The sequence below is a fragment of the Moorena sp. SIO3A2 genome (assembly GCF_010672265.1).
Taxonomy (GTDB): domain Bacteria; phylum Cyanobacteriota; class Cyanobacteriia; order Cyanobacteriales; family Coleofasciculaceae; genus Moorena; species Moorena producens.
The window spans coordinates 1-57,671 of the sequence record NZ_JAAHHC010000023.1 but is presented as its reverse complement, the minus strand read 5'-3'; the positions used below and the strand labels follow the sequence as shown (position 1 = coordinate 57,671).

General features: G+C 43.9%; 40 protein-coding genes and 1 pseudogene (1 of these 41 running past the window's edge). 16 read left to right on the top strand and 25 right to left on the bottom strand.

Annotation, left to right across the window (positions count from 1 at the left end):
- Together F6K64_RS23290 and F6K64_RS23285 are read left to right on the top strand one after the other, a co-directional pair.
- Window positions 1–1,084 carry the 3' portion of a cyclic nucleotide-binding domain-containing protein gene (locus tag F6K64_RS23290; protein WP_008178547.1) on the top strand. It extends 611 nt beyond the left edge of the window, so the window shows 1,084 of its 1,695 coding nt (coding positions 612–1,695); its start codon lies beyond the left edge, outside the window; it ends in the stop codon at window positions 1,082–1,084.
- Window positions 1,085–1,357: 273 nt separating this feature from the next.
- Window positions 1,358–1,693: a DUF8822 family protein gene (locus F6K64_RS23285; protein ID WP_008178549.1), complete on the top strand. Its 336-nt coding sequence runs from the start codon at window positions 1,358–1,360 to the stop codon at window positions 1,691–1,693.
- A gap of 225 nt (window positions 1,694–1,918) precedes the next feature.
- Here the strand turns inward: F6K64_RS23285 and rpsN are convergent, their stop codons facing one another.
- The 5 genes from rpsN to F6K64_RS23260 form a co-directional block, all read right to left on the bottom strand.
- A complete protein-coding gene (gene rpsN / locus F6K64_RS23280; RefSeq protein ID WP_008178551.1) occupies window positions 1,919–2,221 on the bottom strand; it encodes a 30S ribosomal protein S14 in 303 nt (100 codons plus the stop codon).
- Window positions 2,222–2,278: 57 nt separating this feature from the next.
- The gene (nth, locus tag F6K64_RS23275) at window positions 2,279–2,995 is read right to left on the bottom strand and encodes an endonuclease III (RefSeq protein WP_008178553.1); all 717 of its coding nucleotides are present in this window, start codon (window positions 2,993–2,995) and stop codon (window positions 2,279–2,281) included.
- Between the two features lie 389 nt (window positions 2,996–3,384).
- Window positions 3,385–4,476 (bottom strand): RIP metalloprotease RseP, encoded by a 1,092-nt coding sequence (gene rseP, locus F6K64_RS23270; protein WP_008178559.1) that lies wholly within the window; start codon window positions 4,474–4,476, stop codon window positions 3,385–3,387.
- A gap of 97 nt (window positions 4,477–4,573) precedes the next feature.
- Window positions 4,574–5,857: a serine--tRNA ligase gene (gene serS / locus F6K64_RS23265; RefSeq protein WP_008178561.1), complete on the bottom strand. Its 1,284-nt coding sequence runs from the start codon at window positions 5,855–5,857 to the stop codon at window positions 4,574–4,576.
- 228 nt (window positions 5,858–6,085) lie between these two features.
- Window positions 6,086–6,655 carry a DUF3611 family protein gene (locus F6K64_RS23260; RefSeq protein ID WP_008178563.1) on the bottom strand — a complete coding sequence of 190 codons (570 nt, stop codon included), beginning with the start codon at window positions 6,653–6,655 and terminating at the stop codon, window positions 6,086–6,088.
- Window positions 6,656–7,396: 741 nt separating this feature from the next.
- Here F6K64_RS23260 and F6K64_RS23255 point away from each other — a divergent pair.
- Both F6K64_RS23255 and F6K64_RS23250 read left to right on the top strand, forming a co-directional pair.
- Window positions 7,397–7,801, top strand: a complete 405-nt coding sequence (locus F6K64_RS23255) for a PadR family transcriptional regulator (protein WP_081431986.1) — start codon at window positions 7,397–7,399, stop codon at window positions 7,799–7,801.
- Between the two features lie 248 nt (window positions 7,802–8,049).
- The gene (locus F6K64_RS23250) at window positions 8,050–8,598 is read left to right on the top strand and encodes a cofactor assembly of complex C subunit B (protein ID WP_008178567.1); all 549 of its coding nucleotides are present in this window, start codon (window positions 8,050–8,052) and stop codon (window positions 8,596–8,598) included.
- Between the two features lie 150 nt (window positions 8,599–8,748).
- Here the strand turns inward: F6K64_RS23250 and F6K64_RS23245 are convergent, their stop codons facing one another.
- Window positions 8,749–9,066, bottom strand: a complete 318-nt coding sequence (locus F6K64_RS23245; RefSeq protein WP_008178570.1) for a DUF3155 domain-containing protein — start codon at window positions 9,064–9,066, stop codon at window positions 8,749–8,751.
- A 484-nt stretch (window positions 9,067–9,550) separates the two neighbouring features.
- Here F6K64_RS23245 and F6K64_RS23240 point away from each other — a divergent pair, with 484 nt between their 5' ends.
- On the top strand, window positions 9,551–10,972 hold the full coding sequence (locus tag F6K64_RS23240) for a GAF domain-containing sensor histidine kinase (RefSeq protein WP_008178573.1): 1,422 nt from the start codon (window positions 9,551–9,553) through the stop codon (window positions 10,970–10,972).
- A gap of 532 nt (window positions 10,973–11,504) precedes the next feature.
- Here the strand turns inward: F6K64_RS23240 and F6K64_RS23235 are convergent.
- On the bottom strand, window positions 11,505–12,755 hold the full coding sequence (locus tag F6K64_RS23235; RefSeq protein ID WP_008178575.1) for an S-layer homology domain-containing protein: 1,251 nt from the start codon (window positions 12,753–12,755) through the stop codon (window positions 11,505–11,507).
- A gap of 367 nt (window positions 12,756–13,122) precedes the next feature.
- The gene (locus tag F6K64_RS23230) at window positions 13,123–13,551 is read right to left on the bottom strand and encodes a tellurite resistance TerB family protein (RefSeq protein ID WP_008178579.1); all 429 of its coding nucleotides are present in this window, start codon (window positions 13,549–13,551) and stop codon (window positions 13,123–13,125) included.
- Window positions 13,552–13,628: 77 nt separating this feature from the next.
- Between F6K64_RS23230 and F6K64_RS23225 the strand changes: the two genes are divergently transcribed.
- Together F6K64_RS23225 and aat are read left to right on the top strand one after the other, a co-directional pair.
- Window positions 13,629–13,862 carry a hypothetical protein gene (locus F6K64_RS23225; RefSeq protein ID WP_008178581.1) on the top strand — a complete coding sequence of 78 codons (234 nt, stop codon included), beginning with the start codon at window positions 13,629–13,631 and terminating at the stop codon, window positions 13,860–13,862.
- Between the two features lie 310 nt (window positions 13,863–14,172).
- Entirely contained in the window at window positions 14,173–14,757 is a 585-nt protein-coding gene (gene aat / locus F6K64_RS23220; RefSeq protein ID WP_008178584.1) for a leucyl/phenylalanyl-tRNA--protein transferase, read from the top strand.
- 12 nt (window positions 14,758–14,769) lie between these two features.
- Here the strand turns inward: aat and F6K64_RS23215 are convergent, their stop codons facing one another.
- Entirely contained in the window at window positions 14,770–15,345 is a 576-nt protein-coding gene (locus F6K64_RS23215; protein WP_008178586.1) for a hypothetical protein, read from the bottom strand.
- Window positions 15,346–15,475: 130 nt separating this feature from the next.
- Here F6K64_RS23215 and F6K64_RS23210 point away from each other — a divergent pair, with 130 nt between their 5' ends.
- The 3 genes from F6K64_RS23210 (at window position 15,476) to hpnH (ending at window position 20,957) form a co-directional block, all read left to right on the top strand.
- The gene (locus F6K64_RS23210) at window positions 15,476–18,415 is read left to right on the top strand and encodes an efflux RND transporter permease subunit (RefSeq protein ID WP_008178587.1); all 2,940 of its coding nucleotides are present in this window, start codon (window positions 15,476–15,478) and stop codon (window positions 18,413–18,415) included.
- 94 nt (window positions 18,416–18,509) lie between these two features.
- Window positions 18,510–19,481 carry a hopanoid-associated sugar epimerase gene (gene hpnA / locus F6K64_RS23205; protein ID WP_008178589.1) on the top strand — a complete coding sequence of 324 codons (972 nt, stop codon included), beginning with the start codon at window positions 18,510–18,512 and terminating at the stop codon, window positions 19,479–19,481.
- Between the two features lie 456 nt (window positions 19,482–19,937).
- A complete protein-coding gene (gene hpnH, locus F6K64_RS23200) occupies window positions 19,938–20,957 on the top strand; it encodes an adenosyl-hopene transferase HpnH (RefSeq protein ID WP_008178591.1) in 1,020 nt (339 codons plus the stop codon).
- 291 nt (window positions 20,958–21,248) lie between these two features.
- Here the strand turns inward: hpnH and F6K64_RS23195 are convergent, their stop codons facing one another.
- Both F6K64_RS23195 and F6K64_RS23190 read right to left on the bottom strand, forming a co-directional pair.
- On the bottom strand, window positions 21,249–21,917 hold the full coding sequence (locus tag F6K64_RS23195) for a hypothetical protein (RefSeq protein WP_008178595.1): 669 nt from the start codon (window positions 21,915–21,917) through the stop codon (window positions 21,249–21,251).
- A gap of 177 nt (window positions 21,918–22,094) precedes the next feature.
- A pseudogene (locus F6K64_RS23190) lies at window positions 22,095–23,195 on the bottom strand (serine hydrolase domain-containing protein).
- A gap of 151 nt (window positions 23,196–23,346) precedes the next feature.
- On the opposite strand from F6K64_RS23190, the gene F6K64_RS23185 reads away from it, so the two are divergent.
- Window positions 23,347–23,700 (top strand): hypothetical protein, encoded by a 354-nt coding sequence (locus F6K64_RS23185; protein ID WP_287266390.1) that lies wholly within the window; start codon window positions 23,347–23,349, stop codon window positions 23,698–23,700.
- Between the two features lie 15 nt (window positions 23,701–23,715).
- On the opposite strand, the gene F6K64_RS23180 is transcribed toward F6K64_RS23185, so the two are convergent.
- From F6K64_RS23180 to F6K64_RS23165, 4 genes are all read right to left on the bottom strand, one after another.
- Window positions 23,716–24,942: an ABC transporter ATP-binding protein gene (locus F6K64_RS23180; RefSeq protein WP_008178601.1), complete on the bottom strand. Its 1,227-nt coding sequence runs from the start codon at window positions 24,940–24,942 to the stop codon at window positions 23,716–23,718.
- Window positions 24,943–25,752, bottom strand: a complete 810-nt coding sequence (locus tag F6K64_RS23175) for an ABC transporter permease (RefSeq protein WP_008178603.1) — start codon at window positions 25,750–25,752, stop codon at window positions 24,943–24,945.
- Between the two features lie 348 nt (window positions 25,753–26,100).
- Window positions 26,101–28,824 (bottom strand): glycosyltransferase, encoded by a 2,724-nt coding sequence (locus tag F6K64_RS23170; protein ID WP_008178605.1) that lies wholly within the window; start codon window positions 28,822–28,824, stop codon window positions 26,101–26,103.
- Between the two features lie 13 nt (window positions 28,825–28,837).
- A complete protein-coding gene (locus tag F6K64_RS23165) occupies window positions 28,838–29,908 on the bottom strand; it encodes a glycosyltransferase family 2 protein (RefSeq protein ID WP_008178608.1) in 1,071 nt (356 codons plus the stop codon).
- 77 nt (window positions 29,909–29,985) lie between these two features.
- Here F6K64_RS23165 and F6K64_RS23160 point away from each other — a divergent pair, with 77 nt between their 5' ends.
- From F6K64_RS23160 to F6K64_RS23140, 5 genes are all read left to right on the top strand, one after another.
- Window positions 29,986–30,210 carry a hypothetical protein gene (locus F6K64_RS23160; RefSeq protein WP_143764185.1) on the top strand — a complete coding sequence of 75 codons (225 nt, stop codon included), beginning with the start codon at window positions 29,986–29,988 and terminating at the stop codon, window positions 30,208–30,210.
- Between the two features lie 305 nt (window positions 30,211–30,515).
- Window positions 30,516–31,577 (top strand): glycosyltransferase family 2 protein, encoded by a 1,062-nt coding sequence (locus F6K64_RS23155; RefSeq protein WP_008178611.1) that lies wholly within the window; start codon window positions 30,516–30,518, stop codon window positions 31,575–31,577.
- Window positions 31,578–31,907: 330 nt separating this feature from the next.
- Window positions 31,908–33,377 (top strand): NAD(P)/FAD-dependent oxidoreductase, encoded by a 1,470-nt coding sequence (locus F6K64_RS23150; RefSeq protein WP_008178612.1) that lies wholly within the window; start codon window positions 31,908–31,910, stop codon window positions 33,375–33,377.
- Between the two features lie 9 nt (window positions 33,378–33,386).
- The gene (locus tag F6K64_RS23145; protein WP_008178613.1) at window positions 33,387–35,180 is read left to right on the top strand and encodes an LIC_10190 family membrane protein; all 1,794 of its coding nucleotides are present in this window, start codon (window positions 33,387–33,389) and stop codon (window positions 35,178–35,180) included.
- 65 nt (window positions 35,181–35,245) lie between these two features.
- On the top strand, window positions 35,246–35,401 hold the full coding sequence (locus tag F6K64_RS23140) for a hypothetical protein (RefSeq protein ID WP_154659654.1): 156 nt from the start codon (window positions 35,246–35,248) through the stop codon (window positions 35,399–35,401).
- 13 nt (window positions 35,402–35,414) lie between these two features.
- On the opposite strand, the gene F6K64_RS23135 is transcribed toward F6K64_RS23140, so the two are convergent.
- The 10 genes from F6K64_RS23135 to F6K64_RS23090 form a co-directional block, all read right to left on the bottom strand.
- A complete protein-coding gene (locus tag F6K64_RS23135; RefSeq protein ID WP_008178614.1) occupies window positions 35,415–36,497 on the bottom strand; it encodes an amidohydrolase family protein in 1,083 nt (360 codons plus the stop codon).
- A gap of 45 nt (window positions 36,498–36,542) precedes the next feature.
- Window positions 36,543–45,206: a non-ribosomal peptide synthetase gene (locus F6K64_RS23130; protein WP_008178615.1), complete on the bottom strand. Its 8,664-nt coding sequence runs from the start codon at window positions 45,204–45,206 to the stop codon at window positions 36,543–36,545.
- Window positions 45,203–46,717: a methyltransferase gene (locus tag F6K64_RS23125; protein ID WP_008178616.1), complete on the bottom strand. Its 1,515-nt coding sequence runs from the start codon at window positions 46,715–46,717 to the stop codon at window positions 45,203–45,205. Before F6K64_RS23125 ends, F6K64_RS23130 begins: the two co-directional genes overlap by 4 nt.
- 42 nt (window positions 46,718–46,759) lie before the next feature.
- Window positions 46,760–51,865 carry a type I polyketide synthase gene (locus F6K64_RS23120; protein WP_202799138.1) on the bottom strand — a complete coding sequence of 1,702 codons (5,106 nt, stop codon included), beginning with the start codon at window positions 51,863–51,865 and terminating at the stop codon, window positions 46,760–46,762.
- Between the two features lie 74 nt (window positions 51,866–51,939).
- The gene (locus tag F6K64_RS23115) at window positions 51,940–53,493 is read right to left on the bottom strand and encodes an amino acid adenylation domain-containing protein (RefSeq protein WP_008178620.1); all 1,554 of its coding nucleotides are present in this window, start codon (window positions 53,491–53,493) and stop codon (window positions 51,940–51,942) included.
- Window positions 53,494–53,527: 34 nt separating this feature from the next.
- The gene (locus tag F6K64_RS23110) at window positions 53,528–54,334 is read right to left on the bottom strand and encodes a thioesterase II family protein (RefSeq protein WP_008178622.1); all 807 of its coding nucleotides are present in this window, start codon (window positions 54,332–54,334) and stop codon (window positions 53,528–53,530) included.
- A 153-nt stretch (window positions 54,335–54,487) separates the two neighbouring features.
- Window positions 54,488–55,381: a chlorinating enzyme gene (locus F6K64_RS23105; protein WP_008178624.1), complete on the bottom strand. Its 894-nt coding sequence runs from the start codon at window positions 55,379–55,381 to the stop codon at window positions 54,488–54,490.
- A gap of 59 nt (window positions 55,382–55,440) precedes the next feature.
- A complete protein-coding gene (locus tag F6K64_RS23100; protein WP_008178626.1) occupies window positions 55,441–56,343 on the bottom strand; it encodes a chlorinating enzyme in 903 nt (300 codons plus the stop codon).
- 31 nt (window positions 56,344–56,374) lie between these two features.
- A complete protein-coding gene (locus tag F6K64_RS23095) occupies window positions 56,375–56,662 on the bottom strand; it encodes a phosphopantetheine-binding protein (RefSeq protein WP_008178628.1) in 288 nt (95 codons plus the stop codon).
- An 811-nt stretch (window positions 56,663–57,473) separates the two neighbouring features.
- Window positions 57,474–57,671, bottom strand: a 198-nt coding sequence (locus F6K64_RS23090; protein ID WP_287265468.1) for a transposase, incomplete at its 5' end; no start/stop codon positions are given.

Here is a 57,671-nt window from a genome sequence, read left to right as displayed (position 1 = left end):
AGAACGAACAATAAGAGTTGGTGATTTCATTGAATTTGATGGGTTATCCGGATATGTTAAAGAAGTCTCCATGCGGTCTACAATCATCCGGACAAGGGAGGGTGGAGATGTAGTAGTTCCTAACTCTCATTTGGTGGAAAACCGAATGCTTAACTGGACTTTTGACAGCTATAAAGCCCGTATACACATACCTGTAGGAGTCGCTTACGATAGTGACCCAGTATTAGTGACAGAAGTCCTGTTAAAATCTGCTTATTTAGAACCATCCGTCTTATCTGAGCCGACACCTAGAGTTCTTTTTAAAGGGTTTGGTGATAGTTCTTTAAACTTTGAACTTCGGGTATGGGTCAATCGAATTGATCAAGAACCTTTTATAAGAAGTTCTTTGAATTTTATTATTGAATATAATTTACGTCAGCAGGGACTCTCAATTCCTTTCCCTCAAAGGGATTTTTGGCTGCGCAACCCTGAAGCCCTGATGGCGAGAGACATTCACCGCGAAAATATTGAAACTATTGAAGAAAATATTGGACAATCAACTCAGCAGCCATTCAAAGTTAAAACACCTAGACCTTTAGCGTTACGTGACTTACTGCGGCAGGTCGATTATTTTAAAAATTTTACTGAATTAGAACTAAGGCAATTAATTGAAATTGGATACCGAAAGCGCTTACGTGCCTCAGAGATTTTATTTCATGAAGGCGACCCTGGAGATGCGTTTTATATTATCCTAGCTGGTTCTGTCGAAGTCTTTGTAGAGAGGATTAACAAAACTCTCAATAATCTTCAGGCCGGTCAATTTTTTGGCGAACTTTCGTTAATGTTAGGCGTACCAAGAACAGCATCAGTTAGAGGGTTAGAAGAGTCACTACTATTTGTAATTAACAATAAAGGTTTTAAACAACTATTGAAGGACTATCCAGATCTATCGGAGATTATTGTCCAGGAATTAGGCAAGCATCAGGAAGAATTAGCTGAGCGACAAAAACAGATGCGGAAAATGGGTTTGTTGGATGCGGCAGAAGATGACAAAAATCTTCTAGTTTGGGTTCGCAAGCGAGTCAAGAGACTATTTGCTCTTTAATAGCAGGATCAGTTTGTTTAGTATTGATACTAAGTTGCGGTCAAAGGTAAAACTTTCTCTACCCCCAATCTCCCAATCTCCCAATTTCCCAATCTCCCTATCTCCCTATCCAAGCAATCGACTATCTTTGAATCCAACTTGGTATGAGTGTTGAGTATGAAGTGTTGAGTGTTGAGTGTTGAGTCTTGAGTGTTAAGTGTTGAGTGTTGACAGTATCATAGAATCAAAGGTCAACAGAAAACTATTTAGCTTAGCCGTCATTAAACCTTATTTATGGCTAAACCGAAACCAATTCCAGCGATTACTCTGCCACCGGCTGCAAATCCTCAGCAGGAAGGTGAATGGTTACGAGAAACTCTTGCGCAATGGCTAGATCAAGAGTTTCTCCCAGAAGCAATTAATCAAACGATTGCACAACGCGCCGCCCAGATTTTCGTCCGTCAACGGATGGAGGGAGAAAATGATTTGGGTTCACTTGTGATTGCTATTGTTACAGAAATGCAGGCGTTTGACTTTCGAGAAAGTTTTTACGGGGAATTTGCGATCGCTAACGCTGTCAGTGACCTACTCTTAGAAAGTCTTGGCATTGATCGCTGTTGTGGCCAGTAGAGGTTTCAGGTTTCAGGTTTGTTTGCGTAGCGTGGCCGCAAGGCCAAGGTTGAAAGTTTCCAGAGCGTCATGCAAGGGTCGGTTTAAGCTCAAGGGAGAGTAGCTATGCTCCTCTTCAGTAGGAAAACCCGAAGGGTAGACTACGGTAAGTCAGAAAATCTTCTACCCTGCAACCTGTTAACCTGCAACCTGTAACCTGCAACCTAAAACCTGCAACCAGTTAACCTACCAGCTTGATTTAACCACACCTGGCAATAGACCTTGGTGCGCCCATTCCCGCAAAACATGGCGAGATAGTCCAAAGTCTCGGTAGTAACCCCGAGGACGCCCTGTAACCCAACAACGGTTCCGCACACGGCAGGGGGCGCTGTTGCGGGGGAGCTGTTGTATTTTCCGGTGGATCTCTAACCTTTCTCGTTGAGTCGCAGCATTTTTAAACTCTTCCTTGAGCGCCTCCCGCTTAGCTGCGTACTTCTCTACCATTTTTTTGCGCTTTTTTTCGCGCTCAATCATTGATTTTTTAGCCATTAATTCTCGAAACTCTATCTAAAAGAAGACACTGCCTTTTTATCTTATCCGATGAACTTAATCAGAGGCTGGTACAGTAGCGTTAGTTTTCCAGCTCTGTGTTGTAGTAGTCGTTTTCTCAGCCAGATCTGCACTGGCACATAAATCCGCCAAAACACAAGCATCACAATCAGGTTTTCGGGCTTTACAAATTGCCCTACCATGATAAATCAGCCGAATCGACCAGTTTTCCCAATCCTGCTGGGGCAAAAGCCCCATTAAATCTCGCTCAATCCTGATGGGATCTTTGTGTTTTGTCAATCCTAAACGCTGACTGAGGCGCTTGACGTGAGTATCTACAGTGACTCCCTGGTTAATACCATAGGCATGGGCAAGTACGACATTGGCGGTTTTACGAGCAACTCCAGGCAACTTGAGGAGTTTGTCCATTTGTTTCGGTACCTGACCACCGTATTCCTTAACAATCATGCGGCAGGCACCTTGAATATTTTTTGCCTTATTGCGATAAAAGCCAGTAGAGCGCACTAAAGTTTCCAAGACTTCTATATCAGCACTAGCGATGGCCACAGCATCAGGAAACTGGCGAAACAACCCCGGTGTTACCTGATTCACACGTTCATCAGTACATTGAGCTGAAAGAATGGTTGCCACCAGTAACTGTACTGGTGTTTCGTAATTCAGTGTACAGGTGGCTTCCGGATAGAGTCGCTTAAGGCGAATTAGAATCTCTAGGGATCGTTGCTGCTTGGCAGACCATTTACGGCTAATACTCATGGGTTGGAAGGTTGGAAGGTTGGAAGGTTGGAAGGTTGGAAGGTTGGAAGGTTGGAAGGTTGGAAGGCTGGAAGGTTGGAAGGTTGAAGGTTGACAATATCTTAGGGTCAATGTCTTCTGAAGCTACACTAGTAAAACCAACAGGGTAAACTAACCTAGGTCAAGAAATCTTTGTACCTGTAACCTGCAACCTGTAACCTGTAACCTGTAACTTGCAACCTGTAACAACTTGCAACCTGTAACCTGTAACCTGTAACCTGTAACCTGTAACCTACAACCTGCAACCTGTAACCTACAACCTGCAACCTGTAACCTACAACCTGTAACCTGTAACCTACAACCTGCAACCTGTAACCTGTAACCTGTAACCTGTAACAACCAAACACGGGTCACTGGAATAAGTTTTGTACCCAACCCAGGTTAGCTGTATCCCGAATAATCAAGAAGACACCTAAACCCAGAAGCAGCACTAGCCCAGTTTGCATAATATTCTGCTGTACTTCCATGGGCAAGGGCTTACCTCGAAGTCCTTCAATCAGTAAGAAAGCCAGCTGACCACCATCAAGGGCTGGTAGAGGCAAGATATTAATAATCGCTAGATTGATACTAATCAGAGCTGCAAACTGTAAAAGATTGACAGCGTTGGAACGAGCAATATCGGCTCCAATCGCCACAATTGCCACTGGACCGGATACTTGTTCCGCTGTTTCGCCAAAATTACTCAGTAGCTGACCAAAGCCTTCCAGGGTTAAGACTGTAATGCGTTGATATTCTTCGGCACCACGACTGAATACCTCCAGCAAACTACCAGCACGCTTACGCACTTCCTCCCCATTGGGAGACAGTTGTACACCAATTTTTCCTTTCCCATCTATCCCTGGTTCCGGAATCACCTTCAACAGTAGCGTTTGTTTTTGACGCTGTATCCGCATTTCCAGGGGCTGGTTGGGATGATTTTGAATCGCTTTCATCAGGAAAGTAATCCCTTCCGGGTTTGCTTCCAACTCTTGACCATCTACGGCGAGAATTATGTCTCTTGGTTTAAGGCCTGCTTCTGTAGCCACTAAACTGCTTTCTGGGGCAAGTTTAGGCACTACCACACCCGCTTGGTAGTTGAATTGGGAGATGCCAACCATTCCTACCTGAGCCACAAGCAGGAAGTAAGCAAAGACTAAGTTAGCAATGACACCAGCACTAATCACAATTGCCCGGTCTAGAATCGGTCGGTTGCGGAGCAAATTGGGGTCATTGGGGGGAATCTCGCTATCGGGGTCATCATCAGGAAAACCCACAAACCCCCCTAGGGGAATCGCTCGCACTGCATACTCAGTTTCTGGACCCTGATATTTCCATAGAATTGGACCAAAGCCAAGAGAAAAGCGATTGGCATAGATTCCTTGCAGACGAGCTGCCATAAAATGACCCAGCTCGTGAACAAGAATCAAGACTGCCAAAACTGCAATCGCCGCCAAAATTGACATATAAGTGAAGAATTTATTTAATGTAATGTTAACTTCATTTTTCTATTGTATAGGCATTGCAATTAGGTTCTAGGTTCTAGGCTTATGGCTGATGGTATTACAAGACGTCTCGCCCCATATAAGGCTGTAAAGCCTCTGGGATCTTAACCGTTCCATCCGGTTGCTGATAATTTTCCAGAATGCCTGACATAGTACGCCCCACTGCCAATCCTGAGCCATTGAGAGTATGAACAAAGTGAGTGCCTTTTTTGCCGGACTCTTTGAAGCGAATCCTACCCCGCCGTGCCTGGAAATCAAAGCAATTGGAGCAACTGGAAATCTCCCGATATGTCCTTTGCGAAGGCAGCCAAACTTCTAGGTCATAGGTTGTAGCGGCTGAGAAACCGATATCCCCTGTACACAGTTCTACAGTTCGGTAGGGTAATTTCAAGGTTTCCAAGATCGCTTCAGCATTCTTAAGCAGTTTCTGATGCTCTTGGGAGGAGGTACTAGGCTCAACAATTTTCACTAGCTCAACTTTATTAAACTGGTGTAGTCGAATTAGACCCCGGGTATCCCGTCCATAGCTACCCGCTTCCCGGCGAAAGCAGGGGGTGAAGGCACAGAGATTAATGGGAAGTTGGGATGCTTCAAGGATTTCGTCTCGGTAGAGATTCACCAATGGCACTTCTGCTGTGGGTGCTAACCACAAATCATCATCAGAACACTTGAAGCTGTCCTCGGCAAACTTGGGCAACTGACCGGTAGCGGTTAGGGATTCACTGTTGATTAGTACCGGTGGCATCACTTCGGTATAGCCAGCAGCAATTTGCTGGTCAAGCATGAAGTTGATTAGTGCTCGTTCCAAAGCAGCACCAGCCCCGATCAATGTCACAAATCGACTCTGAGCGATTTTCACCCCTCGCTCAAAGTTAAGAATGCCGAGTTTTTCGCCAATTTCCCAATGGGGGAGAATCGGAAAATCCTTGGGAATGTACTCATCACCCCAGCGATGGACTTCCACATTTTCGGCTTCACTCTTGCCAATCGGTGTGGATTCGGAGGGCAAGTTGGGGAGGGATAGCAAGAGGGTGTTCAGCTGGTCTTTTAGGTCTTTTTCTTTGGGTTCCAGTTCGCTCAACTTAGTTTTGATTTGGTTACCCTCTTCCTTGAGCGACTGAATTTCTGGGCTTTGTGGAGGACTACCCGATTTGATTTTTTGACCAATCAGCTTACCAATTTCATTACTACGAGCCTGCAACTGGGTGCGGGATGTTTCCAGCTCCCGCTGACGCTGATTCAGTTCCAGAATAGGTTGTAGGTCATATTGATTGACACTACGTCGGTCGAGTAGTTCTTGAACCTTTTGTGGATTTTCCCGAATTTGCTTTAGGTCAAGCACGAATTTTCTTTACTAAAATGACGCGATCGCATGATCGGTACTCATCTGAGCAACATCGATCTAACTTCACCAATTTGCCACAGTTTTCTTGCCAACGGCAATTAACTTCTCCTGGGAGTAGGGAGCGGTGCGACAATCAAGCAAATTTAATTACGGGTCAAGCGCACCGAGGGAGTAGGGAGTAGGGAGTCGGCTGGTGAGCTGGTGAGCTGGTGTGGGGTATGTTGGCTAGCGACTGACTCGATTAAATAGCCACAGGGAAATGGCTATGCCAACAAAATTAGCAAAAATAGTGTTGATGTTTGCCTGCACAACAAACAGGTCTATCGGTGGAACATCATTACAAGCCAACCCAACTGGACTTTGTTGCTGAGCTAGAGCTAGGGCTACAAGGCTGCCTATGACTGCAAATGAGCCAATGATGGTCAATAACATTCCTACTAAACTGACAATCAAGCCCAGCCTAATCGTTTGAAGGGTTTGAGCTTTGCTTGGTATGTCTGACCCATTGGCAGCTAGCAGCCGACTAGCGATGCCAGTGTAACGGTAGGCAAAATAAATGCCTATACCTAAAGCCACTAGTCCACAAACTACGAAAAAAAGACCGAAGCCGATTCCTTGACCCCCTTGATTGTCAGGTTGAGGGCTGGCAAGGGCAAACCCTGCAAACACTAAAATCAGCGTAGAAATAACCCCTAGGATTAACTGAGTCCAGAAGGAAATCCAACCGAATCTGCGTAGGGTTAGGGCAATTTTTTGACGAGCTGGTGGGATGGAACTGTCAGGTATCTCTCGCATGGGGGCTGTGTCCCTTGAGTAATCACTTTTGAACCGCCTACCACGCGCTCCGCAACGCGAAAAGACGTAGGGCTAATCTTGGGTTGGAAGCTAAACACCCTTGTGGTAGGTCGGGGGGGTCAGCAACCAACTTTATTGTGACAAGGATTGATGACACTCGCAATTCATCCCCAGCTAAATCGCAGATAAAGCCCTGAGGGACTTCTTGTGGGAACCGTTAATTTTCTACAAAACCTGCCTGAATGGGTCCTATGTGAGATGAGCAATATTAATGGTTCACTTTTGTGTTACACTAACCCCCACTTACTCCAACCCCCACAAAGATTGCTATATATTAATCCCTCCATGCCCCCATCCTTCCATCCCCGATCATCCTCTCTAGGTCGCATCAATGAAATTGGTGTTACTCGTCTGTCTTGTCTTCCTTCCCGATGTTCCCCTTGATAGTCGGTAGTTTTGGATAACGGTTTCGAGCAATTATTAAAGTTGATCTTTACTTTTTAGGTGTGTTAAGTCCAAAATTCATTAAACTTTCATCAAATTAGGGAGATATTTAAACCCTACGCCAGAGATTTTTAAGTTATAAAGTGTGATAGCGATGTACCTACCAAGGTGAGTCGTTTAAATAAAACTCACTGCAAAACGCGCGTGAATTTCCCAGGGTGCCTCCAACCATGATTATTTGCCAGAAAACCCTCTAATCCCATCTAGAATAACTGGGAATTCCAACTACATATGCAGATGAAATTCGAAGATATCTATAACTTTTTCCAAGATCCTCCACCCAACTATCTCAATAAAGAATTAGCCGTATGCTATGTGCTATCGGTGTTGTTGCAAGGAGAATCTTATGGAACACAACTGATCCAACAACTGGAACAAGAATACCCCACCTATCGACTTTCAGATACTGTCCTCTACAGTGCACTGAAGTTTCTTGAAGAAAAACAGGCAATTTCAGCCTACTGGCAAAAAGTAGAAGGAAGAGGACGCCCACGCCGGATGTATCAAATCTGCCCAGAGTGGCAGGAGAAAGCTATAGAACTGGCCAGTTTTTGGCATGACTATATGGCTGAGGAAACAACCGTGGGGAAATTTCAGCCAAGGACTCCCTGCCACCAGTCTGTTGTTGAGTCAGTTAGGTAGGGAAGTAGCAATTTTTTCCAGGGTGCTGTCTTTGAAAACCCTGGTGGCATCCCAGAAGTCAGGTGATGCATTGTCTTACCCAGATGTGAATTCAGGTGAATTCAGGGCGTGCTAGCTGCTAGCCATCTACCCACACCAGCATCTTACAGCCTCTAGCTAGTGGGTACCGAGGAGCTAACCTGACCAAAGTGTGTCTAAGAAATTGTAAAGTAGTAGCAAAGGATGTGTATTTTTATCGTTAATATTCAGTGAATACAACTATTCTTGCTTCTACACTTTTGCTAACCCTTTTATTGGCAGTAGGTTTGTTTTTCTTTATTCGAGCCTCTGTGAAAGACCGAATACAACAAGTCAAGTTAGCTTCCCCAGAAACAGAAGAATCGCTTCTAAATCAGTTGAAGCAATATTTTGATCAAAGAGCCTACCAGGTGGCGGCGGTGGATGCTGCCACTAATCAAGTCACGTTCCAGGGGATAGTCCGACCGAGTTGGTTTCTGGCTATCTTTTTAACCGTCTTAGCTGCCTGTGGTATAGTCTGCTTATCTCTAGTGCTCTCTATTTTGTTTCCGACTTTGACTAAGGTGTTTTTGGGGCTAGTGGCACTAGCTCCCGCTGCGGGCCTTTTTTATTGGAAAAAAGCTGAGCGACTCGAACAGGTATCTCTGAAATTAGAATCAGCGTCTACCCAAGCCCCTGGGGATCAAGCCACTGCGGAGCAATCTTTGGTTATAGTCACTGGCCATCGCGATGAACTAATACAACTTCAACAGTCTCTGAAACTAAAACCCTTGCTGTAAGCAAGCAGGGTTTGACATCCTCCCCAACTATAATCAGCGAGATCAATTTCCAGAATAGGTAAATTTACCAAGATACTTAGCCCTCCTCAAGCCAAAGAGTTTGAGGAGGGCTAAGTCAAAGCACTTTCAATAAATATTACCAGTAAGGTTTCAGCGGCTACGAGCGGCAACCCCTACCTTCTTTAAGGGAGAGTTGATTAATCGCAAACTGGGAAACAGAAAATGATTTTCTTCCACATATTGGGCACCGAAGAGCCCTTTTTCTGCCCAGAAATAACGGTCTGTGGTATGCTCGTTACGTTTGACCAGTAGTAGGGCAGGTGGAACTATCCCTTGTGATCGAATGTATGCCCGTGCTGCTGTAACCGGTTTATACTCGCCACTTTCTAGATTGTACTGAGGTACATGCTCAAGTATCTTGCGCCCTTCTTGGCGGCGGCGACTCTTACGCTTACGTCTTCTTGCCAACCTTTTTACCTCCTCTTTTTGCTGGCAATTGTAAAGATAGTTACAAAAGCCGTGGAAATTATATCGAGTCTTTTGAGAAATATCAAGCTCTTGTCATAGAACTAAATAAACCGGCTGAAACCTTTGACAGCAATACTTTAGGGGATTTTCAGTTTCCTGATGACCTCCGGAAAATTCATACAAAAATTTAATTTATTTAATAAAAATTAAATATAATTAGAAGAAATAGCCTTAAACTCATCCGAGCATTACACTGATCAGGTGATGAGGTGATGGGGTGATCAGGTGATTGGGCAACGGATGTAACGGATATTTGCCATAGGTCTAATGACTGATGACTTATCACGCTATGACTTATCACGCTATGACTAAAGCTGACTAAAGCATAATAGTCAATTGTTTAAGGGGTTCGACATTTATAGAAGGGAAGCTGATAGTGGCTTAACTTCGAGTAGGATTAACCCAGATCACTCATCTATAGCTCATGTTCACTCGATTCAGTTCAGAATTTGTCTCCCTGTGTCGAAACCAAGTGGCTTTATTAACCCAAGGACTGGGAGCAGCTAGTGGTGCTGTATATTTAACGGAAGAATTCGTTGAGGGAAATCAGGCAAAGCTAATTCCTGTGGTAGTTTATCCGGAAACAAGTACCGTGTGGGATATGAGTGATCCTGACTGGGTTTTGCCACAGAAAATAGGTGAGATTGATCAGATTCCTCGATTATCCAGCAGCTTACCTCGGCTACTCCCTCAGGGAAATAACCAAGATCAAGATTTGGGTTCAACCTCTTTTGACTGGACAGAAAATTCCCTACAGCAGCAGCACCAAATTGTTTTACCTCTAATCCATGAAGGGATAGTGATGGGGTTATTGGTGAGTGCTCGTGATGATAGACCTTGGAATCACACAGAACAGGCAAGTGTGGAAAGCATTGCCAGAACCTTAGCGATCGCATATGTCATAGAACAGCGTCAAGGTTGGTTTGAGCAGCAGTTGACTCAGCACAGACGTCTACAGGCAAAACAACGGGATATGCTTGATGATCTGCTGCATCAATTTCGTAATCCCCTGATGGCCTTACGAACCTTTGGTAAGCTACTGCTGAAGCGACTGGTACCAGGAGATAAAAACTATCCAGTGGCTTCGAGCATTATACGAGAAAGCGATCGCTTACAGGAGTTGCTGCAACAGTTTGATGCTTGCCTGGACATGAACCAAACCGGTACAGCATCCTTAACTTTGCCTGTAGCTACGGCTGAGGCTTGCTCATCCCCAGAATCAGATGATCTTGGGGAGATTTACCCAACTAGTCACTCCGAACCACACTCCACCCCAGGGGAATTTCCCCTACTCACGGACAAAACTCTTCCGTTGCAACTGTTTGCGGTCAAGGATGTCTTAGAACCCTTGCTTATATCTGCTGACGCTATTACTCAAGAGGCTAATTTGGAGTTGCATTGCTCTATTGCCCCTGATTTACCTTTGGTGAAAGGGAATCCTAAGGCTTTACGGGAAGTCTTGAGTAATTTGATTGACAATGCTTTGAAGTACACCCCAGCTGGGGGAAAAATTGATATTCAAGTTGGTGTTGGACAATGGCTTGATCATGGTGATGCTATAGCGATCGCAATTAGTGATACTGGTCCAGGTATTGCTCCAGAAGACTTAGACCATCTGTTTGAGCGACATTATCGGGGAGTTCAAGCTAATGGTCCTATCCCTGGCACTGGTTTAGGATTAGCGATCGCAAAAGAACTCATGGCATACATGCAGGGTGATATTGAAGTCTTTAGTCCTGCCAAACTACTATCAACTGAGGAAAATGGGGAATTATCCATTAGTCATGGTCAAGATAACTCAAGGATGGGAACAACCTTTATCGTTTGGTTGACTTACGCTCAGTAGCCCTCAGTAGATAGTTGTTGTTGACCAAAAATATGGGTTTCAAGCCTGGCCTTTGGCCACGCTACTTGAGGTGCCCTTCTAGGGCGACTTTTCCAGGAATAATGTATAATATATTTAATTGTGTAGCCTAGCACAGGCAGGATTCGTCGGTACTGCCCTATTTAATAACGAGCGTTTTGCGATGCTAGTACACGAGGCGCGAAAAACCTCGCTATACGCATGGATCTTAACGGATACCGAACACCAGTAAAATACAGTTTCAAAATATTTAACGTACCGTGGGGCACACGGAAACGGGGAAATTCCCAACGCTTAGGGAGATCAGCCCACTGGGGTTAGTTAAATTAGGCTCGATATTTGGTTTTTAAACGGGTATTTGGCTTAAGTATTGCCTTTCAGGATAGCTAATTTTAAGGCGTGTCGTAGAACTAAGAATCCTCGCTCTTTTAGGGCGGGGAGTGTCAACGTTGAGAGGTTGGCTGTGATTGGTTAATCTATCATCCTCTCAACAGTTAACTGTCCACATATGTAGTTACTGACTGCTAATCACCAGGTCAGAGTCGATGGTAAGCTGTAAGTCGGTTTCTGGTTCAACCACAAATAGGTCAACGCTGCTGCTACCAAATAAACGTTTGCCGATATTTAAAGCGATGCCAGAACTAACTCCGATCAAGATTTCTTCTGTAGCGATCGCACGGTCACCGGTAACGGCAGAGATAGCAGCGGCGGCAGCGGTACCAACTGCTGCATCTTTTAGGATACTCCCTGGATTGCTACCCTTGCGAATGGTTTCAGTGGTGGTAATTTCCTCAGAGGTGGCATTAAACGATAGGGTTTCACCATTGATCAACAGCTGCTGAGCTACAAACTGAGCTCCCTCTTTTGTCGCACGCAGTTCGCCAACCACTTCACTACCAGCAGGAATCAGCAACTTGCCCTCATCAGCAGTGGTAATGTTTAAATCCACTGTCAGGGTTAGGGGAATAGTTTCCTCTTGGGCGAGCAGAATTTTATCTTTTTTGTACTTAACCGGAATAGAAGTACCTGCAGGAATTGTGAAGGCTACAGGTGCTGGATTGGGATCGATAATGTATTGGGAGCTAATCACTGGGGCTTGTTCTGTTGCCACCAGCGCTTGGTACATAAAAGCTGCAACTTCTGCACGAGTTGCATTCCGAGTCGGATTGAGAAAGGCAACGTTAGGATAATTAACCACCAAACGATTTTCTGTAGCAGCAGCGATGGGAGCACGGGCAAAGTTAGAAATTTGGCTGCCGTCGCGGTAGAAACTGACCAGTTCTGAGGTAGAACCGCTGGAAGAGAAATTCAGTCCATTAGAAAGGGCAACTAAAACTTGTTCACGGGGAATATTTTGTTCAGGTCTAAAGATATTACCAGGGTAACCACTTAGAAATCCGGTTTGGTAGGCTTCCTGAATGGCAGGATTTGCCCAGTAGTTGGAAGCAACATCCACGAAACTGTTGCCACCGCGAATCGCGGGTTTATTGAAATCTTGATTTGCTTTACGCAGCATTGCCGCAAACTGAGCGCGGGTCACTGGTGCATTTGGTCTGAAGGAGCCATCAGGAAATCCGGCAATAATACCGCGCTGGGACAATTCCCCAATAAACTCACTTGCCCAGTAGTTGGATGAAACATCGATAAAGTTAGTGCTTTGGGCAAAGGAGGGAGCAGGTGCGACTAGGGGAGCCATGGTGGTGGCGGTGAGTCCAAGGGCTAAAACAGCAGCAGTTCCTGATTGAAAATGATTTAGGTTAAGCATGGAAGGCATTCTCTTAAATTAATGTGTTCTTAATTAAATAGAACCAATCAGATGCTAGATGTTCCTAGGTTCAATAAAATTGTTTTTTTTGCTCAAAATAAGCATAAAAAACCAGATTACGCCTGTTTAATAACAATCATTTCGGCACAATCTGAGTAATTTGACGCTAGTAACATTCCATGAGTTGCCAACCACTTGCCAGATCAAAAATTGTCACATTAGCCCAAGGGGGTGGGGTGACCAGTTGACCCCGTGTGGAGTGTAGTAGGAGAGTGCTCAGGGTGACCCTAGAGCTAGAGTTGCTGGGTAAGTCCTGAAGTTTTGAAGACTTACCCAGCACTTAGCCACTGATCTACTGACGCAGTAATCAATCAGTAAATTGCTTATTAATCCACCGGCGGTAAATTTTTTGAATTGCTTTGAGTACTTTTTGACTACTCGACTGCTGAGATGGACTGCTGGGGTCGAGTAACTGCAAGCGATTCAGAAGTTTCGCTTCTTCTGTGTCTACCAGCCCATCACTATAAATTAAAGCACTGAGGGCTTCAATCAAGCGCTGATAGTCTTCTGGACTAGGGCGATCGCCTAAATACTCTTCCACCCAACTGTAGCATTCATCTGCTGACACAGCTTTGAGTTCATACAGTAACGGTTTAATCTCTGGGTCGTCAGCAACTCCATATTCCTTGGCGACTTTATACAGATATTCCCGTTCCTCTGCCTGAACTTTACCGTCTATCCAGGCGGCACCGATTAAAATTTTGAGCAACTGTTTGACATTAGAATTTGTAACCATGACTTTATCTCTCCAGTAGGGGGGAACCGAACCAATACAGCACTTGTTGCCGGGAGCAGGTCAAATTTGCAGAACAAATGAACTATATAGGGAACAGGGAGCAGGGAGCTGAGGCCGTAGGCCACGCTACGCGAACGGAGTTGGGAGCTGAGGCCGTAGGCCACGCTACGCGAACGGAGTTGGGAGCTGAGGCCGTAGGCCACGCTACGCGAACGGAGTTGGGAATATGGCATCAAAAATTCTCACAATTCCTAAACGGTACCCTATACTATCAGAGCAACCTAAAACACATTAGGGAGCTATGGCTTTAGTACAAATGTTCTGCATAAGTGACATGCTCCCCTTGTTGCCAATCAACCTTGAATCATCAACAGCTTGCCACGATTAGGGGAAAAGGGAAAGTGGAAAGGGAATAGGGGGAAGAGTGGGAAGATTGGGCAGACGGGGGAGAACTTTGTCAAAAAACCGGGTTTGTTAAAACTAACTTAGTTACACCCCTTTATCTAGGTAATAAACCTCATTTCTTTAAAGCCAATTTTTTTTTCACAGAAGTTTCAACCGGTAGTATGTTACGTTTAGTTCTACTTAACTAATTTAGTTCTTACTTACACAGTTCTGTTAATGGAAATCGATATTGATTACTTAATTCAAGGGTATGCTCAAGGCTATTTCCTAATGGCAGATGATACTGGTAATTTAGGCTGGTACTCAAGCCGCAAACGTGCTATAATTCCTCTCGATGATCGGTTTCGCTATCCTAAATCTCTGCGTCGTGTCCTAAATCAGGAACGGTTTAGTGTCAGCATCAACCGAGACTTTTTAGGGGTAATGACTGGTTGTGCTGACCGTGAAACTACTTGGATTTCTCCAGAACTAAAGGAAATTTATTGGCAATTTTATAAGGCTGGATGGGCCTACAGCTTTGAAACTTGGCAGGGAAATCAGCTAGCAGGAGGAATTTTGGGCATTGTAATTGGTGGAGCGTTCATTGGTGAATCGATGTTTTATCGGATTCCGGAGGGCTCGAAGGTAGCGATGGTTAAGCTAGTAGAACGGTTGCGTCATCGAAACTTTTTGCTGTTTGATGCTCAGATGATGAATTCTCATCTAGAACGGTTTGGTGCCTGTACGGTAAATGAGCAAGAGTATAGTCTGCTATTACAGCAGGCAATAGCACAAACCTGTTCCTTTGATGAACCGATCTAACTCAGCTAGGGCTTACTTGCTCCAAATAGCCAAACCTCCTCCCCGACCTCTAGCAGCAATGCAACGGTTTTCCACTAAAAAGTAGGTGAAGAATGCTTGTTCTTTTAAGGGTTGCTCATAGAACCTAGTTTCCCGGTCTTGTCCACCTTTAATGTAACCTTGATAAAGTGTTAGACCAGATAACGATATCCTGATTTGACTAAAGTCGAAAGCTAAGATATTGGTCTTAGGATAAAACTTCGTAGGACCGGTGAGAACTATTTGAAGCGGTCCAAGTTGAACAGCATTTTGAACCGTGCCTTGGTCTTGAGAAGACTCTGATGGGGAGTAGGATAGGTAAATTTTGATCCACTTTGGCAGAAATCGTCCGCTACCCAAGATCACCCCTGCTCGTTGGCGCGATCGCTTTGTCCCAGTAATAAACCCTAGTCGCCAAGTTCCGATCAGTTGTGAATAGCCATGGCTGAGTTTGGTTCGTTTAGCAGTTGTCTCTGCCTGAAGTAGTGCCTCGACTACAGCTGATGAGGTCGGGGGGGTCACCGATGGGCTTGTTAAAAACTCAATCGCTTGGTCTAGAGCTTTATCCATTGCTAGCAAGTGTCTTAGGGAAGTGTGGCGCTACTGGGTCAATCCCATGTCTTGAGAATCTAATCCGATCTTATCGCCGATCGCTAAAAGTATATCCTAGGGGAACAGTGAATTAACATAATTGTCTTGAATGGTCAAGTTGAGTTCCCTCAATGCCTTACGAAAGCGGTTCAATATTTCCCGGTTAGCCATTAAGTATTCCCGAGTAACCATAGGTTTTTGGATCGCAATGGTTGTGGCTGGGCTTTTGGCGTTCAGTTCCCTTAAGTATGCCCTATTCCCAGATATTACGTTTCCGGTGGTGGTGGTCAATGCTCAAGTGCCATTGGAGACTGCCCTGGAAACTGAGCAGAAACTGACTCAACCGATTGAGGAAAGGCTTTTCCCTTTGGCAGGACTCGATCAGATGGTTTCCTCAACCTACCCTGGTCGAACAGTAGTTACCCTCTATTTCCATGTCGGAACCGATCTCAACTCCTCTTCAATGGAGGTTGAAAAGACACTGTGGCAAATTGCTCTTCCTGAAGGTGCAACCTTTCAGGTCATTCCCTTCAATTTGAACGAATCCTCTGCAGTTAGCTACACCATCAAGAGTGATACTAAAGACCTGAAGGAATTAGCTGAGATTGCTAAGACTAGTGTTTTACCAGAGATTGCTCAACTTCCAGGAGTTCTGAAAGTCAATTTGTTGGGAGGGGGGGAAACTACCTTTACGGCTCTCAATTCTGGCTCAGACTTGACCAAACAAGCACCAGAAATTATTAAGGAGGAACAGCGGCAAGATACTCCCGAATCTCCCATACCCGTTACCCCAACTCGGATTCGCTTCAATGGACAGGAAGCTTTGGCTTTTCAGGTGATCAAAGGGGGTGATGCTAACACCTTAGATGTGGTTAGTCGGGTAGAGGAAACAGTGCAAAGGCTACAAGGTAGTTTGCCAGGGGTGCAGTTAGTCTTAGCAGTGACTCAAGCTAACTATATCCGGGAAGCGACTCAATCTACTATTGATGGTTTAGTACTGGCAATTGTTCTGGCAGTGTTGGTAATTTTTACTTTCTTGCGCAACTGGCGTGCCACCCTAATTACTGCCTTGGCAATTCCAATTTCCCTACTGGGAACCGCTATAGTGATGGCTATCTATGGGTTCAATCTCGAAACCATTACTCTACTAGCTTTGGCTCTGGTAATTGGGATTATCATTGATGATGCGATTGTAGAAGTCGAGAACATTTCTCGGCACTTGGAGGCTGGGGAGTCTCCTCGACAAGCTGCTCTTTCTGCTACTAATGAAATTGGTCTGACGGTTTCTGCTTCTACTTTGACCATTGTGGCGGTATTTCTACCGGTTGGTTTAATGGGTGGTAACTTAGGACAGTTCTTTAAACCCTTTGGTCTGACGGTTTCGGCAGCAGTTCTTACCTCTTTGCTAGTTGCTCGAACCTTATGCCCAGTGCTTGCGGTTTATTGGCTTAAACCTAGGCAGGGGAAAAGGGAACAGGGAACAGTAAACAGGGAAAAATTATCGACAGTAGTTTTCGACTTTTGGTTGAGGTCTAATCCTAAGTATCCTGATTTGCTGCGCTGGTCCCTAGGGAATCGGAAATTTGTAGTAGCATTAGCGGTATTGAGCTTGGTGGCTGGGATTTCTCTGATTCCCCTAATTCCTCAGGGGTTTATTCCTACCCTAGACCGAGGGGAATTTATGATTACCTATACAGCACCGTTGCCTCAGATGCCTAGTGCCTCTCAATTTGGTGATTTAATTAATAAGATTCTGAATTTGGGAGGGTTTGATACTAATAGTCAGGAGTCAAAGCCATTAAGTAATTCAGATACTAATTCAGATACTAATCCAGACCTTAGGGAGCAGCTAAAACCACAACTATCAAAACCAAAACTATCAAATTCCGGGTTTAATGGTCTATTTGCGATTCAAAGTGGGATGAAATTAGTACTGAACCAATCTGAGCAGGTGGCTAAGCAGTTGGAAGAAGCGGTGCTGGCTTTCCCAGAGGTGGAATCGGTCTATACAGTTGTGGGGGTACAGGGTGAGCCGAACAAAGGTAACCTTCAGGTCAAACTTAAACGTAATCGCCAATATACTACTGCTCAGGTTCAGGAAAAAATGCGGGCTGCTTTGCCGAAGATCTCTGGTGTAACTACTAGTGTTGAAGATATTCAGTTTATTGAACTACCTACTCAAAAACCGGTTCAAGTTGCTTTATTGGGTGATGATTTAGAGGTGTTAGGCAATAGTGCTGCGGATCTCAAAAATCGGATTGAGACATTACCAGGATTAGTGGATGTAGAGGCAACAGGTCAGAATAATCGAGGCAATAGGATTACTGAGATTGAGCATGTTAATGGTCAGCGAGGAGTTTATGTTCGCGCTAGCCTTAACCAGGGTCACAGGTTGGGAGATGCGACTGAGGAGGTGGTAAAGGTGGCCAAATTGGTTTTACCCGATGGTGTGAGGTTACAACTGTGGGGGGATTCGGCTCTGAGTAGTCATGTGCTGGGGAGTTTTGCTGGCACCTTGACCTTGTCTGTTACCTGTATGCTGTTAGTGCTAATTTTGCCTTTTGGCCGATTGTTAGAACCGATGGTGGTGGGCTTGTCGTTGCCCTTATCTATTGTGGGAGCAATGCTGGCACTTCTGATCACCCAGAGTGATTTTGGCATGATTTCTCTGATTGGTCTAATTTTTTTGCTGGGACTACTTGACAAAAATGCGCTTTTGCTGATGGATTATGTTAACCAACTTCGTCGAGGTGGTTTAAGTCGCACTGAAGCAATTCTGGAAACGGGAGTGGTGCGTTTGCGACCGATTATAATGACTACTGCTTCGACAATTTTGGGGATGTTGCCCTTGGCATTGGGATTTGGTGCAGGAGCAGAATTGCGACAACCGATGGCTGTGGCAATTATTGGTGGATTGCTTACGTCTACGTTGTTGAGTTTGATTGTTGTACCAGTATTGTATAGTCTGCTGGAAGATTGCTGGGTAGGATTATTTTCTGGTATAGCGCTACGCGCAAGTCAGAAGTCAGAAGTCAGAAGTCAGAAGTAAGCTATGACTAAGTTTCAGAGTTTAGAAATGTCAAACACCTTAATTGGTAGTGCTATAAGCAATAAGGAATTGGGAAACAGAGGAGCGTGCGTCAATGGCAATCAAAGCTTTCGTCACTGGAGGAACAGGGTTTATCGGTGCTCATGTTGTGCGATCGCTACTTGAAGCAGGATACTCCGTGCGAGCTCTGGTGCGCCCTACTAGCCAACTCGATAACCTCCAGGGTCTAGATATAGAAGTCGTTATCGGTGACTTAAACGATCCAGGTTTGTCCCAACTGATGCAGGGATGTCAGGTATTATTTCATGTCGCTGCCCATTATTCCCTGTGGCAAGCGGATCGAGATTTACTCTATCGTAACAATGTCGAGGGAACCCGTAATGTGCTACAAAGTGCTGGTAAAGCTGGGATTGAACGCACTGTTTACACCAGTTCAGTAGCGGCTATTGGTGTGGGTAAACCTGGGGAAATTGTGGATGAAACCCATCAGAGTCCTGTAGAGAAATTGGTGGGTGACTATAAAAAATCTAAGTTTTTTGCTGAACGGGAAGCAATCAAGGCAGCTGAATCTGGTCAAGATGTGGTGATTGTTAATCCTAGCGCTCCCATTGGTCCGATGGATATTAAGCCAACTCCTACCGGAGAAATCATTGTGCGCTTCTTACAGCAGAAAATGCCATTTTATTTGGATACGGGATTAAATTTTATTGATGTGCGGGATGTGGCTCAGGGTCACCTGTTGGCGTTAGACCGGGGGAAAAAAGGCGATCGCTATATTTTAGGTAACCAAAATCTATCTTTCAAATCCTTATTGGAGCAACTTGCGGACATTACTGGATTGAGTGCGCCTCAAAAAACTGTTCCGGTCTGGCTACCGCTGAGTATGGCTTGGATTGATGAGTGCGTGTTGACTGCTTTCGGGAAAACCCCTTCTATTCCGCTCAATGGGGTGCGTATGGCACAACACCCAATGTATTACGATGCCTCGAAAGCGGTGAGAGAGTTAGGGTTACCCCAATCTTCGATTAGGAAAGCCCTCAAGGATGCTGTTGATTGGTTGAGGTAAGGGAACAGCGGATCTGGGAACAGGGAGCAGGGACTGAGGCCGTAGGCCACGCTACGCGAACGGAGCAGGGAGCAGGGAACAGGGAATAGATAGACTTTTGGCAGCTTTAAAAAAGTTAACACAGTTCCGTTTATTTATCTCTAGGTACTTACCGCTGGCGGCAGGAAATAGGGAAACCGAGAACTGCGGCGAAATCTAGGATTTTAAGCAATTCGCGAACAGTATTGTTAATACCAAGTTGCGGTCAAACGTACAACTTTCTCTTCCGCCTATCTCCCTATCTCCCTATCTCCCTATCTCCCTATCTCCCTATCTCCCTATCTCCCTATCCAACCAATCACTCTCTTTGAATGCAACTCGGTATAATTTATCGGCGAGGCTGATCATAGTTCAAGCTGTAGGGTAATCATGATTACCCTCAATGATTAGCGTTAATTATATGGTGTGAGGACAATTATGGCAATTCAATTACAACAAGCCCTTGATGTCGGAAAGTATATTGTTACCCAGCGTCTTTTGGGTCGTAAACGCTTTCCCCTGGTGCTGATGTTGGAACCTCTGTTCCGCTGTAATCTAGCTTGTTCCGGTTGTGGCAAAATCCAGCATCCTACGGAAATACTCAAGCGCCAGCTAACTCCTGAAGAGTGCTTTGCTGCGGTGAAAGAGTGTGGTGTTCCTGTGGTTTCTATTCCGGGGGGAGAACCTCTGCTTCATCCACAAATTGACGAAATTGTCAAGGGTTTAGTGGCATGGCGAAAGTATGTCTATCTCTGTACCAATGGGTTGTTGTTAGAGAAGTCTCTGGATAAGTTCCAACCTTCCCCTTACCTGACTTTCAGCGTTCACTTGGATGGCTTACGGGAACGGCATGATCAGTGTGTGGACCGTCAGGGGGTATTTGATAAGGTGGTGCAGGCAATTCGAGCGGCTAAAGCTAGGGGATTTCGTGTGACTACTAACACGACGGTGTTTGAGGGAACTGATCCTAAGGAAATCCAGGAGTTCTTTGATTTCTTGGCCATGTTAGGTATTGATGGCATGATGGTTTCTCCTGGATATAGTTATGAATGGGCACCAGATCAGGAGCATTTCCTGAAGCGGGAACAGACTAAGGCGATGTTCCGGGAAATTTTAGCGCCTTTGAAGGCTGGGAAGAAAACCTGGAATTTTAACCATAATCCTTTATTTTTGGATTTCCTGATCGGGGAGAAAGATTACGAGTGTAGCCCTTGGGGAAGTCCTAGTTACAGTGTTTTGGGGTGGCAAAAGCCTTGCTATTTGTTAAATGAAGGGCATTATTCCACTTTTAAGGAATTGCTGGAGGAAACGAATTGGGATCAGTATGGTCGCGCTAGTGGTAATCCTAAGTGTGCCGATTGTATGGTCCATTGTGGGTATGAGCCTACGGCGGCTATGGATGCGTTTCAGCCCCAGAATATGGTTCGTGCTATGGGCAGTGTGTTAGGAGGGGTTTAAACCTGACCAATTTCCCAGACCATAAAGCTGGCGCTAGTTCCTAGGTCTAAGTGGTGATGGATTGCTAAGCCTGGCAGGATCGGCAAGGTCAACTTGAGCACAATACACACAATACAATAAAAGCGATCGCATTAATCTGAGGCGCACGAATAAATGCGATCGCATTAATCTTAGCTTTCTGATTCTTGATTAAATTGACATTGAAATCAACTTCAAGGTCATTATTGAATTGGGAATGAATTGGTTTTACTAAAACCCCATTATCTGCTGCCCCTTATCTAATCACAAAAATTAAAATTTAAATCCTAATAAATTCCAATAATTTAGGAGCCAGATAAATAGCCATGCCGCTAGCATACTCAAACAATAATACCCTCGTCTGATCCAAGACCAATTTTTGTCTCTCCAAGCCAGTAAACCAATAATCGATACTACAGTAGTCAAGCCTGTGGTGACAATGGGTAGATAAAGTAACGCAATCATCACAGGGGGGATTCCGAAGAAAAATTCCCAGAAATCTATTATACTAATAGCTATCCCCATCCCGCTGAAAAAGCATAAATTCAAGATACTAATCAGACCAATGATCAACTCCACCAGACGAGTATGTCGTGAAACTAGAGATAAGCTTTGATTTTTGCGGCTAATTAATGGTCTAATTAGCCAAACCAAACATCCCCATAGGAAGATTAGCACACAAAATCCTACCAGTCCAACCTGTAAAACAAGAGTTTCGTACCAGGCTAACTTTTCATAGGTTAAATGGACATGACTACTCAAAGACATAGCAGTAATTTTACCCTGACTATCTTTCCGAAAACTTATATACATATTGCTGTCAGGATAGCGAAATAGGAGTGGCTCAAATTCCTCCCATTTACTTCCTCCTGGAAATACAGTTAAGGTGCGGTCTGGATTAGTTTTAATAGTAAATAATCGTCCAGATTCCAGCAAAACCATGGCTAGTTTAACCAGGGAGTTTCGAGGATATCGAATGAAGCGATAGCCGCCATTAATTTGTTGATATTGCTGTTGATATTGCTGTTTATAATGCTGGGTACTATTAGCTTGAGGGCTAGCTTTAGAGCTAGCTTCAGGGATAGGTTTAATAATCGTTTCAGTAGGTGAGGTAATGGTCTACTGTACAGGATAATAACGATCTAAAAACTGTTCAACCAAGTCGTCTCGCAAATTCTCATTAAGACTGTTACGATTGTAAGCAATATAGAAACCTAACTTTTGTTCTGGGATTAAAAACACCAGATTAGTATACCCTGACATGCTACCGCCATGCTCAATTATCCGTTGATTATTCACAAAGCGCTCAAAAAAACCATAAGTAGATCCTGCCGATTGAGGAATGTTCGGAAAATTAGTATAGTGTTGGTGGTGCATATCCTTTACTGTAGTATCATTCAGGATACGCTGTTTACGATAACGACCTCCCTGTAAATGAGCAATCATAAAGTGGGCCATGTCTTCAGCAGTAGTAGTTAAAGCTGTAGTAGGAACACTTTTATTACAGGTAAAGGCTTGCTTTAGATAATTGCCATTTTTGTACCGATATCCTACAGCTAAGTTAGCTGCCAGCTGATACGGTAATGGTTGCTGAAAACTACTTTGACTCATATCCAAAGGTTGTAGGATAGTTTGGTCAATATATTCACTGAAAGGAATTCCAGCAACCACTTCTACTAAGTAACCTGCCAATGCTAATCCTACATCACCATAAACATATAATTGACCTGGTGGTCGCACTCGCTCTGGTAAATTTTCTGTGAGAAATTTTTCTAAGGATAGCAGCTTAGACTGGCAACGAGTGGCTCCGCCAATCACCCAAGCTACATCGAATCCATCAGTATGAGTTAAGAGATGATCAACTGTAATTGGCTTAAATTTATCAGTCTTAATTTGAAATTACTTAAGATACTGGTTAATATCTTCATGTAGCTTAAGCTTACCTTGCTCGACTAGTTGCATTACTGCTGTAGAGGTAACTAGTTTAGATACAGAGCCTACACGAAACAGAGTTTTGTTAGGAATAACCGGTATCTTATCCTCAAGGTTAGCGTAGCCGTAGCCTTTCGAGAAGAGAATCTTGTCATCTTTTACTAAGGTGAATACGGCACCAGGAATATGATTTTCTGCCATTTGATTGACAAAAAAGTCGTCACTAAATTTTTCTATATCCTGGAATTTAGTTAGTTCTAACTGGGAATCATTGGCTGTAGATACCATAGGCAAATCCTGATTAGATACATTCAAGGATTCCTGAGCAAATACGGGCAGTACAGAAACACTAAGAATCAAGATAGCTAAACTTATTGATTGAATCAGCTTTAATAATCTATATACTATTTTTTTCAATAGTTTTAGATTTGATAAATTTTTGCTCAAAGGGAATCGGGAATCGGGAATCGGGAATCGGGAATCGGGAATCGGGAATCGGGAATCGGGAATCGGGAATCGGGAATCGGGAATCGGGAATCGGGAATCGGGAATCGGGAATCGGGAATCGGGAATCGTAAAGCTAAATCTGTTACCTGTTGCCTATTACCTGTTCCTCAGTCAACAATCAAGCAACATTAAACCTACCCTTCACCGAACGCCAAAGGCGAACAACATTCAACATTCAACTTTTACCCAACCTTCAACCTTCACCCAACATTCAACCTTCAACCAACATTCAACCTTCAACCAACATTCAACCTTCAACCAACATTCAACCTTCAACCAAATTTAAACCTTCAACCAACTTTCAACCTTCAACAACATCCCAACGAAGCGGTGGGCTAATAATACCTTTTTCGCTATCTTTTGAACGCACTAAAAGCTGATACACATGCCAATGGTAGTCATAGGTATAAGCCCGATTCGGTTCATAAACCCCAACATCAACAAAATACTTACCACCGTTTAAATCTAAGCGGGATAGATGGAGTTTTATTTTTCCTTTACCTTTAATACCTGGTAAGGATGCTCCCATGGTAGTTGTGTTAGTCTCAAGACAGATTTGACCATCTTCAGTGCTAATGATGACACTAAAAATTAGTCCATCAATTGGTTGAAGTGACAAGTACTCAATGTCAATGGCCAAGGAATCACCACTATTAATCTCTAAGCTAGGTAACAGCAGCACATCGGTAATTTCTACTTCTAGAGAGCCAAACCGGTTTTCATTCATTCGCAGTTCCACACCAGACCTAGTCAGTTGGGCAGGTCTGTTGGGAGTAGGTTGCTGGGTTTGCGATCGCATTTGATTGACATACTGTCCTGCTACCACTTTTGGCTCACCGTAAGCCATGATTTGTCCTTGTTGTAGCCACAAAGCGCGATCGCAAAGTTGCTCAATTTGCTCGCTACTGTGAGAAATTAGGACAATAGCACAGCCAGACTCTTTCAACTGAGCAATTCGTTCCAAGCACTTAGCCTGAAATGCCAAATCCCCAACGGACAGAAACTCATCAACTAGCATCACATCTGGGTCTGTGTGTACAGCCACCGAAAACGCCAGCCGCATCTGCATCCCTGTACTATAAGTGCGGACTGGGTTATCGATAAACTGCTCAAGTTCAGCAAACGTCACGATTTCATCAAAACGCCGCCCCACCTCTTGACGAGTAAGACCTGCTACAACACCACTAACAAAAGCGTTTTCTCGCCCAGTCAAATCTGGATGGAAACCAGCCCCCAAATCCAGCAGCGCTCCAATGGAGCCATTAACCCTAACCTTCCCTTCATCCGGTTTTCCAACCCCACCAATCAAGCGCAATAACGTTGATTTACCTGCTCCATTGTGACCGAGAATGCCTAGCATTTGGCCTGGGGAAACCTTGAACGTAATATTCCGCAACGCCCAAAACCCTTCCGCTGCCATAATATGCCGAAAACCCGACAGCGCCGCCTCCATAATAGTAAGCGGTCGCTCAGGATGATAGTAGTTAAAGCGTTTACCGAGTCCTTGAACAATAATTGCATCAACCATCTATAATTCCTCCACAAAGCGATCGCTCTGCCACCGGAAAATTTGAAGACCGATAGGTAAAAACACTGCCGTGACCAAAGCCATAACTAGCAGAGCTATCCAATCCGGTGGTGTTCCTTTAATTAGTACAGCGCGATAGGCGGTAACCAGATGCACCATCGGGTTAAGGTAATAGAAAAACTGGTAATTTTTGGGCACATTAGTAATTTCATAAAAAATAGGTGTGAGATAAAAAAACAGCTGTAGAAGTACACCGATAGTATGCTGGGTGTCGCGAAATATTACATTAAGCCCAGCTAGTATATAGGCTAAACTAATGGTAACGGAAAACTGTAGAGCTTGTAGGATTGGTAACAGTATAATTACTGGCTGTAGCTGAACACCATCGATTAACAGAAAGATAACTAATATTGGCAGGGCTAGAATAAAGTGAATCAGACCTGTTGTTACGGTAACCACCGGTAAGATAGCGTTGGGAAAACCCGGTTGTCGGATCAGGGGGCGATTACTAATAATCACCCCAGTGGCTTGAAAAAGAGACGTGTTAAACCATGTCCATACCAACAAACCAGAAAATGCAAAGGAGGTATATTGAGGAATATCAACCGACAATACAAAACGGAAAACAAAGGAAAATACAGCTAGCTGGAGTAGTGGATTAAGCAGCATCCAAGCTACTCCCAAAACTGACCGTTTGTAGAGTAGCTTCATCTCCCGATTAACTAGCTCTCGTAGCAAATCATAGAGATAAGAAAGCCGCCACTTGTAAAATTGTTTGAGTTTTGATTTTCGATGTTGTATTGAAGACATTGGAGTAATATAGCATTTGACAGCAGTTGTCAATTGGTTTAGGTAATTTCGCCCTCCCTGGTTTTTAGAGAGCAGGGAGCAGGGAGCAGGGAGCAGGGAGCAGTAAATAGGGAATAGTAGGAAATAGATCCGATTATTTGATGATCTATTTTAAAATGCTATATTACTATTTTTTTAGACTTTAATAAAGCAGTAAATTAAAGCTTGATAGGGCTTTATTCAACCCATTGTGATTTAATTTTTTAGTTATTCAAAAAAACTTAAAACCTTGATTAAATAAAAGTTTCAGTCTTTGGCTGAGATTATTGTTTTACGAGAGTGAAACAATATTGTGATAATTTTTGTTCCCTACTCCCTACTCCCTACTCCCGACTCCCGACTCCCGACTCCCGACTCCCTACTCCCGACTCCCGACTCCCTACTCCCTACTCCCTTTGCTATACGACCTTCACGTTTAACCCGCAGATGGGACTGCCACAAAGACCAAACTCCAGCCAGATTACCTGTCATTTCCAACCAGATTAGGGAGATTGGATAATCGCTCCAACCTCTGAGCCGTTGATAGATGCGAGATAAATGAGCAAGTGGCAATCCCAGCACTATTTGCACCAATCCTCGCCAATCCCCATCCTGTAGCCATGTGGTCAGATTGTAAGCAACATGACCTTTACTGTAGTTGTAAAGCTGACGATGTAGCTCTGCCATTTCAGTGCGATGCTTATGCCAGACATAAGCGCTTGGCTCATAGATGAGGGTGTAGCCAGCTTTAAGTACTTTATAGAATAAGTAAGTATCTTCACCAACTCCTGAAGGCATACCGGGACCGAGGGCTTCGTTCATTAGACCAATCTTGGGATGACTAAAGATACTGGCACGAAAAGCAGCATTAGCGGTTGCTCCTAACTGCCAAGTTGGTACAGCATGGCGTGAAAAGGATTCAAACCAATCTCCGTTAACCTCAAACTCCTCAAAGCCCCGTCCCAAGCCGCCATAATTTTCAAAACACTGCTGGGCATTGGTTTCCAACTGTAGGGGCAAAACATTACCTGTGACAATCATCACATCCGCTCTAGCAAAAGGAGCGATTAGTTTTTCTAACCAATCCGGTGGCACAGTAACATCATCATCCGTCGCAATCACAATATCCCCAGTACTAGCAACAAAGCCAGCATTGCGAGCATAAGCTAGTCCCTGACGGGATTCACTAACTAAGACAACATCAGGAAACTCAGCAACCACTGGTGGAGTCAAACCAGAAGCGGGATGATTATCAACTACAATAATTTCCAATTGTCGAGTATACTTTTGGGCAACTATGCTGCACAAACACCTCCGCAAATCTTGGGGTCGATCATAGGTAGCGATGATAATAGAGATTGGTATTTTATCAGGTAAACAGGTTAGTAAATCAGTCTCTTTATCCGTGACTTTATAGTGATTATTTAAGATAGATATTGCTTGAGTATAGCAGTAATACCTACTGAAGTTAAGGTTTACTTCCAGCAGCTTCATACCAAACTGATTGACAATAACCTCAATTAAGCGACTCTTGCTAATCCCTCGATCAGGGTTAGGAATATCAACGCTACCTAAAAGCTGATCATGCCATTTCACAAAGACTCGTACTGATGAGTACTCTTTAACATCAGTTAATGCCTGTAAAGGTTCCCGTAGATCCACAGTCCGCACTGCCATACCTGGATTGGTTTTAACCTTTTGGATTTCTTCCTTAGTCAGAGCAGGAAAGATAGGGTCAGAAAAAATCGGGTAGGGAGCACTATCTACATCCTCTTCTGTTTCCCGTTCTTGCTCACCGAAAGATTTAGTAATCTCAGCAGCAGTGTGGCGAGCTTTGTGATAGCGAGTTAAACCAATGAAGCAGCCTTTTAATTCAGCCAGAATTAAATCCCGTGGGAAGCGAGTGGGATGTTTGAAACCAATCCACAGACGTCTTAAATTCCAATACACTATCCACCAGAGCAAAATCGACAAGAAAGAAAGACACTCATCTGGATAGGCAAAGAGACTACGGATACAGTAAGAAAACAGACCAATACTGTTATTAGTAATTTGCGTACGCAACTTAGCATAATCCCGTCGATGTCGATGGCGCACTATGGCACTAGGCTCATAGACGAGGGTATGTCCTTCCTTAACCACCCGGAAAAACATTTCTAAATCACCACCACCATTAGTCACAGTACCCACATCTAAAGCAGGGTCAAAGAAACCAATATCATCAAATACTGAGCGGCGATAAGCCATGTTTGCCCCTGTACCGAATTGTCCAGTACCCAGGAATTTCCAAGGCATTTTGTTGCCTCGATTAACCTGATACCACTTACGCCTCATGCCTCGCCCGAAGCCGCCATACATTTCAAACAGCACTTGTGCTTCGGTTTCCAATTCATAAGGCACAACTAACCCAGTCACTGCCATAACGTCAGGATGTTTAATAAACACTAGCGCTAATGCTTTTACCCATCCTGAATCAACCACTACATCATCATCAGTATAGGCAATTATGTCTCCTTTAGCTTCAAGAACAGCTCGGTTTCTCGCCCAATCTAAACCCGGACGAGGTTCACAAATATAACGAACATTAGTATAAGTTTCCACCAGTTTATTAGTGTCATCACTGGTGGGAGCATTATCAACAACTAAAATATCTAAGTAAGGATAATCGAGTTGATTGATAGCGTCTAAACATAGAGCAAGATCAGCAGTGCGATCGCGAGTACAAACCGCAACTGTTACTAACGGCAACTTGCCCTTATACTCTGGTGGTGACACATCAAACAAATCCTCAAGACACAACCTTTCGCGTCCGAGGGGTAAGGATAATCCATTGTACAAAAGGCGATTGATAATCGTCTCGCTATGGCCTTCCAGAATAAGTTTACTTAAGGTTTCTGCTGTGCAGTAACCATTAGTAATCGGTGCTTGAACATATCCAATTGGCGCACCATGGAAGCGAACCAGTCCTTTCACTGCAATATAGCCATCTAAACCATCAAGAGTAGTCAGGGGGCGGCTCAATTCAATGTCCACCACTTTGATTGGATAAAGCATAACCAAAACTTCCTTATATTATCAGCAGTGAACGGTGTAATAAATTTCCAAGCAAGAGCTTGAAATATAGACTCCATCGGCGTTTATTTAAATCCGCAGGACTTACGCCTACACCCGGTTTATTAACATAATTACCGGATTTAAGCTTAGTGATAATTCTCAATAAGCTTTTAAGGGACAAGATATACAACCCATAGCGAAAAATAGGCGTAATAAAATCAGCTTTTAAAGCTTGAGATAGCCAAAATAACGTACTGCGATCGCTACTACACTGACTACTTTGTCGTGCCAAATACATATAAAAACTACTCTTAGACAATCGATAAAGCGCTGCTGGAATCTCTGGATGCCTTTGTTGAACGTCACGTAGCATCAAACCATGAGACTTAGCCATTTGGCTGTAGTCGCGAGACATACTACTAACAATTTTGCGATAGCCAATCAGAAATTCCGGCACAACAGCAAATTCATAATGTTCTGCAATTCGCAAATAGAGCTCCCAATCCTCACACCCCTGAGCCTGTTGTGCCTTCAGTTGACAGTTGTAGCCACCAACGGTCTCAAAACAACAGGCGCGAATCATAGATGCACTAGCATTGCCTAAAAAGTTATGACATACCAGAGTTTTATAAACCTTTCCCTCTATACTTGAAGCACGGAAATCTCCAGTCAGTGAATTTTCCTCATCAATATCCACCGACCAAGCATAAACCAACCCTACCGCTGGATCTGTTGCCAAGAAGCGTTTCATTTGCTTTTCTAAATTTTGCGGATACCAAATATCATCAGCATCCAGGGGAGCGATATAGTCTCCCTTAGTGTTTTGAATCCCTAAATTCCGAGCAGCAGCCACCCCTAAATTTGGTTGTTGTAGTAAGATAACACGCTGATCTTGCTTAGCAATAGATTGAACAATCTCAGCTGTCCGGTCTTGAGAACCGTCATCTACCACTATCAATTCCAGGTTTTTATAGGTCTGAGAAAGAACAGACTGTAATGTGATTTCAATAAACTGCTCTGTATTATAGGCAGGGATAATCACTGAAACCAGTGGTAAGCTATCAACTGTTTTAACAACCGACATTTGGTGATTTAAATTTTATATTTATACTTTCCACAGGGATAAACTGAGTTTTTAATTTAGCGTTGCTTAATAATGGAATGATTTTAAGAGTTTTGTGGAATGGGCATCTTGCTGTGGAATGGGCATCTTGCTGTGGAATGGGCATCTTGCTGTGGAATGGGCATCTTGCTGTGGAATGGGCATCTTGCCGTGGAACTGGCATCTTGCCAGTTTCAATATATTTTCGGGCGGGCAGGATGCCCACTCTACTCCTATTCATTCGAAGATTCAGCAAAGCTTTTAATTTAGCTATCAGCGTTTAGCTATATCAAATGGGCTGACTATGGGCTGACTGCTGATAGCGGATGGCTGACTGCTCAACCTGTAGACACAACCTGTATTACAAGTACAGAGTTACTTAGTCAATTCAGGATTTTTTTTTAAAAAAATCCCTACTGGTGATTCTTATATAGTTTTGTTAAAGCCAATAAACTAGTTTGTCAAACTTAGTGTAATCTAATAATTTTAACTAAAATAATGTTAAACTATACGAGGGTATTATTGAGATGCATAGTAACGATTTAATCTCAAAATCTCAATCAGTAATTGAAGGTAAATTCTCTAAAGAATGGTTGACTCTGCTAAACTAACTATCTCCGTCATCATCCCCGTATACAACGGAGGGGAAGACTTTCGTCAATGTCTTGCCAGACTATCTCAAGCTGCACCCCCTCCCGATCAAGTGATTGTAGTAGCTGACGGCGATACTGATGGCTCATGGCGTCTAGCCCAAGACTTTGGAGCCACAGTAATTCGATTGCCCACAGCAGGGGGTCCGGCTAAAGCCCGAAACCTGGGAGCTAAAGTAGCACAGACCGATATCCTGTTTTTTATAGATGCTGATGTAGCCATCTATCCGGATACTATTGGTCAAGTGGTGAAAATTTTTAATAATGAACCTAATTTAACCGCTTTAATTGGTTCTTATGACGATTCTCCCGGTGCTGCTAATTTCCTTTCCCAGTACAAAAATTTACTCCACCACTACACTCATCAAACTGCATCTGAAGAAGCATTTACCTTTTGGGGTGCCTGTGGCGCAATCCGTCGTGACATCTTTATTGCCATGGGTGGCTTTGAGGAAAATTATCGTCAACCCTGTATTGAAGATATTGAGTTAGGCTATCGACTCAAGCAAGAAGGTTACAGGATTAAGCTGTGTAAGACTCTACGGGTGAAACATCTCAAGCCCTGGGGCATAATTTCTCTCCTTAGAGCTGACTTTTTCTACCGCGCCTTGCCCTGGACTGCCGTAATTCTCAAGGTTCGCGACGCAAGTCCGGAAAACTGTCGTGAGTTTATCAGTGACTTGAACCTAAAGCTGTCTAGTCGTATTAGTGTGGTGTTGGTCTATGCTCTACTAGGTGCTTTAGTTACAGCTTATTGGTGGTCTAGTACTCTGATTGCTATGGCTACTTGTGTATTTAGTCTCGCCCTGCTAGTACTCAACAGACCTGTCTACCAATTCTTTTATCAAAAGCGTGGTCTACTATTCACTATACGAACCATTCCATGGCACTGGCTGTATTACTTTTACAGCGGACTTGCGTTTGCCATTGGTATAGTTCGTCATTGCTTTCAAAAGTACCTACAACCTCGGATATACTTGCCTAAGCTATCAAGTTTATAGCAGGGATAAATTGGTTGAGGTACTTTCGTAGTGGGTTTTAGGGAGTAGGGAGTAGGGAGTAGGGAGTAGGGAGTAACGGTAATAAAAATGAATGTACATCATAAGTATGATAAACGCTATAAATCTTTATTTAAAAATAAACTAAAATCGGGTTTATTTATGAGTATTAAAATCCTGAACAATAACAGTTACTATCGACGTTTAAAATAACGTTTAACCTTAGGTTTAACCTAGAATTGCTATCGCTATGGAATAAAAATCAATATTGTCCTACTAAGCACTAAACACTCACCACTGACGCACTCACCACTGACGCACTATTTTTAATCAATGGAACATTATCCCGTAGTGATTACAGGCGCAGGACCGGCTGGTCTTACAGCTGCCTATGACCTGGTTAAACAAGGCATTAAATCTATCGTTCTAGAAAAATCCAATAAAGTCGGTGGTATTGCTCGCACCGAAGTCTACAAAGGCTATCGCTTCGATATTGGTGGTCATCGCTTCTATACCAAAGTAGAAGCAGCGCATCAACGTTGGCAAGAGGTTTTAGGGGAAGATTTTATCAAAGTTCCCCGCATGTCACGCATTTATTACCAGGGTAAATTCTACGACTATCCCCTCTCAATCTTTAACACCCTATCGAATCTAGGCATCATTACCAGTCTGGTTATGTTGCTCAGCTACTTCAAGGCAAAAATCAAGGCAAAATTGCGACCTTGGCATGAACCTGAAACCTTTGAAGAATGGGTAAGCGATCGCTTTGGTCGTCGTTTATACAGACTATTTTTTAAAACTTATACGGAGAAAGTATGGGGCATACCCTGTGATAAAATTCAAGCAGAATGGGCAGCACAGCGAATTCAAAAATTATCTCTAAAACGAGCAATCATCAATGCTTTGTTCGGAAGTCAAAATAGCAAAAGCTTGATTAAGGAATTTGATTACCCGCTACTTGGACCAGGGATGATGTGGGAAAAATTTCAGCAAGCAGTAGATAATCAAGGTGGTCAGGTAAGACTGAATACTGTAGTGACTAGTATTCAACGAGATGGCAATCATATCAAAAGCATTACTGCTTTGCAGGATGAAAAAACTATCAGTATCTCTGGAGACCATTTCATCTCCAGTATGCCAGTGACAGCACTGGTTAAAAAACTCGACCCACCTCCCCCACCAGCGGTAATCGAAGCAGCAAAATCCCTATCTTATCGAGCTTTTATTATTGTAGCGCTCATTATTGATGCTAAAGATCTATTTCCTGATCAGTGGATTTATATCCATAGTCCAGAGGTGAAAGTGGGTCGCATCCAAAATTTTAAGAATTGGAGTCCAAAAATGGTATCGGATCCTAGCAAGACCTGTCTGGGTTTAGAATACTTCTGTAATGAGGGAGATGAAATCTGGAATCTATCTGATCCCAAATTGCTGGATTTAGCCACCCGTGAATTGGCGAGTTTAGGTCTGGCGGATGCCAAGGCTGTAGAGGATGGTACTGTGTTGCGCCAACCTAAAGCTTACCCAGTTTACGACCGTGATTATCGTCAGCATTTACAAGTGATTCAAGATTTTTTAGCAGACTTTGATAACCTACAAACCATTGGACGTAATGGGATGCATCGCTACAACAATCAAGACCATTCGATGTTAACCGGAATGCTAGCAGTTAAGAACTTACTGGGGGAAAATCATGATCTGTGGCAGGTAAATACTGAGCGTTCTTACTATGAAGAATTTACCACAGAAGAGTTAAAGCAAAAACAGGATTCAGTAGAGGACTCAGTTTTTCAGCCTGTATAGGCTATTGGCATGTTCTACTTTATCACGACTTGGAATTTTCTACTTATTCCTTGCTACTTGATCGGAACTGCTGTGCTGAATGTACTGCAAGCGGATTCCTTTAAACGAGTTAGCGATCGCATTATTGCAGCAGTGTGGTTGGGCATCGTTGTGCTGTCCATTGCACTGCTAGCAACCTCCCTAGTATTTCCCCTCAATTCCTGGGTAGGCTGGTGTACCGCTGTTAGTCTGAGTTTATTGTCTCTGACATCACAACCTACCCGCGATGAAATTGCTAATCTATGTTTCATGCTGTTTCCCAACCTAGCCTTGGGATTGTTGACCTTAGAATTTGGTGTCGCAGCATTCACCAGCCGACAAGTAACTTGGCTTGACACAGGTCTCTATCACTATGGAGCCATCCGATGGTTGTCCGAGTATGGAGCAGTGCCAGGTATCGCCCTGCTCCTTCAGCAGCTTGGTTTTACCTCATCGTGGTTTGCGCTCGCTGCTCCGTTTAACCCTCCAATTTTCGATGCTCAAGTTAGTGCGATAACCAATGGCTTTGCCTTTCTTCTCGCAATAGTACACTTTCTGATTGCTTTAGCTCAACTATTCACCAATAAAGCACAGCTCAGTGACTGGTTTATCGTCATCTGCTCATTGATTGTACTCCCTCTCCTAGCTCTATCGAGTTTGATGTCAGATATCCTGGTATCTCCATCGCCAGATATCCCAGTAATTTTCCTCACCGTAATCATCGCTTGGGCAATTTTAATCATTGCTCACCATCGCTCATCATCCGTAACTCGGGGTAAAAATTCTAGTTTTAAAAATAAATTTAATAATAAATTTTACGATGAATTTATCCCACTGATTTTAGCAGCTGGAGCTGTAACCATAAAGCTTACTTCTCTACCCCTATTATTCATATCAGTTATTTTTTATACTGTTTTCAGTAGGTTTTGTGTGCAACGACTAGTGATAGGTGGTGTCATCACGAGTTTACTCTTATCACCCATGTGCGCTGTCAATATCATCACCTCTGGTTGCCCACTTTTTCCATCATCCTTCTTCTGTCTGGATTTACCCTGGTCTTGGACAGCGGAAGACGCTGAAGCAGTTGCTGAAAACACTCGCGGCTGGGGAACCTGGTTTGGCTCACCTCCCCCAAATTCAAATCCCTGGCTTTGGTTATTTTGGCAGTGGTTCAGTTCTAGTACTCTAAATCAAATTGCGACTGGAATAATTTTAATTTCAATTTTATTAGCCATCTATATTCTCCGCACATCAATCATTCATCGCCTCTGGGGTTTGATTTGGGTCTTAGGTTTAGCTATTTCGGGAACTTTATTTATGATGCTTTATGCTCCTGTGATCAGATTTGGACTAGGATATCTAATTCTTCTACCTGGTTTATATATTACTATAGTTTGTCATCAAAAAATCGGAAATTTAAATTTACTGATTACCAAAAAACTACCGGTATCAAAGTTATGGATAATTCCTCCGATATTTAGGATAACTAGTTATTTAGCTTTATCTCTTATTACCTTAGTTATTGTTTTGAATCAAAAAACGTCCTATCGACTGATTATCCCTCCCCAGATGATGACGTCAGATTTAGTAAAAAAACAAGTCAATGGTATTAATTATTTTTCTCCACAAGATATCTCTCCAGAAGAGCATGAGCTATGCTGGTCTGCTAAACTCCCTTGTGCATTTGAACTAGAAGATAATATTCAACTTCGCGATCCAAACCGTGGTATTAGAGGTGGTTTTATAAAAGTGAAAAGTGAAAAGGGAACAGGGAACAGGGAGTAGGGAACAGGGAATAGGGAGTAGGGAATAGGGAATAGGGAAAAAATCCGGCGTTGCTGAATAATATAATGATTTTAAGAGTAGGTGCGCGCCTCCAAGGGCGATTTACTCACCCTTGGGTCGCACCTGTAGAATGGGCATCTTGCCTGGAACTGGCATTTTGCCAGTTTCATGCTTATTTTCGAGCGGGCAGGATGCCCACTCTACTCCTATCCATTACTTGATTCAGCAACGCCGCTATGTTAGCCCGTAGTAATTCAAGGGATTGTCATGGAGAATTTTGTGAATTGTCTCCTCAGGGAGACGCTCTTTCAGTGCCAGTGCCTCATCGACACTTTCGATAAAGTTCGGATGATCCATGTGAGGGAAATCAGACCCAAACAATAATTTATCTGCTCCGATGTACTGGATTAACTCGGGTATATAGGGTTCTGATGTTTCGACACCAATGAAGCACTGACGGTGGAAATATTCAGAGGGCTTCATCTTGACATTATCCTTGACTTCATAGACGAGATTTTCATATTTCTCATCCATTCGCCATAGCCAGTAGGGCAGCCAACCACACCCAGCTTCAAACAAACCTACCCTCAATTGAGGATGACGCTCTAAAACCCCTCCCTCAATCATGGCCAATAGCCCCATCATCATCTCCAGGGGATGGGAGCAGGTATGAAGCGCAAAACGAGAATGAAACCGATCCGCCCCGGCGGTAGGGAGGCGGCTATGGGTTCCTTCATGAATCGTGACGGCGATGTTGAGACGTTCGCACTCACTCCAAAACGGTTCGTAGGCTGGATCACTTAACAGTTTTCCCTTGACTGGATTGGGACGGATAAAGACCGCTCGCCAACCAAACTCTGCAATTCGCTGCAACTCTGGTACCATGTCTTCGGGGTCATGTTGGCTAATGGCACCCACCCCCCTTAACTTTTGGGGGTCATGACTGCAAAAGTCCTGTAGCCAATTATTATAGGCTCGGACCAGAGCGTCAGCCAGTTTCGAGTCCATGGTGTCAATCGCCCACATAAACAACCCGATTGTTGGGTACAAAAAGGTCACGTCAGACCCCATTTTTTCCATTAGCTCAACGCGGGCTTGGGGATTATAGCCCCCTTTATAGCGATCGGGGTTCTCTTCAAATAAACGCCGACCTTCTGCCACTACGACATCTGGCGTCTTGTACATGATGGATTTTCCCTCAAATTGATTGTCTTTAGGTGCTAAGTCTTTAAACTGAGGGTCTAAGTATTTTTCCCAGAGATCGTCGGGCTCTAAGACGTGGCTGTCGGCATCAATAATGTCAAAGTTTTTCAGCATGAGATATCGTTACCCTTTTTTAATTCATGTACAAACAAAAGATTGTCATTTAGATGAAGTCTCAACATCGGTATTGAGCCCTTTTTCAATATCGGCTTTGATGGTCTCAGCCACAATGACGACTGTGGGCTGATATACCATATATTCGTGATAACCAGGAATGGTATGGACCTCCACCTTTGAGGGCGAGATCGCTTGCCAACCCAATGTAGGATCTGTTGTCACTTCCGTTGAGGATACTGCCACTGAACCAGCTTCAGCGTGCAGCAGTGTGATCACATCTGGATAGTCAGGGGGAGAGTAACTGCGCATGGCCTTGTGATTGAGCTTCATCAACTGGAGAAGACGCTCAATCTGAGCTGCCCCCAAATCTGGTGGTACTAGGTTCGCCTGGTGAGCTTGCTCCCAAATCAAGGCAGATTGTTGCTCCGAGGGCAAATCTCGGAGTACTTCCCAATCGAGGGAGAGAGGTCCGCCAAAGAGCTCAAGCAGCACTTCCACATCTTCTGATAAGACTTGCTCATCAGGCATGTGGGCCGGTGCATAGGTATCCAACAGGCCCAGAAATGCAACCTGCTCACCTTGGGAGAGCAAATCGTGGGCCATCTGCAAGGCAACCATCCCACCAAAAGACCAACCCATGAGTAGGTAAGGACCTTGGGGTTGGACTTCGCGGATGGCAGCGAGGTAGACGTTGGCCATCTCTTCCACCGTTGTCAGTGGAGCTTGTCCTTCCTGTTGCCCCAGGGATTGCAATCCATAGAAGGGCTGGTTTGCACCGAGCAGTTGGGACAGCTCCAGGTAGCAAAAGACCGTCCCACCAGCAGGGTGGACACAGAAGATGGGCGGTTGGTTGCCCTGAGTCTGAATGGGAACCAGGGGAGATAGGGTGGGCACCCCCTGCTCCTGCTGCAAGATCACGGCCAGTTGCTCAATGGTTGGGGCCTGAAATAGAGTCGCCAAGGGCAGCGAGCGCCCAAAGTCCTGCTCGATGCGATTCATTAAGCGCACGGCCAACAGGGAGTGCCCCCCCAAGTCAAAGAAATGACTGCCCACCCCAATGGGTTGAACCTCTAAAATCTCCTCCCATAGCTTCACCAGTTGCAGCTCTTGGTGATTGCGTGGGGGAATGTAGGTATCAGGGGAGTAATGATCGCTGATTAATTCAGGGGTGGGCAATCGTTTGCGATCGACCTTACCATTTGCCGTTAGGGGCAGGGCATCGAGGACCATGTAACTCGGCGGGACCATATACTCTGGCAACTGCTGCTGCAAGTAGTGACGCAGTTCGTCGATGCGCATGTCATCGTGGACGTCTTCTGTGGCAGAGTCAGATGATGATTCTGAGTGAAAGACCACATAGGCGACCAACTGCTTACTCTGTAGTTCACCCACAGCAGCCACAACGGTTTCCTTAACTGTAGCATGCCCCAGCAGGGTTGCCTCAATCTCACCGAGTTCAATTCGATAACCACTGATTTTGACTTGGAAATCCTCCCGACCCAAAAATTCACTGTTGCCGTCGGGTAAGTAGCGGGCCAAATCACCCGTTTTATACAAGCGCTCTCCAGTCTGGGGATGCAGGATAAAGCTGGCATTCGTTTTTTGCTCATCCCGCCAATAGCCCTGGGCCAGACCAATCCCACCAATGTAGAGCTGACCTGGAACCCAATTAGGACAAGGGTCCAGATTGTGATTGAGCACATGTAGGCTTTGATTCACTAGAGGTTTGCCGTAGGGAATGCTCTTCCATTCCGGCTCTACGGTAGTGATGGGATAGTACACAGACCAAATTGAAGCCTCTGTGGCTCCCCCCAGACTGACCACCTGTCCTTGGGGCCATAATGATTGGATTTGGGTCGGTAAATTGAGTGGAATCCAATCACCACTCAACAGGGCAAGTCGGAGGTCCTCAGTTACTTGGTCTGGGTGCTCAGACAGATATTCCACTAGCATCTGCATCAGGGCTGGGACAGTGTTCCAGAGGGTGACTTGATGGGTCGTCATTAACTCAACCCAATGGACTGGGTCTTTGGCTGCCTCTGGAGTGGGCATGACTAGGGTGCCCCCCGCTGCCAGGAGGCCAAAGATATCGTAGACAGACAGGTCAAAGTTGAGGGCAGAGACCGCCAGCATTCGGTCAGTGGGCTGAACGTCAAACCGTTGGTTAATATCTTGGATGGTGTTAACGGCTCCTCGGTGATCGATCATCACCCCTTTGGGTGTTCCTGTAGAACCGGAGGTAAAGATCACATAGGCTAAATCGCTGCTGCTAACGTTTGCCTCCAGGGGAGTGTCTATGATCTCCTGTGGTTGGGAAGCAACCACCAGGCAGTGCAGGTGGTCTGGCAATCCTAAGCTAGCGTTTAGGGCAGCTTGTGTCACGACCAGTTTGACTTCTCCTTGCTCCAGCAAAGACCATTGACGCTCCTGGGGCAGGGCGGCATCAATGGGGAGATAGGCTGCACCAGCCATCAAAATGCCTAAGACAGCAACGATTTGCTCCCAGCCTTTTTCCATGAGCACGGCTACTAGGGTGTTGGGGGTGGCTCCCAATTGCTGAACTTGCTGGCCGAGCGCCTGAGCTTCGGTGTAGAGTTCATGGTAGGTGAGGGTGCGTTGCGGGGTGATGAGGGCGATCGCCTCTGGTCGCTGCTGAACTTGCTTCACAAACAAATTATGGAGGGTCTCTTCAGAAACAGGGGCATAGGTTTCATTAACTTGGAGGCGTTGGGTAAGTTGAGAGAGGGGCAGTAGTTGAGGGCAAGTCTGCGCCCAAGCCACATCGGAGGTTGCGAGCTGTTGCAACCAATGGTAGTAGCTTGTGAACATGTCATTGAGGAACCCCTCTGGGAAGAGGTCTTCGACTACATTCCAGATTAGGAGTAAGGCACCATTTTGTTCAGCAACAGAATTGTCTAGCCACACTTGAGGGGTTTTAGAGACCATATAAACAGTTTCTCCCAATTGGTCGAATGGCCAAGCGTGCCATTCATTGGACGGCAATCCCTTCTCTGCCGACGTATTCAGCGCCAGCGTACTGGTAAATACAACCCCCATGGGTTGATAACTACCGCGCTGACGGCGAAGTTCTCGTTGCACCTCAACGCCCCCAACATAGCGGTGGTCTAGGTCTTGCCAAAGTTGTCCCTGGAGACGTTGAGCACGCTGAGCAAAGGGAGCTGCGTTTTTTTGATTGACCTCTAAGAGTGTCAGGGAAGTGAAGTCTCCCACTAAATCATTGACTTGGGGATGCAAAGGTAGCCGGTTAAAGAGGGTGAGATTGATCGTGAATTTGGGACTTTTGCTCCAATAGGCTAGGAAATCGGCAAACGCGGCTAACAAGACCCCTGACGGTGTCAAACTGGCTTGTTTTGCCCTGGCTTGCAATTGCTGCCAATCTGGGGCAGACAGTTCAGCCCGATAACAATTAAATTCAGGTTGCTCTAGTGTGGCAGTTTGCTTGACCAAGGGAAGTTCTGGTGCAGGGGGGAGTGTCTCTAAGCGATTCCACCAATACTGTTGAGAGCGTCGATATTGGGGCGTGTCTTTGAGACTCAGTTCTGCTAACACATAGTCCCGAAATGTGAGGTCTAATTTTGGTAGGAAACTGTCTGGGTTCTGGTATAGCTGCAGCCATTGTTGCCAAACAATGATCATGCTCCAGGCATCAGCAATTAGGGCATCAAAGCTCCAGTGTAAGCGGTAACGCTGATCCGCTAGGCGAGTCACACGAATCTTAAATAGTGGCCACTCTCCAGCGGGGAACATCTCGTGGGACAGGCGATAACGAATGGTTTCTAGTTCGGTTGAGACGATTTGTTCTGGTTGACCGCGCAAGTCTAAAACTTCAATCTGATAGGGGTAAACCTGTTCAAGGACTTGCTGTTCACCATTGGGTAGAATCACCATTCGCAGCATGTCATGATGGTCTATTACTTGCTGCCAAGCCTGACTTAACCGGTCTAAAGCTAAATTCTCACAGTCCAGTTCCAGATAACCATGCGTGGTAATATTACCCAAGTCAAAGTGCGAATTGCGGCCGAGCCAATAAGCTTGTTGAATCTCGGTGAGGGGAAAGGGTTGATAGCGCTGGCTTGGCGCAGGCACAATTGTGGGTAAAAGACCATCAGGCTTTTGCTTTGGTGAATCTTCAACCCTAGGTAATTGGACTAAGGCTGAGTCTAATTCGGCAATGGTGGGGGATTCCAATAAACGCTGTAAAGTCAGTTCCTTTCCAAGAGCTTGTCTGATCCGAGACACAACTTGGGTAGCCAGCAAGGAATGTCCACCCGATTCAAAAAAGTTGTCATGTATACCCACCTGTTGGATACTCAACACCTCTGCCCAAATTGCAGCTAAGGCTTTCTCTGTGCTAGTCTCAGGAGCCACGAACTCGGTTGACCTACTACTGGTATTATCGGGTGCAGGCAATGCCTTGCGGTTTACCTTGCCATTGGGTGTCAATGGCAGTTGTGGCAAAATCACGTACCTACTCGGCACCATATACTCCGGCAACCGCTCCTCCAGATACTTCCTCCACTGCGGTATTAGTTGTTTGCCTGTTACAGAAGCCAAGGGATTATTGCCATAACGATGCCAGTTCCCCCCTACCACTGATTGTTGAGTTAGTGGTGTTAATACCATCGCTTCTGGGGCTAAGGAGCTTCGCACAAATACTGCATCAAAACATCCTTCCGTCTTATGTGACCAACACAACTCTAGTTCATACCCCAAAGAGGCGCTCAGTTGATGTAGCTGTTCTGGTTCGATACCATTGACTAGCTTCTGCCGTAACTGTTGTCTCAACTGCTGCACATTCAGTTTTGACTCTACTTGTGAGAGCAACTCTACCGCAGCCATATCTGTTGCCACCCGACCATTAGTCAAACTACTAAAGCAGATTGATTCTGGTTGCTGTTGTCCCAGATATACTTCAATGTCTTCCATTGACATACCCACACCATTCTCTACTGGTGCAACGATTACTGATGTAGGTTTAGCCTGTATGTGCAGTAGCACACTGTAACGGTATTTATTCAGCTCGTTGTGTTCGCTTCCCCTCTGTAAACGGATCTGTACATGAGTGATTTCTGGATAGGTGTCTTTGAGGGCGACAAACAACTCTGGTGAGACCAACAACTCTGTCTCCTGTTGCATAAGCCTGTATATGCCTTGCTTTAGTTGTTGCACAGAGAGTGATGGGGGAGCTTTGTGCAGTTGCACCGAAGTGTGAAATGCCCTCATTAGTGGCAAAGAGCGGATATCCCCTAGGAAAATCATTCCTCCTGGTTTGACTACCCGGATACTATTAGAGATTACTTGCAACAGATACTCTACACTTGGGAAATACTGGACTATGGAGCTTAGAAGCACTACATCAAAGCTGTTATCGGCAATGTCTGCCATCTCTTCTGCTGCTTTCTGAGCTAAGGTGACATGAGCATATTTGTCCGGTTGCTGTGCTATTTGTGTTTGGATATACTTCAACGACACTTCTGAGATATCGGTGCCGTAATAAGCCCGTGTGTGGGGGGCTATTTTAAATAGCAGCATTCCTGTGCCACAACCTACTTCCCACACTGAATTGGGTTTGTTGGCTAAGACTTGAGTTACTATATCCTCCGCCCAGTCTCGCATTTGTGCTTCGGGTATGGGTTGCTTGTCGTAGTTGCTTAAGTAACCAGTAGTGTTGAACAGTGGGTCTGTGACTTCACTTAGTTGAGAGTATATTTGTTGGTTGAATATTTCTTGCCAACTGTTGAGGTGAGTCTCTGATAGTTCTGGGTTGGAGTTGGTTGCCGTTTCCATTTGAGCCACTATATAGGCACATAGATGTTTGTCTCCTGGTTTGTCTTCTCTGGCTACTACTACTGTTTGTTTTACCGTGGGATTTTGATTTAGTACCGCTTCAATTTCGGCAGTTTCAATGCGGAATCCTCGTATTTTTACTTGATGGTCGATCCTACCCAAGAATTCGATGTTGCCATCTGGTAAATAACGTGCTAAATCCCCTGTTTTATAAAGCCTCTGTTCTGCTTTGTTACTGAAAGGGTTGGGGATAAACTTCTGAGTGGTTAAGTCGGGACGGTTGAGGTAGCCACGAGCCAAACCGATACCACCGATATACATTTCAGCAGGAATGCCGATCGGAACTGGTTGTAAATTGTTGTCTAGAAGGTAGATTTGGGTATTAGCTATGGGGTGACCAATGGGCAGCACTGAGTACTCTGGTGAACATTCTGCCATCGTGGCACAGACTGTTGATTCTGTTGGTCCGTAGGCATTGACAAATTGTCGCCCCTGTGACCATTGGGATATTACCTCTGCTGGACAGGCTTCTCCTGCTACGACTATAGTCTGGAGGGATGGTAATTCCTCTTTTTGCATCACTGCTAGAGCTGACGGAGGCAGGGTAAGGTGGGTGATTTTTTTCTCATTGAGCCACTTACTCAAACTAGCTCCTGGCAACAAATTTTCTCGGCTTTCCAGATACAGACTGGCACCGGAACCTAAAGCCATAACTATTTCCCAGATCGAGGCATCGAAGCTTAAAGATGCGAACTGAAGCACTCGACTATTTGAGCTGACTTTAAAGGCTTGAATCTGAACTTTAAGTAGGTTATGTAGTCCAATATGGGCTACCATTACTCCTTTGGGTTTGCCTGTGGAACCTGAAGTGTAGATCACATAGGCTAAATTTTCTGCCGTAACTTCACTGGTAACATTTTTAGGATTTTCAGTAACAATTTTTTGCCAATCTCGATCTAAGCAAACTACCTTTGCTTCGTATTGAGGCAACAAAGTTAGTAACTGTTGTTGAGTTAGCAACACCGACATTTGGGAGTCGCGAAACATATAGTCTAGACGTTCTTGGGGATACTTGGGATCTAAAGGTACATAAACTCCTCCTGCTTTGAGAATCCCCAACAATCCCACTATCATTTCTAATGAACGCTCTACACAAACGCCCACCAATACCTCTGGACTTACGCCTAAACTTTGTAGATACCGAGCTAATTGATTTGCACGGATATTCAACTCTTGGTAGCTGAGTTTCTCTTCCTTAAAAACCACCGCAATAGCATCCGGTGTCTGCTCCACTTGTTCTTCAAACAACTGATGAATACATTTGTCTGTCGGATAATGAGTAGTGGTCTGATTCCATTCAACTAATAACTGATGCTGCTCTGCCTGGGTTAACAAAGGCAATGACTCTAACCTTTGTTCAGGATGCGTGACAATCCCTGCTAACAACGTTTGTAAATGACTAGCCATCTGGGCAATAGTCTGCTCATCAAATAGGTCAGTGTTGTACTTGAAGAACCCAGACAGTTGTGAGTTAATTTCGATAATTTCCAGCACCAGGTCTTCTAGGCTTTCATATTGATCGAATAGAAATGTTTCAACTTCCATTCCACCCCAATGAACCAAGGTCTTTGTTTCACCCAGGAACAGCTGTTGCGTTTCGGACTGTAGGAAATTATGGAGTCCAAAGAAGACTTGGAAAATGGGGGAACGGCTGAGATCGCGCTCCGGTTGCAATTTTTCAACTAACAAAGAAAAGGGATAATCCTGGTGGGCTAATGCATCAATAACCGTCTGACGAACTTGGGTCAAAAACTCTCGAAAACTGAGGCTCCCTGACACCTTAGCTCGCATTACCATCGAGTCAACAAAATAACCCACCACTGAGGTAAACTCCGGTCTGGTTCGACCAGAGGTTGGAGAACCCACCAGAATATCTTCTTGCCCTGTATAACGATGCAGTAATACTTGAAATGCAGCTAAGAGCGTCATGTAAAGGGTTGCCCCTTCTGCTTGACTCAGAGCTTTGACCTGTGTTACCAAATGCTCAGGTAACTGGAACCGGTAAACCGCACCATTATTAGTTTGAATTGGAGGATGTGGCCGGTCAGTTGGCAAATTTAACACCGGTAACTCCCCTGCCAGTTGCTGTTGCCAGTAGGTCCACAGGCTTTCTCCTTTTGAGCCCTCCACTAATTGCTGTTGCCACTTAACATAATCCTGGTAGGTATGCTGCAGGGACGGCAGATCAACGGCAACACCTGCACAGTGGGCTTGATAGAGTTCTGAGAGTTCCTTGACAATTATATTGGCAGATGAACCATCCCAAGCAATGTGATGGATGGTAAGCAACAAAATATGCTCTTGTTCTGATCTCGTGAACCATCTAACCCGCATCACAGGATCGGTTTGTAGATCAAAGGGATGCCGATGCGCTGCCACAACTTGGGTCTGCAATTCATTCTCATCCCAAGTAGATGCGTCAATCTGCACAAAGTCGAGTTGCTCGGAATGCTGTCGAATCGGGGTCTCCCCACATTTAGGGAAAGTGCTACACAGCAATGGATGGCGCTTCCTTAACGCCTCAAACGTCTGTTGCCAAGTCGTAACATTGACTTGGGAATATATGCGAGTGGCAAATGAAACATTGTAATTAGGGTTGTCTGGGAAGAGTTGCCACAGAAACCAGATGCCCTGTTGACCGTAACCAAGAGGGTAAACCTGGAGAACTTCTGGGTGCTCCTGCAAAATTGTGAGAATGTCTCGTTTGTGTTGCTTGAGCTGGGCTAACACTTGATCTGTTGAGTCAGCATCTGGAGCCTGGAAACAGACTTGCCCCTCTTCAGCCCAAAATTGCCAGCCGCTGATGACAAGCTCTTGTAAAAACTCTGATAAGTTCATAACCTACCTTCCCTCATTTTTTTGTCCTGAAGCGCTATCTCTTGTAAATTGTCGCCATCCATCTTACTCTCTAGATCTTGAGCACCTTGAGCATTCCGATGTAGTAGTTCACTCACCTTGATTGCCAGACGACTAATATTTATATCTCCCATCAAATCCGCAACAGAGATGTCAACACCCAAGTCAGCTTGAACTCGATTTCGCAATTCCAAGACCATGAGAGAATCAACACCCATCACAGTAAGTGATGTCTCTTCATTGATTTCAGCTTGTGTCTCCTTTAAAATAGCAGCAACAACAGTTTTGAGATAAAACGCTAAGCCAACCTGAGCATCGGATAGATCCTGTGACAGAAATTGTTGCCGAAAATCTTCTCTAGTACCCTGAGAAAAAGTCGTCGATCCTTCTCTGAAAAACTGAGGTAACAACAGGGGTTTACCATTAGGACTGTTCTCAATAATTTTCGAGTAGGGGGTTAAGTTCTGAAGTTTTTCTTGATTTAGTCGTAAAATTGTCTCCTTTTCAGTAAAGCTATCTTTCTGGACTGTAATTAATAGATAAACAGCCAATTTTTTGCGCAGTAACTCTCCAAGTTCATGGGGACCAACAAAATGATCTTTAGCGTTCTCATCATAACCTTGACATAGACGAGCTAAGTTATCGGTAAAATTTGGATCGTACAGATAATTGGCAATTCCAAGGCTAGCATCTACTCCCTCAACCACTTTTAAATTATTTCGAGCCAGCAACTGTGCCCATTTTGATCGGGTAACATAATAAGCAGTCGATTTGGCATCGTCAATGGGCGTCAAGGGCAAATTGGAAATAATTTCCGCTGCTACGAAAAAACCGCTATCGTTGAGATGTTGACTTATATTTAAGAATACATCTTCCTTGCGCTTGATATGATGAATGACCTGACAGCTGAAGATTAAGTCATAGGTATCAGGCAATGGCTGTTTAGCACTATCACGGTTGTAAAGGTAAATACGGTCAGAATAGCCCAAACCTTGGATTTTTTGCTCACCTGCTTTGACTTGCTCTGGAGAAATGTTATAGCCATCTAGCTGGAGATGGACATGGTTGGTTGCCAAATCAATTAAATCATGGGAGTATCCACAACCAATATCCATAACTTTTTTAATCGATGAGAAGTCGATGCCCCTAAATAATACAGCCTTCATTTCGGCTTGCGCTTGTAGACTTAAGCTAGTCTGCTCCGGGTGCTGATCGGGATTGAGGATAACTTCCAGCCAAGAAAAGTCAGGCACAACCTCAGAAAAGGGTGCAAATCTCGCATAATCTTTCGCGGTATTGCTATGATCTAGCGCTCGATAATAGCGGCTTAACCTTTCTTCAGTTGACCCTTTTTCAGCAATGAATTCCTGACCTGATAGTTGCTGATGTGGTTTGTTTTCGGCAATCTTCTTTTCAAAAAATTGACGTTGTTCAGGAGAAAGTTTTGACAATCGTTCTTGAAGATTATTCATGTTTTCTAGATCGTCAGACATTTTGATTGTTTCCTAATTAATTCAGTTTTTTGGTTAATTTTGCTATGAATTTTGCGAAAATTTTTCTGCTTCTGACAAGAGCTTATTTAAATTTTCACTATCCATCTGTAGCATCTGATTCATTAAATCCTTCTCTTTACGATCTTTATTAGTCAAGAGTTCATTCTCTTGATGATAAAGATTTATAATTAACTGCGCAAATTTCGACAGTAATTTCACTTCTTCCTCTCGCGATAAATCCAATGTTTTTTTTAAATATTGAATTAAATCTAAAACATTTCCTTGATTGAGCAATCTAATAAAATTATTTTTCTGATTTTTAGAAGTCGCTGATGTGAATTTTTGCTCATTCGTTTCATATTTTTCAATCCAGTATTTTTTGCGTTCAAATGGATATGTGGGTAATGTCACCTTCTGATAGCTATATTCTTGGTTCAAACTAGACCAATTAACCCGAACACCCTGTACATATAGCTTTCCTAAACTAGAGAGCATCTGCTGCTCATCGTCTACCGTCGGACGCAGAGAAGGTAACCACACCCCCGTCCCTTCTGGGAGGCATTGACGTCCCATACCCAACAAAATGGGTTTGGGACCAATTTCTAGAAAGCAGTCATACCCAAATTCAGATAATGCTTCCATACTGTGGGCAAATCGAACTGGTTGACGAATGTGATTGACCCAGTACTGAGCAGTGGCGATTTGTTCGTCTGCTTTTACCCCCGTCACATTTGAGATCAAGGGAATGCGAGGAGAATGATAAGTGAGTTGTTCAGCTACCGTGGTAAACTCTGCCAATATTGGCTCCATCAGAGGAGAATGAAATGCATGGGAAACTTGGAGTGACTTGGTCTTTACCCCTGCTGATTCAAGCTGGTTAGAGATCGCACCCAAGACCTCAGCAACACCTGAGATCACCACACTTTCAGGTCCATTAATAGCTGCAATAGATATCTTCTCGGTATGGGGGGAAATTAGCGATCGCACTCTCTCTTCAGAGGCCATCACTGATACCATCGCTCCTCCGGCAGGTAGCTGCTGCATCAACCGGCCCCGAGCAGCAATCAGTTTTAGTCCGGTTTCTAAATCAAAGACCCCAGCAATCGTCGCTGCCACATACTCACCTACGCTATGCCCCATTACCACCGCTGGCTGAATCCCCCAGGATTGCCACAATTGAGCTAAGGCATATTCGATCGCAAACAAAGCCGGTTGGGTATAGGCTGTGTTATTCAGCCGAGCAGCATTCTGCTCATCCGCTGTTTGCGGATATAGAAGATCAATCAAAGAAACCTCAAGCTCGGACTGTAAAATCTGGTCACATTGGTCAATCGCATCCCGAAACACAGACTGAGTTTGATACAGTTGCCGCCCCATGTTCAGATATTGCGACCCTTGACCAGTGAACAAGAAAGCAATTTGGGCTCGAACTGATGCTTTAGTCTGCCCTTGAGCAAGTTCCTGAGTTTGCTCAGGGCTCAACTCAGCATTATCATCCAACACATTTGCCAGTTTGCAACGTAGATCAGGAATCGAATCACTTACTATCGCTAACCGATGTTCAAAGTGTGCTCTTCCCACACAAGCCGTATAACAAATATCTCCAAGCTCCACTTCAGTATTGTCACTCAGATAGCGTTGATAGCGCTTGACTAACGCTTGCAGTGCAGGAGCTGTTTTGGCTGAAAGGGTGAGAAGATGATGCGATCGGTCCTCAAGCTTGGCTCCATCTTCGTTTCTGGTTTTTGGTTGGGCATTTTCTGGTGCTTCCTCCAAAATCACATGGGCATTTGTTCCTCCAAACCCTAAGGAGTTAACACCGGCCCGTCGAGGATGACCATTCCTCTCCCACTCAGAGAGCATTGTATTCACAAAAAACGGACTATTGGCAAAGTCAATTTTGGGATTCGGTGTTTGGAAATGAAGACTAGGGGGGATTTGTTTGTGGTAAAGAGCAAGGACTGTCTTAATCAAGCCCACAATGCCGGAGGTGATTTGTAAGTGCCCCACATTGGTTTTGACAGACCCAAGGGCACAAAACTGTTTGCGCTGAGTTTTAGCCTGAAATGCTTGGCTCAGAGCACCCAATTCGATCGGGTCTCCGAGCAAAGTTCCTGTGCCGTGAGCTTCCACATAGGTAATCGTCTCGGGATTGATATTGGCAGTTGCAATTGCCTCGGCCACCACTGTAGTCTGTCCCTCCCCATTGGGTGCGGTATACGCAACTTTGTTGCTCCCATCGTTATTAATGGCAGATCCCTTAATAACCGCATAGATATGATCTCCATCTTGGAGAGCTTCCTCCAGGCGCTTCAAGGCAACCAAGCCAACGCCATTGCCAAAAATAGTTCCTTCTGCTTGGGCATCAAAGGCTCGACAGTGGCCATCGGGAGATGCTATGAGCCCTTCTTGGTGGAGATGTCCAACTCGTTGGGGCACCTGCACTGAAACACCTCCCGCAAGAGCCAAGTCACATTCTCCATTAAGCAAGCTCTGGACTGCTGTGTGAACTGTAACGAGTGAAGTTGAGCAAGCCGTTTGAATATTGACACTCGGTCCAGTCAGGTTCAATTTATGGGAGATGCGTGTTGTCAGATAATCTTTATCATTAGCAAGTACCACCTGCAGGCCGCCCATAGAGTCGGGAGTGAGTACTCGTAAATCATCATGTTCATCAAAAGTGTCACGGTTGGGCAGAAGATTATGAATGAAATAAGTACTTAACATTGCTCCCGCATACAAACCAATAGAGCCTGAATAAGTCAGAGGATCATACCCTGCATCTTCCAAGCTTTCCCAGGCACATTCCATCAATAATCGTTGCTGGGGATCCATAAATTCAGCTTCTCGGTTAGTATAGCCAAAGAAGTGAGCATCAAAATATTCCACATCAGAAAGAATTGGACTTGCTCTCACATAATTAGGATTACTTAAAAGCTTCGGATCAATGCCAGAAGCTAATAGTTCTGAATCTGAGAAAAAGGTAATGGACTCCGTTCCATTCTGTAAGTTCTGCCAGAATTGATCGAGATTATCTGCGCCAGGGAATCGACCTGCCATGCCAATCACCGCAATCTCTGTTGAGTCCGCTTTACGAACTTCTTGGCGAATCTGTGCCCGTGCATACCCCTGTTGGGCTGCTGAATCTTCAGGTTGCGTCTGGGTGAAATATTGAGCCAACGCCTCGATAGTGGGATGACTAAACATCTCTGCAATTGACAATTCTTTGCCAAAAGATTCTTGCAACTGACTTTGTAGCGTTAACAGTAAAAGGGAATGACCACCTAATTCAAAGAAGTTCTCTTGCAAGCCAATTTTATCTAAACCGAGGACATCTTGCCAAATATTGACAATTACCTGTTCTACCTCAGTTTGAGGTAAGGCTAAGGCTGTTTCCTGAGATCCCATAATTCTTAGAGACTGTCCTACTGTCTCGATTAAAGGATCAAATTCTCCTGCTTCAAATTGCTGCTTTAACTTTTGACGTTGAATTTTTCCAATTGCTGTTTTAGGAATAGATTCCTTACCAACCGGTAGGAGATAATCGGGATTAATTCCTATATTTTGAACGACAGCACCTCTAATTTTTTTTATTAGTCCTTTGAGAACTTCTGGATTGGTCTCAATATTTGCTTCAACCGCACTAAAGAAAATCGCAAGTTGATCTGATGAAGACGAATTCGTTTTACCTTGTATAGCGCAGGCAGCTGTGAAGGAAATTTCAACTCCATCCACTTCTTCCACTACTGCTTCAATTTCATGGGCAGGGTAATTAACTCCATTGATCAAAATTACGTCCTTATCTCGCCCTGTTAAAACAAGATATCCATTCTCTAGATAGCCTAAATCCCCCGTCCTAAACCAGCCATCCGCAGTAAATGCAGCTTGATTTATCTCAGGGTTTTGATAGTAACCACTAGTGACTGATGCCCCTTTAACTTGGAGCTTACCGATCGCACCTTCATGAACAATTTCATTATCATCATTAACAATTCGCAGACAAGCACCAGGAATAGGAAGACCCAAACCAACAAAGGGCATGTCATCTGAAGTATTACTGAGTGAAAATTGATCGGACCAAGTAATGCCTCCAGAGGTTTCTGACATGCCAAAAGCTGGACGTAATACCGTTTCTGCTAATCCTTGTCGCTTCATTAATTTCAAAAATCTACGAGCGACTTTAGGCGAAATTTGTTCTCCTCCATTCACTAAGAAACTGATCGATGACAAATCCCATGACCCTGCTTCAGCATCTTGAACCAAGTCATTAATGAGGGAATATGCAAAGTTTGGTCCCCAAGAGATTGTTGCTTGATGTCGTTCAATCAAAGCTAACCAATGGAGTGGGTTTTGCAAAATATATTTAGTTGGTGCATGAACTTGTTGGCAGCCTAGTTCTACGGCCATAACGTTCAGCATAATAATCCCCCCCACGTGATCTAGGGGCATCCAATTCAAGGTTACCGCCTCAGAATCGAAGTGATTCATCTGGATCGTGCCTGCAGACTCACTCAAAATATTTCTATGGCTCAACATGACTCCTTTTGGGAGTCCAGTACTGCCAGAGGTTAACAAAAGCAAAGCCAATTCATCTGGTTGCCCTCGGTAAATTTCTTGAGTTGGATCTTGCTTCCTTAGATCTTCAATGACACCTGTCTGAAAATCCCTCAAATTTAGATGAGTTGATAGAGACCGAATCTCAGGAGCAAGCTCTCGGTTGGTTAATATCAGCGGATGCTCTAGCATCTGCCATGCATTGTGTAACTTTTTAGTTACATTATTTAATTGCTGGTAAGTAGGGGCGATAGATAGAGGTACAGGAATAAATCCACCTAATAGACAACCCCAAAAGGCTGGAATAAAATCATGTCCTTCTTCCAATTGCAATATCACCTTATCTTGTGGTTTAAGATCCCATTGTCTTAACCCTGCCAATATCCTTTTGGCATCTAATAGTAAGTCTTGATAGGATTGGTATTGTTCTGAGCCATCCGCCTGAATATATGTAATTCCTTTATTCGTTAAAGCTGCTCGCGGTAACAGATCGCATAGAAGTGTTGGAGAATTTGATGGGATATTTAATGAACCACCAAAGCTGGTGGAAAGTTTATGATTTACCTCATCATAGTTTTTTTGATGTATACCCATAGGATTATCCTTCATGCGTTTAGTGCCACTTTTCAGCAATCAATTACAATTCTACCTCGATGATCATAAATATATTAATGCACTTTACTTGCCAGCAAATCCCTCTCTAAGATAGACGATAGTGTTTTTCGATCGGTTTTTCCAGAGGATAGCTGAGGAAATTTTTCCATAACGACAATCTGCCTCGGCACCATATACTGTGGTAATTCTTGGTTTAAATGCTCTTTTATTTGTTTCAATGCACTATCTTTTGATGTCTCATTTGCCAACATCAGAGCCGCAGCCAACATTTTTTCTCCATACTTAGATTCTAGCGTCACTACCTCTGAATTTTCCACCCAATGGAATCTATTAATGACTTGCTTTATTCCGTTGAGGTGAACTCTATACCCACCAACATTTACTTCATTATCATTCCGTCCGACGAAGAAGAGGTTACCATCTGCTAGGTACTTACAAATATCGCCTGTTTTGTAGCAAGTTGTCCCCTTGAATTCAACAAGTCTTTCTTTACTTTGCTGCTCCCGGTTCCAATAGCCCGCCATGACCTGAGTGCCACCGATCAAGAGTTCTCCTGGTATTTCTGGATCGTAGATCTCCTGATTCTGCTGATCTACTAGATATAGCTTAGCATTTTTCAACGGTTTGCCAATAGGATATAGCTCGCGACGATTTGGATCTCGATCGCGGATGATATAGGCTGCACAAGCACAAGTTCCCTCAGTCGGTCCGTAGCCATTGATAATTTTTATGTTCTCACCCTTTCCCAACCATTTTTGGATCACTTTGATATCGGGAACATCTGCACCAGTTAGAATTGTTTTGAGATCTTTAAGGATAACATCGTCGAACTCTTTTGTTTGCGCAATCAAGCCTAACATTGAACCGAAAGCAGCAAAATGAGTTACTGAGTTATTTTTGATTACCTCAAACAGCAACTCATGTAAGACAACATCACTATATAAATATAGCCAGGCTCCTTGGTAAAGGGGAAATAGTATATCTATTACTGATGCATCAAAATGAAAAGGTGAGAAACTGACACAACGTGAATCTTCATCTACATCATAAAACTCTCGAGTTCCCTCAAAAAAATCTATGACACTGCCATGCTTAATCAATACTCCTTTAGGATCTCCAGTTGAGCCCGATGTATAAATGCAATAAGCAATATCTTCACTTTCAATTTGTGGCAATCTATCTTTTTCCTCTACTGTGCTGTCGGTGATTAGAGGGTGTAATTGCTCGATTAGAACTATTTTCACTTCCTGCGGAACATTTTCGCTGACCAAATGCAATAATTCTTGGTCTGTCAATATCACACTAGGAATAATTTCTGTAATGATTTTATTAAGACGATTGACAGGCATCTTACCATCTAGGGGCACATGGATGCAGCCTGCCTTAAATATGCCCAGTATACCAACCATGAGTATAGTCTGCTTACTGGCTAGTACCACTACGCGATCGCCTTTTTGACAACCCATCTCGATTAACTTTCGTGCAAAGCGGTTACTAGCTGCCTCCCAGACACCATAGGATAATTCAGTTTGTCCATCTGTTATTGCACATTTATGAGGAGATTTTTTACTATGTCTTGTCACAAGATTAGCAATGTTTTTACCCATGGTGATTTCATCCTTTTATATGATGGTTAGTAAGCTATGATTTTTGCAATGCTACTTTCGTCGAACAATTATCATTAGCCTTAATATATCGCTGTAATTCTGTGCAGATAGTGTTAAGCACTAACTCTTCTGCACTGTGCAGGAAGAAATGGTCTCCAGGGAAAGTATATAGTTCAAACTCCCCCTTAGTTTGTTCTTGCCAACTATACATACCGCTCTTACTAACAAATGAATCTTCTGTACTATATAAAGCAATGATCCGGCAGTCCAGTGGCTCTTCATCTTTATAAATATAAGTTTCTCCCAGTTTGATGTCCGATCGGAGGCGTGGAAGCAGCAACTCAAACAATTCCTCATTTTGAGCAATCACTTGAGGTATCCCGTTATAATCGCGAATTGCTTGAGCAAATTCATCATCAGGCAACTGGTGCATATTTGAGGATTCTTTTGGTCTTAGCTGGGGAGCATCAAACCCTGAAACCATTAGAAATTGGGGTTGTCCGAGTTCTTGTTGACGTAATAGCCTAATCAAGTCGAAAGCAATCAATGCACCCATGCTATGACCCATAAAAGCAAAGGGTTTGGACAGAAACGGCGACAACTCTTGAGCTAGTACAAGATTAATGTCCTCAATATTGGACATTAACGGTTCATAACAACGCTTTTCCCTGCCTGGTAACTGAATTGCGACTAACTCAACTTCATCAGGGAGCGCTCTCGACCAATCCTGGAAAATAGAACCCCCTGCACCTGCATAATGAAAGCAAAATAAACGCATCTTGGATGCCTCACATTTTGGGGTTTCATCAAAAATTAACCAGGATGAATCATCTGTTTGCATTGGCTTATAACTAATATGTTGCCATGAAGGTATGCTAGGAGGTTCCTTTCTTAGAGAGCCAGTCAAGAAACCGGGGTTCTTTTGAGGAAATACTGATATTTCCTTGTCCTCCTCATGGGAAACCCGGTTTGCCGAGAATACTTGACAAATTCTCTACAGAGGTTGTCTCACTTTGTTGTGTTTGTAAGTATCTTCCCCAGCCACTAGAACAGTTGAATAGCGATCCAGCATAAACTTTTCCCCAAAGTGCTCAAAAGAATCCCAATCTGGATATACTCTCACATCTGTTGATACAAAGCGTGTTGACCAACCGTAACGTATCGATGATTCAGAGGTATTTGGTTCAGAACCATGCATACAGCGAGAGGTAAACAGGAAAAATTGACCCGGTTCCATCTCCAAGTGTACCGCTTGGGATTCATCTGGTTCCCAATTTGGATCGAGTTTCAGTTTATCGTAGTCATAGCCATAGAAACCTGATTTTTGGCCTTTGGTGAGTTTTTGGTTGATATTATCTGGCTCAAACTTAATGTTCCGATGTTCGTCAAAGTACCAGGTAGTGTGAGTACCAGGCATGACTTTCATACAACCATTTTTTCGAGTGGCTTCACTGAAGGTTACCCAAGCAGTCAGTTCCCAAGGTCCATCGTGAGACTCAGTAGGAACCAGCTTCGACTCTCCCTCAAATTCTACGAAGCTTTCTGCTTGATGCCAGTCTGTACCTTCATCACCCGGATATTTGGGAAACCACTCTGTTCGCCAGCACAGTACATTTGGACCCAAAATACTACTAACACGATCAACAACTTTTGGGTGAGAGATGATATCATTGAGAGCCTTGATATCAAGATGGCGATCATAGTTCATTTTGTTGTTTGGGAAAGGAGCCGTTTCCTTGTCCAACAGATCCATCTTGATACCATACCATAACTCAAGCATCTCTTCTGGTGGGAAGAGAGTAAAAGGTCCAATATAGCCATTTTCCTGAAAGAATTGTTTTTCTTCCACAGAAAGATAGTATCTGGGTTCAGCAGTGATAGTTTTCATTCTTATCTCCCTTGTTTCTCTTGAAGTGGTCAAATACTTCTGCAACAAATCTACTCAGGTTACTGTCCCAAAGGTCGTCTAATTTTGTTGTGTTTGTAAGTATCTTCCCCTGCTACCAGAACAGTTGCATACCGTTCTAAAGGAAATACTTCTCCAAAGTGCTGAAAAGATTCCCAATCTGGATATACTCTCACGTCTGTGGGAACGAAGCGTGTTGACCAGCCGTAACGTATCGATGAGCCAGAGGTATTTGGTTCTGAGCCATGCATACATCTAGACGTAAACAGAATAAATTGACCCGGTTCCATTTCCAGGTGTACCGCTTGGGATTCATCAGGCTCCCAGTTAGGATCTAGTTTCAGTTTATAGTAGTCATAGCCATAGACCCCAGTCTTTTTACCCCCAGTGAGTTTTTGGTTGATCTTGTCTGGCTCAAACTCAATGTTACGATGCTCGTCAAAGTACCAGGTATTGTGAGTACCGGGCATTACTTTCATACAGCCATTTTCTCGGGTGGCTTCACTAAATGCAACCCAAGCAGTCAGTTCCCAAGGTCCATCGTGAGACTCAGTAGGAACCAGCTTTGACTTGCCCTCAAACTCGACGAAGCTTTCTGCTTGATGCCAGTCTGTTCCTTCATCACCAGGATATTTGGGAAACCAAGCCGTTCTCCAACATAGTACATTTGAGCCCAAAAGACTGCTAACACGGTGAGCAATTTTTGGGTGAGAGATAATATCACTCAAAGCCTGGATATCCAGATGACGGTCATAGTTCATTTTACTGTTAGGGAAAGGTGCCGTTTCCCTGTCCAAAAGATCCATCCTGATTTCGTTCCACAACTCCAGGATCTCTTCAGGTTGAAATAGAGTAAAAGGTCCAATATAGCCATTGTCTCGAAAGAATTGTTTTTCTTCCACAGAAAGATAATAACTGAGTTCAGCTTTTGCCCTAGTTTTCATCTACTTTTTTACTCACCGATAAAGTTAACTGCTAATGTGTTTGCTCTCTGACCGCATCAATTTCTTTACTCAGTTCAGCAATTGTTGATTTGTGCTTATCAAAAAACCACCGAGCTTTGATGCTAACCCCCATCTTTTCTGTTACCTGATTAACCACTTCAACCAAATTTATTGAGTTCCCCCCGATATCCATAAAGCGATCTTCTATACTGATTGTCTCAACACTGAGAACGTCTTTCCATATTTCAGCAAGCTGCTTTTCTGTTTCTGTCTGGGGAACCACGACATCAGAAATGGGTAGTTCTGTTGAATTACTCATCTATTTATCCTGATTTATCTATCTATAAGAGATGTTAAAAGTGCTTGTCACATCTCTGGACTAACCTTTTTAAGTAAGGAAGAGTGTTAAGGGGAGTTTATACACTTTGCTTATTTATAGCGTTTATCGTGATTATGATGTACAGCGCAATTTCAGGATTATCCCCGTACAACCCCCTTAAATATTGGCTTTTGCCTTTTGCCTCTTGCCTGAAAATGATAAGCTTTGTCCTCATGAATATGAGAATTGCTATATCCATTTTTCATGGTATCACAGAGCCAGCCAAAAATAACAAGATTATCTTATCAAAAAATATTATGAATATTTTTAATAGTATAGAAAAACATTATGAAAGCACCGAAAAAAAAACGTCGAGGGTTATTCAAGGTAAACGCATCTAAATTTGTATCAAAATTTACATTCAAAAAGTAAACAATAATACCAAAAATCTAGAATTACCCTGTAGACATCTCCAGGAATTGCAAAGCAGTTCTATCACTAGCTTTGAGATGCTTGCGATCATTCACAAAAATGACAACTTTCAACGAAAAAATAATAGTTATTAAGCTTTGTTAATAATAAATAATTAACCTAAAAAATATAAACTAAATATGTAAGCATTCAGCCGTCAGCCATTCGCGTTCGCGAAGCGTCGGCTTTGCCGAAAGCTTGGCCTATGGCCAAGGCCAAGGCTCACGCTGCTTGAGGTGGTTATTTTATTCAAAAGCACCTCAGAGCTGATTCGTAAACTCGCTGTAATGAACCTATCCCACTAATATAATTTTAGTAATCCACATAAGCTGTTGCGCATTTAAACTGTGATAACAGCATTGCCTTTGTTTTTTATTTTTCGTACCCATTTTATAATTAACCCTCCTTCATTTAAAAGATGATTTAACAAACATTCTAATTCTTCAATTGATTTGAAAACTCGATTGGCAATATATTCTTTTGCTGAATGCCAAACCAATTCAATTAAGTTATAATCAGGACTATACTCGGGAAGATA

What these genes read in the sequence shown, in the direction of transcription:
- F6K64_RS23255 (WP_081431986.1), top strand. Translation starts at nt 7,397, where the DNA reads ATGAAATTCGAAGATATCTATAACTTTTTCCAAGATCCTCCACCCAAC.
- nth (WP_008178553.1), bottom strand. Translation starts at nt 2,995, where the DNA reads ATGAGTATTAGCCGTAAATGGTCTGCCAAGCAGCAACGATCCCTAGAG.
- F6K64_RS23235 (WP_008178575.1), bottom strand. Translation starts at nt 12,755, where the DNA reads ATGCTTAACCTAAATCATTTTCAATCAGGAACTGCTGCTGTTTTAGCC.
- F6K64_RS23110 (WP_008178622.1), bottom strand. Translation starts at nt 54,334, where the DNA reads ATGCAAACAGATGATTCATCCTGGTTAATTTTTGATGAAACCCCAAAA.
- F6K64_RS23155 (WP_008178611.1), top strand. Translation starts at nt 30,516, where the DNA reads ATGGTTGACTCTGCTAAACTAACTATCTCCGTCATCATCCCCGTATAC.
- F6K64_RS23150 (WP_008178612.1), top strand. Translation starts at nt 31,908, where the DNA reads ATGGAACATTATCCCGTAGTGATTACAGGCGCAGGACCGGCTGGTCTT.
- F6K64_RS23135 (WP_008178614.1), bottom strand. Translation starts at nt 36,497, where the DNA reads ATGCTGAAAAACTTTGACATTATTGATGCCGACAGCCACGTCTTAGAG.
- F6K64_RS23240 (WP_008178573.1), top strand. Translation starts at nt 9,551, where the DNA reads ATGTTCACTCGATTCAGTTCAGAATTTGTCTCCCTGTGTCGAAACCAA.
- F6K64_RS23215 (WP_008178586.1), bottom strand. Translation starts at nt 15,345, where the DNA reads ATGGATAAAGCTCTAGACCAAGCGATTGAGTTTTTAACAAGCCCATCG.
- F6K64_RS23095 (WP_008178628.1), bottom strand. Translation starts at nt 56,662, where the DNA reads ATGAGTAATTCAACAGAACTACCCATTTCTGATGTCGTGGTTCCCCAG.
- F6K64_RS23120 (WP_202799138.1), bottom strand. Translation starts at nt 51,865, where the DNA reads ATGGGTATACATCAAAAAAACTATGATGAGGTAAATCATAAACTTTCC.
- F6K64_RS23100 (WP_008178626.1), bottom strand. Translation starts at nt 56,343, where the DNA reads ATGAAAACTAGGGCAAAAGCTGAACTCAGTTATTATCTTTCTGTGGAA.
- F6K64_RS23175 (WP_008178603.1), bottom strand. Translation starts at nt 25,752, where the DNA reads ATGTCTTCAATACAACATCGAAAATCAAAACTCAAACAATTTTACAAG.
- F6K64_RS23140 (WP_154659654.1), top strand. Translation starts at nt 35,246, where the DNA reads ATGATTTTAAGAGTAGGTGCGCGCCTCCAAGGGCGATTTACTCACCCT.
- hpnA (WP_008178589.1), top strand. Translation starts at nt 18,510, where the DNA reads ATGGCAATCAAAGCTTTCGTCACTGGAGGAACAGGGTTTATCGGTGCT.
- F6K64_RS23285 (WP_008178549.1), top strand. Translation starts at nt 1,358, where the DNA reads ATGGCTAAACCGAAACCAATTCCAGCGATTACTCTGCCACCGGCTGCA.
- F6K64_RS23160 (WP_143764185.1), top strand. Translation starts at nt 29,986, where the DNA reads ATGATTTTAAGAGTTTTGTGGAATGGGCATCTTGCTGTGGAATGGGCA.
- rseP (WP_008178559.1), bottom strand. Translation starts at nt 4,476, where the DNA reads ATGTCAATTTTGGCGGCGATTGCAGTTTTGGCAGTCTTGATTCTTGTT.
- rpsN (WP_008178551.1), bottom strand. Translation starts at nt 2,221, where the DNA reads ATGGCTAAAAAATCAATGATTGAGCGCGAAAAAAAGCGCAAAAAAATG.
- F6K64_RS23165 (WP_008178608.1), bottom strand. Translation starts at nt 29,908, where the DNA reads ATGTCGGTTGTTAAAACAGTTGATAGCTTACCACTGGTTTCAGTGATT.
- F6K64_RS23195 (WP_008178595.1), bottom strand. Translation starts at nt 21,917, where the DNA reads ATGGTTTTGCTGGAATCTGGACGATTATTTACTATTAAAACTAATCCA.
- F6K64_RS23145 (WP_008178613.1), top strand. Translation starts at nt 33,387, where the DNA reads ATGTTCTACTTTATCACGACTTGGAATTTTCTACTTATTCCTTGCTAC.
- F6K64_RS23105 (WP_008178624.1), bottom strand. Translation starts at nt 55,381, where the DNA reads ATGAAAACTATCACTGCTGAACCCAGATACTATCTTTCTGTGGAAGAA.
- F6K64_RS23210 (WP_008178587.1), top strand. Translation starts at nt 15,476, where the DNA reads ATGGTCAAGTTGAGTTCCCTCAATGCCTTACGAAAGCGGTTCAATATT.
- F6K64_RS23180 (WP_008178601.1), bottom strand. Translation starts at nt 24,942, where the DNA reads ATGGTTGATGCAATTATTGTTCAAGGACTCGGTAAACGCTTTAACTAC.
- F6K64_RS23115 (WP_008178620.1), bottom strand. Translation starts at nt 53,493, where the DNA reads ATGGGTAAAAACATTGCTAATCTTGTGACAAGACATAGTAAAAAATCT.
- F6K64_RS23225 (WP_008178581.1), top strand. Translation starts at nt 13,629, where the DNA reads ATGAACTATATAGGGAACAGGGAGCAGGGAGCTGAGGCCGTAGGCCAC.
- F6K64_RS23130 (WP_008178615.1), bottom strand. Translation starts at nt 45,206, where the DNA reads ATGAACTTATCAGAGTTTTTACAAGAGCTTGTCATCAGCGGCTGGCAA.
- F6K64_RS23230 (WP_008178579.1), bottom strand. Translation starts at nt 13,551, where the DNA reads ATGGTTACAAATTCTAATGTCAAACAGTTGCTCAAAATTTTAATCGGT.
- aat (WP_008178584.1), top strand. Translation starts at nt 14,173, where the DNA reads ATGGAAATCGATATTGATTACTTAATTCAAGGGTATGCTCAAGGCTAT.
- hpnH (WP_008178591.1), top strand. Translation starts at nt 19,938, where the DNA reads ATGGCAATTCAATTACAACAAGCCCTTGATGTCGGAAAGTATATTGTT.
- F6K64_RS23125 (WP_008178616.1), bottom strand. Translation starts at nt 46,717, where the DNA reads ATGTCTGACGATCTAGAAAACATGAATAATCTTCAAGAACGATTGTCA.
- F6K64_RS23260 (WP_008178563.1), bottom strand. Translation starts at nt 6,655, where the DNA reads ATGCGAGAGATACCTGACAGTTCCATCCCACCAGCTCGTCAAAAAATT.
- F6K64_RS23170 (WP_008178605.1), bottom strand. Translation starts at nt 28,824, where the DNA reads ATGCTTTATCCAATCAAAGTGGTGGACATTGAATTGAGCCGCCCCCTG.